The sequence below is a fragment of the Neptunomonas phycophila genome (genome assembly GCF_001922575.1).
In the GTDB taxonomy this organism is placed as follows: Bacteria; Pseudomonadota; Gammaproteobacteria; order Pseudomonadales; family Balneatricaceae; genus Neptunomonas; species Neptunomonas phycophila.
The window spans coordinates 1-57671 of sequence record NZ_MRCI01000003.1 but is presented as its reverse complement, the minus strand read 5'-3'; the positions used below and the strand labels follow the sequence as shown (position 1 = coordinate 57671).

Genomic DNA, 57671 nt, shown 5'->3' with positions numbered 1-57671 from the left:
ACCTCGCGCCTAGTGATTGGACGCGCTGCAATAAAAAGTCCATGACGACCGGACCGCCGTGGCCTTGTAGTTCAAATACATCTTCACCGGTAAACGAATTAGGCCCAGGGAAGTAAAGTGCTATCCCTTCATCTAACTCATTACCCTGCTCATCCTTAAACGGGCTGTAATGGGCGTAGCGTGGCTTGGGGGCATACCCAAGAACAGATTCAGCGATGAGAGCCGCTTTAGGCCCTGATACACGGACAATCCCTACCCCGCCACGACCGGGTGCGGTTGCTTGCGCTGCAATGGTGTCTTGTGTGTAGCTTGTCATCAAATGCTCCGGGTGTTGGGTTATTGAGTCGCGGTGCTGGTGTACATGAGGTTGTTCAACTCACCGTATAATAGCGATTTTTTACTCATAAAAAAGGCTCCCGAAGGAGCCTGTAGTCGCTGAGCGTATGCCTAGGAGGCTTTGCTGTCGCCCGCTTCTATTTGTTTGTTGATTACATATTGCTGTGCAATCGACAGGATGTTGTTCACAACCCAGTACAGTGTCAGACCTGCAGGGAACCACAGGAAGAAGAAAGTAAACAGGATTGGCAGCATTTTCATCACTTTGGCCTGCATTGGATCAGGTGGTGCAGGGTTAAGTGTTTGCTGAATAAACATACTTGCACCCATGATAATTGGCAGGATGAAGTATGGGTCTTTCGCTGATAAGTCAGCTAGGTATAAGAACTCTGCATGGCGAAGCTCAACGGATTCAGCCAGTACCCAATACAAAGCAATGAAGATCGGCATTTGTGCAACCATTGGCAAACATCCGCCCAATGGATTGATCTTCTCTTTCTTGTAAAGTTGCATCATAGCTTGAGACATCTTCTGGCGATCGTCACCATACATCTCTTTCATGCGCTTCATTTCAGGAGCAAATTTACGCATTTTAGCCATGGACTTAAACGCTTTTGCGTTTAATGGGAATAGAACAGCTTTAACAATCAGCGTAATACCGATAATCGCTAAGCCCCAGTTACCCAAGAAGCCGTGCAATGCTTTAAGTAGCATGTAGAGCGGAGAAGCAATCCACCACAATACGCCAAAATCGATGGTTTTATCGAGTTTGGGTGCCGCTGCTTCCATTTCATCAACGTTTTTAGGGCCAGCATAAAAATGCGCGCCTACGCTTGCTTCTGAACCTGGAGCAACAGTTAGCTCAGGTGAAATAAAGCCAGCAATATAGTTGTTGTTGATTTTGCGTGTGCTGTACGTGTACTCGGCACCTGGTGCTGGTATCCATGACGTCACAAAATAGTGTTGAACCATCGCAACCCAGCCATCTTCCGATGTTTGCTTAAAGTTGCCATCATCGTCGATGTCACTAAATGAATACTTCTGATAGCTATTTTCTGTTGTAGAAAACACTGGGCCTAAATATGACTGCATGCCCATATCAGGTGATCCGTTTGGATCTTCGCTGTTATCACGCTTAATTTGACCGAATAGGTTGGCTTTAAACTCAGCGTTGGATTGGTTGTTGATTAAATATTCAACTCCAATATTGTGCGCACCTTCGGTGAAAGTGAAACGCTTAGTGATCTGCACACCTTCAGGCGTTGTGTATTTTAGATCAACAAAAAGAGTTTGATCACCTTCCTGGGTGTAGCTGGTTTGATCGGCCGTATATACAGGGCGACCATCTTTATTAGCATCAGGACCATCACGACCCACTAAACCGCTTTGAGAAACGTACGTGCGGTTAGGCGTTTGTTCAAGAAGTAGGAAAGGTTGATCACTATTAAGGCTCGCTTTTTGCTCTGGAAGCGCGAGTTGAATAATGTCACCACCTTTAGTGTCAATTAAGACATCTTGAACCGGTGTGGTAACCGTAATGATTTGTGCGCTGCTGGTTTGAGCGGCGGCTGGCTGTTCTGCGCTATCGCTAGTCGCAGGAATATCTGCCGTAGCTTGAGCAGTGCCTGTTGCAGGGAGGTCACCAGTGGCTGTTTTACTACCATAGGCAGAAACAGAGGCTACCGGTGCTTCGGCTGTTGGTTTCTGTCCGTAATCTTCATTCCACTGCAAAATTAGCATGTAAGAGATTAATGACAGAGCGGCAATCAGTATGACTCGCTTTACATCCATGGGATTAAGACCGTTTCACTTGCTTGTTGTGTGCGTTATTGGCTTTCTGAATTAACTTATTCCAGCTTTTCATAGATAAGGCATGAATATCTTCTGTACTGAGATCCCCTAAACCGGGACGCGCCAGTACTACCATGTCTAAAGCAGGCAATTTATGTTGATTCAGGCGAAAAGACTCGCGAATAATACGTCGAACGAGGTTACGTTTCACTGCTCTACGTATATTTTTTTTAGAAATGACAAACCCGATGCGTGGATGATCGAGTCCGTTGGGACGGGCGAGAATTAAAACACGCTGGTCGTGCGCCTTAACGGAGGCATCATCGAAGACGTATTTGAAATCCCCGGCAGTTAGCAAACGTAACTGCCGGGGATATTCGTGTTTGGTCATTCAACGATAACCAGACCAGCGACTGCTACCGATTAGGCAGACAGACGCTTGCGGCCTTTAGCACGACGACGGTTGATAATAGCGCGGCCGCTTTTAGTTGCCATGCGAGCGCGGAAGCCGTGGTTACGTGCGCGTTTTAAAACGCTTGGTTGAAAAGTTCTTTTCATCAGTCAGTCCTACTTAATGTTCGTTTGTGCTCGAATATTGGCTGGCTGAAGCCCTACAGAGCAAATTTTAAGGCACGAGATTGTAGTGAATCCGTACGGTTATATCAAACCTTATTTGGTGGTAAATGCCATAAATAGAAAGATTTTTTCAGCACTTATATATGTACTTTTTTAAACAGAGGGTAAAAAGGTAAAAAAACTCTATTAATGCTAAATCTGTGAATTGAATTCTATTTATCTTTATAAAACAATTAGTTGGTCTGTTGGTAAGGGTGTGTTTAAACTGTATTAATTATGTTTATAACGCCATATTTGTATGTTTTTTAAACTTTTTGGCTTTTGTTGAGCGAGTTTTACAATTATTCACAAATAAGTGCCAACTTTATTCATCTTGTTGTGGATAACTGGTGTGCGGCGCGTTAGAATGCGAATGTTTTAAGGTTATACGCATGTTTGACTAATGTTAGATGACTTGCAAAGACGTTTATCGGGCTAGCGTGTGTGCTTTAAAAAGCGGTATTACTTAATTTAGCGGAGAAGCTATGTCAGCAGAGTTGTGGGAACGCTGCTTACCCAGTTTACAAAATGAGTTTCCTGCCCAACAGTACAATACGTGGGTCAGGCCTTTGCGCGCCGAAGAAAGCCAGAGCTCGGTCTTGGTATTGGTTGCGCCTAACCGTTTTGTTCGCGATTGGGTCAATGACAAGTTTCTATCGCGCATCCGCCAAGTTATTTGTGACGTATCTGGTGATATTAGCGCTGATGTTCGCGTTGAAGTGAGTACGGCAGGCCCCGCTCATTTGATGTCGCGTCGTATGCCTGCGGCTCCACCGCGCCCTCGCCCGGCTGCTCCCACACCCAGTGCGCCACAAGAGAGCCATCAGCCTGCGCCTTCTTACATGGATCCTCCACCAGCTGCTACGGCTCCTCGCTATTCTGAAAGCGCCCCAGCCGAAGCGAATACTTACTTACATACGCAAAGTCAGCCTCAGCCGCAATTAGAGCTAGATGTAGGTGTGGTTGAGCCCGAGCGTAAGATTATTGAAGTTGAAGGTGGTTTGCGCCATCAATCAAACCTGAATGATTCCTTCTCGTTTGATTCATTTGTACAAGGTAAATCTAACCAGCTAGCTTTGGCTGCTGCGCAACAAGTAGCTGATAACCCAGGCGGCGCTTATAACCCACTCTTTATATACGGTGGTGTGGGTCTTGGTAAAACTCACTTGATGCATGCCGTTGGTTTGGAAATGCTGCGTCAGAACCCCAACGCGCGCATCGTATATTTACACTCAGAGCGTTTTGTTGCTGACATGGTAAAAGCGTTACAGCTTAATGCCATTAATGATTTTAAGCGTTTTTACCGGTCGGTTGATGCGCTGTTAATTGATGATATTCAGTTTTTTGCAGGTAAAGAGCGCTCACAAGAAGAGTTTTTCCACACTTTTAACGCCTTGTTGGAAGGCGGTCAGCAGATGATTTTAACCAGCGACCGTTATCCAAAAGAGATTCATGGTGTTGAAGAGCGACTAAAATCGCGATTCGGTTGGGGCTTAACCGTAGCTATCGAGCCGCCAGAGCTAGAAACCCGAGTCGCAATTGTTATGAAAAAAGCCGAAGAGGCACGCATCTCATTACCTGATGATGCGGCCTTTTTCTTGGCGCAAAAAATACGTTCCAATGTTCGTGAGCTTGAAGGCGCACTTAAGCGCGTTATTGCTAACGCACATTTTACCGGTAGTGCTATTACAACACCCTTTATTAAAGAGTCCCTTAAGGACTTACTAGCATTACAGGATAAACAAGTTAGTATTGATAATATTCAGCGTGTGGTCGCCGAGTATTATAAGATTAAGATATCCGACCTGCTTTCTAAGCGTCGTAGTCGATCTGTAGCCCGGCCGCGTCAGGTAGCGATGAGTATCGCTAAAGAACTGACGAACCACAGTTTGCCGGAGATTGGGGATGCCTTTGGTGGGCGCGATCATACAACAGTGCTGCATGCCTGTCGTAAGATTAAGCAACTACGTGAAACAGATGCGGATATCAGAGAAGATTATCAAAACCTGCTGCGTCACCTGACATCGTAGCAGCGGATCGAACTAAGGTAGGTAGCCATGAGATTCGTCATATCGCGTGAAGCATTAATCAAGCCCTTGCAGTTGGTGGCTGGGGTGGTTGAGCGTCGCCAGACCCTTCCGGTACTGTCCAATATTTTATTGGTAGCCGAAGGCGATCAGTTATCCATGACCGGAACCGATCTCGAAGTTGAGTTGGTTGGCCGCGTTATGCTAGAAGAGCCCGCTGATGCAGGTTCTGTGACTGTGCCAGCGCGTAAGCTAATGGATATCTGTAAGTCCTTACCGGACGATTCACGTATCGAGCTTGAATTAAGCGGCCAAAAAATGGTGATCAAGTCCGGCCGTAGCCGCTTCTCACTGTCTACTTTGCCGGCGGCTGAGTTCCCTAACGTAGAAGATAGCCCGCAAACATTTGGCTTAACCTTATCGCAAGGTCAGCTGCGTTATCTGATCGAGCAAACTGGCTTCTCAATGGCTCAGCAAGATGTCCGTTACTACCTAAACGGCATGCTGCTAGAAGTGACCGAGAACTCATTGCGCACAGTGGCTACCGACGGCCACCGTTTGGCAACCAGCGTTGCATCGGTAGAGACAGACCAAACAGGCGATCACCAAATCATCGTGCCACGTAAAGGTATATTAGAGCTGGCTCGACTACTTCAGCACGGCGATGAGCCTTTACAACTGGTGATCGGTGCTAATCATATTCGTGCGCACGTGGGTGATTTTACGTTCACCTCCAAGCTAGTTGATGGCAAGTTCCCTGATTATCAGCGCGTTATTCCACGTAATGGCGACAAAGATGTATTGGGTGACCGTCAGGAGTTGCGCAAAGTCTTTAGCCGTATCGCGATTTTGTCTAACGAGAAATACCGAGGCGTGCGACTCTCGTTAACCAGTGGCTTCTTGCAGGTCATGGCGAACAACCCCGAGCAGGAAGAAGCCGAGGAAACTATCGCTATCGACTACCAAGGTGAAGCGCTCGAGATCGGCTTTAACGTTAATTACTTGTTAGATGTGCTCTCGATTTTGAATACGGATGTAGTTCGCTTTACCTTATCTGACTCTAACAGCAGTGCGCTGATTCAAGGGTTTGATGAAGACTCAAGCGTATATGTCATAATGCCGATGCGCATGTAATTGCAACACTGTGAGCCTGCCATGTGGCGTCGTAACACGCCACATGGACTCTTATGTCGATAACATCCCTGTCTATTAAAAAAATACGTAATCTCTCTGAGGTCGCCTTTACGCCAGCAAAGCGGATCAATATTATCCACGGCGCTAACGGTAGCGGTAAAACCTCGCTGCTTGAAGCGATCCATTTTCTTGGGTTAACACGTTCTTTTCGGACTAATCAGTTTCGTTATCTTGTCACCTCGGCTGAGCGTGAGTCTTTAGTGTATTCCGAAGTCGACAGTTACAGCGCCGGTAAGTCGCATCCTTTGGGGATTAGCCGCAACCTCGATGGCGATGTCCGCATTCGTTATAGTGGTGCAACGCTTGAGCTGTCGGAGCTTGCAAGCTTGTTACCTTTGCAAGTTATTAACACTGATACGTTCGAATTATTAGAAGGTAGTCCTGCTATTCGTCGACAATTTATAGACTGGGGCGCTTTCCATGCAGATCAAACATTTATCATGATCTGGCGAAGCTTTAAGCGTGTGTTACAACAGCGTAATTCTTTGCTGAAGTGTGGTAAAATTGATCCCACTTTACGTGAGCTCTGGGATAAAGAGCTGGTTCAGTACGCTGATCAGCTTACCGCGCTTCGAAAGGCTTATATTGAAGAGTTAATACCGGATTTTGATGCGATTTTGCACCGCCTAAATTCCGACCTTGATATACGCTTGTCGTTCGCTCCCGGTTGGGATCAAAAAATACCGTTAGATACGCTGCTAAACGACAACCTGCAACGGGACCTTAAACAAGGGTTTACCAGTGCAGGTCCGCAGCGAGCTGATCTTAAAGTAAAAGTAGATGGCGTGAGTGCGGCAGAGCGACTCTCGCGCGGGCAAAAAAAGTTGGTGGTGAGTGCGCTTAAATTAGCGCAAGGTGCTGTATTTCACCGCATGAGCCAGCGCCCTTGCATCTATTTAATTGATGATCTGCCGTCAGAGCTCGACGAACAGCACTGTCGCTTGTTTTGCGAGTTTTTAGAACAAACACATAATCAATGTTTCATCACCTGTGTTGATCCGGCCAGTTTGCTAGGATTTTGGCAGCCGGAAACAGAGGTGGCCTGCTTTCATTTAGACAGCGGCCAGTTGGTGTAGACACACTGAGTCAGGAGACAGCCATGAGTGGCGAAGAGAATAATTACGATTCGAGTAGTATTAAGGTCCTAAAAGGCCTGGACGCTGTTCGTAAGCGCCCAGGAATGTATATTGGTGATACAGACGACGGAACAGGTCTGCACCACATGGTATTTGAGATTGTTGATAACTCGATCGATGAGGCGCTGGCTGGCCACTGTAGCGAGATAAGCGTCACTATCCATCCCGATGAAAGTGTCTCAGTTGCCGATAATGGCCGTGGTATTCCAACCGACATCCATGAAGAAGAAGGCGTATCCGCTGCCGAAGTTATCATGACGGTATTACACGCCGGTGGTAAGTTTGACGATAACAGCTATAAAGTGTCCGGTGGTTTGCACGGTGTCGGTATTTCCGTTGTAAACGCCCTATCGTCTGAGCTAACTATGACGATTCGTCGCCACGGCAAAGTTCATGTACAAAATTATATCCACGGTGTACCTGAAGCGCCCTTGGCAATCGTCGGTGAAACCGACCAGTCGGGTACTGAGATTCGTTTTAAAGCTTCAGAAGCGACCTTCACCAACGTACGTGAATTCCAATTTGAGCTACTAGCTAAGCGCCTGCGTGAGTTGTCGTTCCTTAACTCGGGTGTCCGTATTGTATTAACGGATGAACGCACAGCTCGCCAAGAAATATTCGAATACGAAGGCGGCCTAAGCGCGTTTGTTGAGTTCTTAAACAAGAATAAAACAACCGTGAATAAAATCTTCCATTGCTCTGCTATGCATGAGAACGGTGTTGGTGTGGAAGTCTCTTTACAGTGGAATGATTCGTACCAAGAAGGCATCCACTGCTTTACCAACAATATTCCACAACGCGATGGTGGTACTCACTTATCGGGTTTTCGTGCAGCGCTAACGCGAACGTTAAACAACTACATCGAATCTGAAAGCCTCAACAAAGGCAGCAAAGTCGCGACTTCGGGTGACGACAGCCGTGAAGGCCTGTGTGCGATTATTTCGGTTAAAGTGCCAGACCCTAAGTTCTCATCGCAGACGAAAGACAAGCTAGTCTCATCAGAAGTTAAAACAGCGGTTGAGCAAACCTTCTCGCAAGCCTTTGCTGACTTCTTGCAAGAGAATCCACAAGAAGCCAAAGCTGTTGTTAATAAAATGATCGATGCCGCCCGAGCGCGTGAAGCGGCGCGTAAAGCCCGTGAAATGACACGTCGTAAAGGCGCCCTCGATATCGCTGGCCTACCAGGTAAACTGGCTGATTGCCAAGAGAAAGACCCTGCGCTTTCCGAAATCTACCTAGTGGAGGGTGATTCGGCGGGTGGATCGGCTAAACAAGGCCGTGACCGTCGTACCCAAGCGATTTTGCCTCTTAAAGGTAAAATCCTTAACGTGGAGAAAGCACGTTTCGATAAGATGCTGACCTCCGCTGAAGTCGGCACCCTGATCACCGCACTGGGTTGTGGTATCGGCCGCGAAGAGTTTAATCCGGATAAACTGCGTTACCACCGTATTATCATCATGACCGATGCGGACGTAGATGGATCACACATTCGTACCCTGCTGCTGACCTTCTTCTTCCGTCAAATGGGCGAGTTGATCGAACGTGGCCATGTGTATATTGCGCAGCCGCCACTGTACAAGATCAAAAAAGGTAAGCAAGAACAGTACCTTAAAGATGATGAAGCCCTCGAAAATCACCTGCTTCAAGGTGCATTAGACGGCGCAAGCTTCCATGTTAATGAAGATGCGCCTGCTGTTTCGGGTGCAGCCCTTGAGCAGCTTATTAACCAGTATCGTCATGTAGAGCGCGTGATTGATCGTTTGAGTAAGCTTTACTCGGCTCAAGCGATGACGCAAATGATCTACATGCCTGTGCTCACGCCCGAATCGTTAAAGCAGCGTGACGTAGTACAAGGGTGGACAGGAACATTGCTGGCGGCGTTAGATCTTAAAACATCGGCGAGTGAGCGTTGGTCTTTTGACGTGGTAGAAGACAAAGAGCATAGCGTTTACCTACCGCGCTTGATCTATGTAAACCACGGCGTAGATACCACCTACACCTTCCGTAATGACTTCTTCTCGTCTCGCGAGTACAAAGCCATTGCTGATATGGCCAATGCGCTAGAAGGCCTGTTAGAAGAAGGCGCTTACGTGAAGCGTGGTGAACGTACCAGCGCGGTTGGCAACTTCAAAGACGCGATTACATGGCTACTAGAGCAGTCTAAACGCGGCAACTCGATCCAGCGATACAAAGGATTGGGCGAGATGAACCCCGACCAGCTATGGGAAACCACCATGGATCCAGACGCTCGTCGTATGCTGCAAGTCACCATCGAAGACGCGATCACAGCGGATCAGCTATTCAACACCCTCATGGGTGACGAAGTTGAACCACGCCGCGCATTTATCGAAAGCAACGCACTAGCGGCAGCGAATGTGGATGTTTAGTTAAATGTAGTGACTTATAAAAGCAGCCGGAAGGCTGCTTTTTTATTGAGAATTTATTTAATTAAGCCGCTGACTGCATTAAGTGCTCAGCGGCCTGCTTAGCGTTTTTAGTCTGAATTAAAGAAATATCTTCCGAGTGAGCTAGCTCTGAAACCATTTTTACTGTGTCTTGAAGACGGTCTACAGCTTTGTTCGATAACGTTGGATCATCAATAGATGGCATTCCAATAATCATTTCATATTTGTCTGGTTTCACTAATAGCTGTGATTTTTTTAATGATTCTAAATCAAATAGCTTTGCTTTCATGGAGTTTAATGAAGCTGAAAGCCTTGAGGGTACAAGCAATCCGAAATTAGAAACGTACTTTTCAGTTAGAAAGCCGTAGGAAGTGAGTATATCAGTATCACTAACTTTTATTTTCTTATTGAAGTGAGAAGCAAAATGAGGACTTATCAGTCTCATTTCATCAGCGATGCTTCGAGTCCAGTGTTCACTATACTTCCTAGGTTGCTCTTCGTCTTCCTCTCGCTCTGCATCTAACGCTAAAGTACTAAGGCTAGCTGATATGCGAATGGCTTGCCTAAGGATACCTTCTATATTTTCGTCAGCTGCAATTTTTTTCTTACCTAGTGTTACACCATCGAATGGAGGTGACCATTTACTCAGAGTGCTGTTAGCTTTTATCTCGTTGTTTGCTGAATTTACAATCCAATCGACCATAGTCTGCATTTTTTCTGCTTGAGAGCCATAAAGGCAATCAAGTAATTCGGGTCTGATGGCTTGAATTACTTGATATTTTTTATCTTTACCAATTGCCGTCACAGCGATTGCAATTTTTTCACCTGAACCGATTATTGGTTCGAGGTAAATTGTCTGCCATGACCCACGGTAATTGGGCTGCGCGGGGAAAAGAGACTCTAACTTATTCATATGGCCATCTCTTGCTGTTGCAGTTTTAATCTTTTTGAAAATAACTCATGTAGCAAACTTGCTCTGCTCTCCAAAAAATTGATGACTCGCAGGACTTTTTCATCACTTAAATATGATCCTGCATAAGTTTTCTCAGAGAGAATGGAAAAAGGTAGTTCTTGGTATTGGGGAAGAAGAGAAGTCTGGACTTGCCTATTTATTTTATATTTCTCAAATTCGCTCTTCAAAGAATAAATGGCATCTACAATCTGATTCGCATGAGCTTCTTCTTTAAAATCAATCTCTTCACTAATAGCATTCTCATGATCAATGAATGAGAATTCATTTCCACCGTCATAGAGAATATTTCCAATATTTCTATCCCAATTTGCAATCCACTCATCAAAAAGACCCACATCTAGGGTTTTTGCAAATTCTGCCAACTTTAGCATAGCCTCTTCGGACTGCGCATGTCGTCTAAAACTAGGGTAGCTTGCATCCTCGGAGCCGAATGCGAGCGCGTAACTACCTTCGGGGATATCTGAAAAAGAGTCATTTGTTAGTTTAACTACTAACGGTTTAGGAATTGGTAGGCCTAGGTATCTTCCTAAAACTGCACATACACACTCAATGTATAGCTTCTGGGGAGGCAGTTGCTTAATAAACGCCACAACTATCTGCTCGTGTGTTTTTACATGACCTTTCCATGTTGGGTTTACATTCTGATCATTAAAAAGTTCTGCACCTGGTAACATAATGCCGATATCAACTTGTTCCATCCCTATCCTTACCTTCAGACCCTAGTATTGTTGCTTCCAAGTCGTATGTTCAAGAGTCTACTAGGAAACGTCCTTCCACGCATATAGCCATGATACGACTCTGCCAGATTAGTTCGTAATATGTACTATCAACAGAATTGTTAAAATATTCCGATATTCCGATATTCCGATATTCCGATATTCCGATATTCCGATATTCCGATATTCCGATATTCCGATATTCCGATATCCCGTAACTAATTGTAAAATATGAACCCATTTGGAATGTACCTGGCATCACTTCGGCTTCAGCACCGGATGAAGCAGAAAGATCTTGCTGAAGCGTTGGGTGTTAATGCTAGTTACATCAGTGGGATGAAAGCGGAAGCCCGCCATCATCTAAGATGATCAGTGTTATTGCTAAGGCTATGAGACTGAATGATGTCGAGAAGACGAGCTTTGGAATTATGCTGATCAGTCCATCAAGGCAGTACATATCCATGATGACTTACCTCTTGAAGGCTATGCATTTATGCAAGAACTGAGGAAAGGAATGGGATCATTATCAAGCAAGCACTGTAGAGAGCTATAACTGGTAAGTACTCCATGCAGTCAGCAAACGTTACGATCTTGCGAAATCAGAACTGGAACGAGCTGCTAATCTTGCCTTTATTCGCTCTGAAAGGAAGTACTTTGAAAATTCAGTTCGGACGCTTACGTTCCTGTACATCGCGGACGTGTATAAATATCTCATTAAAGCCTGCGATGAGGTCAACGGAGTCACTGCCGCCAGTATATTGTGAGTGACTAAGAAGCAGTTCTATCAGTTAGTTGATAGCCGTTACTTGGAAGGCCAGCCCCCATCCAAAGAATCAGGTTCTTCTTGGGCAATTAATAGAGAGCACTTACACAGTCTATTAGATCGCTTTACCAAACAATTATCAGTGAATATATTCCCTTTCCTGAAGCATAGAGAAAGGTAGGAAATAGGATTGATCAGCCTATTGTGGCGCTACTTGAGGCAATAGAATCTGAGGTGATCAAGTTTAAGAGAAAGTCTGGCTTGATAGGCCTTAGGAGCCTATTCGTCTCTGAGTAGAATTTAATGTCCTGGTACAGCCGAAAGTCAATGATGATCGCTCAGGCCTCTACACGACTTCCCTGCTTGCTAAATCGATGTGTGTTTCTGCTGAGTTAATCAAGCAGTTAGTTAATCGAGGCATACTACAGTCATTTAAGCGTGGAACCAAAGAGCACCGTTATATCCCAGCCAAGTCTGTAGATGAGTTCAAAGAACGATATGTTCTGTTCACTAAGCTCTCTCGGCAATCAGACTTAAAGCTTCATGAAATGAGACCGCTTTTTGAAGCGCATAAGGTTAAGGCCATTGACCATGATCTACCCAAAGAGAAACGCTATATGAATCGTATCTTCTATAGGTATGACCTGACAAATGTGAAAGATATTTCGGCTTTGGTGGGGGCTATGGGGGATTGGGACTATATGGTTTAGGGAGTGGGATGCTCAGTTGAAGTTTTTACTTAACTGTTTGTTTTTATTATATTTGGTAAATGCATTAGGGTAGAAATGAAAAAAGCCCGTAAAAATACGGGCTTTCTCAATTCTTACGTCTTTGGTGGGCTGCCGAAGCAGGGATATCCAAAGCTCACAATGCAATACTAAGCGCTCGATAGTATTCTGTCAAAACTAATTGGGACTTCTGAGGGATCTGATGCCACATACTGCAATTGAACAAGTACTTTCTCCTGGTCGGTTTTCGACTTATAGAAATGCAGTTATCACGTCAAAAGGCTCAGACTGTCCTAGTACTGCTTTGAACCTGTATGAGTGGAATGCAGAGCTATCGGGGCAGCTGTTATTTCCTTTGCACATTTATGAAGTAGTTCTAAGAAATACTATATCTGAAGCCATATCTCAGCGATATGGTCCTGATTGGCCAACAAATACAGTGTTTCAAAACTCTCTACCTCGTAAAGAAAGGTCTGACCTGTTATCGCTGGTAACACCCTACCAAGGGCTTGGTAAGGTGCTCCCAGAGCTAAAGCTTTATTGGTTCGAAAGCATGCTGACAAGAAGGCATGATGGTCGAATCTGGAAGCCTTATATCCACTCAGTTTTTCCTAATGCTGGAGGTAGCTCGGCTATTGCAGCCACGGCACTAAGGTCGCAGTTAAATACTCAATGCCGGACGATTCGAAAGCTCAGAAATCGAATAGCGCATCATGAACCAATATTTAACCAACCGACTTTAGCTAGTATTTTGCCCTATATACAAACTGCTGTTGGATTTCGTTGTGCTACGACTTTGTCGTGGTTGAATAGTAGAGAGCAGGTCTCACCTCTTTTATCGAGGCCTGTGGTGTAGATATCTGCAAAGTAAATGGACTTTGAATGGATGATTATATGGAAGATTTGATCCTATTATTGAGACTTGCGTGTAGCCTTATATTTGTTCTTTGGGCTATCAATAAGATTCTAACAACATTCTTTCACTTCGTATCAAGTGTAGCAGTAGTAGCGGCTCTATTTGCTGCACTCTACCCTCCCTATAAGCTTCGAATTCCGAATGTAATTGAGATAGATATAGGAAGGTTTCCGATCTGGGATGTTCCTAAGTCGAATGCAATTGCTTCATACATACCTAAGGAACTATCTGGCTACGTCCCAGAAACTTTTGCTGATATGAGGCTAAGCCTGGTTTTAGATCAGATGACGTTACTTACAAATCTTGTATCTGTTGGGGTCGTATATCTAATTGTTTTGTCGATCTATGTGATTGATAGAAAGAAATAATTCATCGCATGGCGGTTTGTGTCATCTAAATCGCTAAGCATCAGAAATGATAATTCCTAGATGAATTGCTATCGGTTTGATAGATGCCTATCAGCTAAGGAGGTAGTAATGGTTTCATCTATAATGAGAATTCTCTCGATTGATTTCACTTCATATGAGAAGTTGAGAGGAACTAGGATTCTCATTTAAATTGAAATGGCCTACGGCTGATGGCTTTACCATTTCACTCAATTTGAGAATCGATAGTAGTGACTTAAAAAAGCAGCCGGAAGGCTGCTTTTTTATTGAGAATTTTGAATCTCTTAACGCCTCAGGCCTCAACTTATACTTGTAGCAAAGAAGGTTTGAATTACAGAGGGAATGTTTCTTCGCGGCATTGGCTGATGCCGTTTGCAGGTTTGCTTTATAACCCGACGGTTTCAACGCGCCGGGTATAGGGCTACCTACCATGCTCCCACTAAGCGCAGGGATTATGATAGGCCTGTGTCTCGTTAAAACGTATAGTTCGCTCGCACCCTCAGCTCATCGTCTTCTGCATCTTTGCTGCCCATTTCAAACGCAGCTGTCACGCCAAAAGCATCGCTGAATTGATAGCCGCCAGTTAAGGCTGTATAGGCCCGATCATAACCTTTGCCATCTTCTTGTAAGTAGCTTGCGCCCACGTAGGCGTTGGAGTCTATCTTATATTTAGCGGCCAGTTTTGTAGAGTCTTGGCCTGCTTGGTATTGGTAAGCAAAGACCTCAGACCATGTGTAGGCCAAGTCTGCACCGTTACCCACACCCGGAATGACATCGGCATCGTCATCTGTAGTTGTGTACGCCAGTGTAAGGTTCAATGGGCCAAAGGTGGCATCACCCTTGATACCAAATAGATCACTGCGTTGTTCGCTATCTTGTTGGCTGGTGTAATACTGTGCGGCTACGCCAAAATGACCGATGCTGTAAGCGGATTCGAAATAGGCCGTTTCGAACGCATCCAGCGCGTTAACGTAAGCGGCGGTCAGGGTTAAGTTATCGAACGACGTGTTTTTGATAGCAAGCGTGTAAGCGCCATCGTCCAACTCGAACGCCCAAGGTGCGCCGGCGGTTTTAAACGTCTCGGTAAATTTGCCAATATCCCCGTTACCATCGGTGCGTGACTGGAATTTGTCCATGTATGCAAAGGTTAGCGTGGTGTTCGAGAGGTCTTTATTGACTAGAGTTACACCCTGGAAGGCCTCTTTTGTCACGCGCGAGCCACTCCCACCGAGTAATGGCGACCAGAAATACATGCGGCCTAATTGTGCTTGGGTGTTGTTAACGCCATATGATAAATAAGCCTCAGAGAGCTGAGCACCTGAGCCATACATGTTGCTACGGCGCGCGCTTTTCGCTTCGTTATTTGCCCAAGGTGATGTTGTGTACTGGAACGTGCTCTTGAAACCAAAGCCATTCAAAGTAGCGGTTTGGTAGCTTAGATCAAAGCCTAGCGTTGCGATCTCATTGTCCTTACCTGAAGCTTTATCTCGGGCAAAGTAATAACCCTGAAATGCGCCGCTGACCGTACCTTGTTGGATTGCCTCGCGAAGGCTGCTTGCTTCAGCATAGGTGTGTGCTGAAGCTAAAACCGAAGCAGCCGCGATGGCCACGACAAGCGTGTTGCTGGTATTCATGTCTGTACCTTTGTATGAATGAGCTCGAAGAGCTGCCATTATAAATAATATGTTATATCATAACAATTACGGCCTAATTGATTGGTTTAATGAACTCGACTCCTTTATCGCACCGGGCATTCTCAATCGTGTTAGATCTTCTGATTGGAAAGTGTCTATTGCCTACCCTATTGAATCTGTACATCGATGAATGGTGTTGAGGTTAAACGGCATCATTTTTCTTGTGCTGTTAATGCCGGTAAATAGTTTCAACTAGGTGAAAGCCAAACTTAGTTTTTACTGGGCCATGTACGGTGAGTAGTGCTTTTTTGAAGACAACGTTGTCTATTGGTTTCACCATAGTCCCGGGGCCGAACTCGCCTAGGTCTCCTCCCCGTTTGGCTGAATTGCAGAGGGAATGTTTCTTCGCTAGCGTGGCAAAGTCGGCACCTTTAGCCAGTTGCTGCTTGAGCTTTTCGGCTTCTTCTTTTGTTTTTACTAAGATGTGTCGAGCACCGGCTTTGGCCATGGTTGTTACCTATGTGATTGTCGGGGTCTTTAATGCGTATGCCATAACGCGTTTACATTACCGTGTTACGGGAATGGTCAGCTAGGCGGGCCATCAAACATACGGTTACGTGCGTTGTTAATATGATCTCGCATGGCTTCTCGGGCGGCGTCTGAGTCCCCTTCTTTAATGGCGACAATGATAGCGTGGTGTTCGGCTTGTACCAGCTTTAAGCGCTCGCTTGAGTGCCGTAATGATAGGTTGCGCGTGATGTTGATGCCATCGGTAATGCTCTTTTCTAAAGACTGCAATACGGTACTGTAAAAGTGGTTGTTTGCGGCATTGGTGATGGCAAGGTGGAAAGCAAAATCCTCATCAGTTGCTAGCTTGCTCGATACATTTGCTTCGTTCATTTTTTCATAAGCGCTGATAATGACATCAAGCTGTGCGGGTGTCTTGCGCTTGGCAGCGAGCGCGGCTGCTTCGGCTTCCATCGTAGCGCGAAACTCAAAGCAACGCTGGATATCCGCAATGCTTGATAACGGCGAAAATTGTAATACGACGTTGTCGGGTTGCTTAATGACATAGCTGCCTGACCCACGGCGTGAGGCGATTAGCTCATCTTCTCTTAGGCGAGCTAGTGCTTCACGCAATACGGGACGCGATACATTGAGTTCTTTACATAACTGCGTCTCTGCGGGCAGCTTTGTATTAAGCGCGTAGGTGCCGTCGATTATGGAAGCGAGTATTTGCTCATAAACGATTGCCCCTAAGGATTGGTGTGAGTTGCTAATGTGAGCGTTTCCCTTACTCATAAGTGTGTACCATGGCCTTATGTGAGCACGATAATAGGTATGTCGTGGCCTATTACCTAAGTTTACTATTCTTGCTTCAGTTTCTGAAGTTGTCTTACTAATTTGCTTAATATTACATTTTTTAATCCATAATTGTTAAGAAAACAGCAGTTTAAAGTGAAAATAAAGTCTAAAAGTGTCTCCTTTTTAATAATAATCAGTAAAAAGTTGTAAATATTAGTTTGATTTGTCATTTTCCGAGGTGTATTGTCACCCTCATGTTTTAATCAAACGGAGGGGAACACATGAGTGAGGCTAGTAGCTTTGTAAAGATCGATGAGTCGGTCTTGGAGCGGTTACGTAACGTTTCAACAGCGACGTTGCATACTGCTTTATTCAAACGAGGCTTGCGCAATACCTTTATCCAAGGGGTTAGCCGCGTTAATCAGAAAAAAGTTAAGATGGTTGGTCAGGCCTTTACGTTGCGCTACATTCCGGCACGCGAAGATCTTGATACAGTGAGTGCTTTTAAAGACCCTGAGCACCCTCAGCGCTTAGCGGTTGAGTCCGTACCTGCAGGTATGATTTTGGTTTCAGATTGCAGACAAGATGCCTCGGCAGCAAGCGCCGGTAGTATTTTGTTGTCTCGTCTTGAATATCGCGAATGTGCAGGCTTTGTTTCAGACGCCGGTATCCGAGATTTTGAGCATGCCTCAGAAATGGATCTGCCTATCTTCTGCGCTAAACCAAGCGCACCTACTAATTTAACGAAACATCATGGTGTTGATCTGCAACTTCCTGTGGGCTGCGGTGGTGTTGCTGTTTACCCAGGAGATGTATTGGTGGGTGACGGTGATGGTGTGATTGTAATCCCTGTTGAAATCGCGGATGAGATTTCGCAAGAAGCGATCAAGATGGAACAGTTTGAAGATTACGTTATTGAGCAAGTACAAGCCGGCGCTAAAGTGATTGGTTTATACCCGCCTAATGACGAGTCGCTAGCAAAATACAACGAACACATGAACGGTTAATAACGTAAGCCCCGCCTTGATAATACGTGGGTTGTATTAGATGGGTTTATATCGGCGGTTTACACAGCGTACCTATTAATAATCCTATAAAAAGAGAAATAGTTATGTTTACTAAAAGTATAAAAAAGACATTAACAGTAACACTTGGCGCTTTAGTGCTTAGCACATCAGCTATGGCGGCCGACTTCCCTACTCGTGATATTCGCTTAGTTGTGCCTTGGCCTGCTGGCGGCGGCGCTGATGCGATCTCACGTAAGATTAGTAATATTGCTGAGCAAGAGTTTTCTAAGTCAATCTACGTAGAAAACATAGCAGGTGCTGTAACCGCGACAGGCTTGATGCAAATGATGCGTGCCCGTCCCGATGGGCATACGGTAGGCGTCTTAACGTACGACAGTATCATCACGCTGCCGCGAGGCAAAATGGTACCCGGTTACTCGCTCGATAATATGGAGCCTATTGCTCGTATTACGCGTGAAGCGGATGCCGTGGTTGTTTCTAAGCACTCAGGCTTTAATAGCTTTGAAGAGCTGATTAACGCCGCAAAAGAGAACCCAAATACGATTCGTGTTGGTGTGGCTCCTAAAGGGTCAGGCCCTTTCCTCGCTGTTCGCCGTTTAGAGCAGCAAGCGGGTGTAACTTTTAACGTTATTTCATACCCAGGTTCTTCGAGTGCTGAAGCTGAAGCATTGTTATCGGGTGAGCTAGATGCTGCTATTTCTAGCTTGGGTGACTTTAACGGGATCATCTCATCAGGCGACGCTAAAGGTATTGTCGAGCTTTCATCTGAGCAAAACCCATCTTACCCGGACGTTCCGCCGATCAGCACGTTTGGGCATGATCTGGAAACGGGTAGCTTTATTGTCTTAGCTGCGCCTAAGAACACGCCTAAAGAAGCCATTGCAACCCTAGAGGCCGCTTATAAAAAAGCGTTCGAAACGCAAGAGTTTCAGTCATGGGTAACCAGTGTTGGCGTAACACCTAGTTGGTTAGGTGCTTCAGAAGTCCAAACATGGATCGATGAATTGCAGACTAATACATTTAAAGTAATGGATGAATTAGGTTTATAAATACTGAAAAGCACACGCCTCTGTTCTGATGAGGCGTGTGTACGGGTATATGATGATGCTTTTAAATAGAAATTTAGTATTTCTGTATTTGGTCTTTGCTCTTTCCCTTGGCTATTTAATAACAGCTATTAATTTGGGAAGCCCGCTGTCTGATGGGCGTGTAGAGCCGTCCTTTTTCCCTATTTTGCTTGGGCTTTTTTCCGTTACTTTTAGCGCCATTTTGGTGTTCCGAGAGTTCGCATCTATTAAGCGTAGTAGCCAATTAGCGGAAGATGACAGTTCGGTAGGTAAGGCGAATTACTCTCCATTGTGGGTCATGTTGTCGATCTTTATTTACATCATGGCGTTTCAGGTAGTGGGGTATTTTCTATCTTCATTCCTGTTCGTTTTATCAATTATCGTAATCTTCTCATCCCTCGATAAGATAATTCAAAAAACAATAATTTCATTAATCATAGCGGCGCTTGGATATCTTGTTTTCGAACAGATGTTTGGTGTTCGGCTACCAGCTCTTTGGGGGTAAGTTATGGAATTTATTAGTCTAGTTGGTGGCAGTTTTGCGATGCTGCTGGACCCTCTTATTCTGGTGTATGTCGTTGCAGGCTTTTTGATAGGAACTATTTTTGCCTCAATTCCCGGTCTGACGGCAACCTTAGCCTTAGCCTTGCTCCTTCCGTTAACTTATAGCTTAGATGTCACAACCGCTTTAATGGCGTGTGCCAGTATTTATATGGCCGGCATGACCGGCGGTAGTATTACGGCGACAACGATTAATATACCCGGTGCGCCCTCTTCTATGATGACGGCCTTAGATGGCTATCCGATGCAACTTCAAGGTAAGGGTGCGCTGGCTTTAGGCCATGCGGCTTTAGGGTCGATGGTCGGTGGAGCACTGGGTGCCATATTGTTAATTGCAATTGCGCCTTTTGTGGCAGAGGCTTCTTTATTGGTTAAGACAACCGGTAAGTTCTCTTTGCTAGCGTTTGCTATTGTTGTCATTGTTATTGCGCAGCGCGGCAACATGGTTAAAGCAGGGATGGCCGCCTGTATTGGTTTGATGTTATCTACTATTGGTTTAGATGCCATGGAACCTATTACTCGTTTCACGTTTGGCATGGCAGACCTAACAGCGGGCATCGATTTAATGCCGGTCATTATCGGTACGTTTGCGATCAGCGAAATATTGATGCAAGCCAGTCTAGCTGTTGATTCCAATAAGACGGCGGAAGCCTTGAGTAAGGTCACAATTAGGCGCCGAGACTTTATCCCACCTCTTTCTGCTATTCGTGAAATTGGCGTGGTGTGCTACGTTAAATCCAGTTTGATTGGTTACTTTGTTGGCACGCTCCCTGGTGCTGGCGGCTCTATGGGTAGCTTTTTAGCGTACGCTGAAACGGTACGTACCTCATCTAATCCGGAAAGCTTTGGTAAGGGTAACCCTAAAGGTATTGCTGCTTCTGAGAGCGCAAACAACGCGGTTTGTGGTGGTGCTCTTGTGCCTATGCTGACTTTCGGTATTCCGGGTGATCCTATCACCGCTATTATGTTGGGTGTTTTAGTGATTAATGGCATTCAGCCAGGACCGCAGTTGATGTCTGGCCAGGCTGACCTTATCGCGCCAATGCTGGCATCTTTAGTATTCAGTGCTTTGGTGCTTATACCGCTAACACTATTCTTGTTGGGGCCTTACTTCATCAAGATTGTTTCCATCCGTAAAGATGTGCTTTACGGCGTAATCGCGCTCTTAGCCGTTGTGGGTAGCTACGTTGCTACTTACTCAACCTTCCAAATGATAATGGCGCTGGTAATGGGCGTGTTAGCTTACTATCTGCGTAAGGATGGCTTCCCGGTTATTACTTTGCTGCTGGGCTTTATTTTGGGGCCTAATTTGGAAGAGTTCTTGCGCCGCTCTTTAGCCTTGTCCAATGGTAACCCGCTTACCTTCTTTACTAATTTGGATAGTCTTTTCTTCATCATTCTCACGCTTATTTTTGTGTATTTCTTAGCCATTAAGAAGCCGCTTAAAAGCCCTGTGTCTGATGGTTGAGTCAAAAACTTGCCCACGCTAAAGCCCTGTTTGAGGGTTTTGGGTGGGCTATTCAGCATGGTTAGATCAATTACAGTTATTTAGTCACATTCACTAATTTTGCTAGGAGTATGAAATGGAAATTACAGGTCGTTCACTGATTGGCCAAAGTGACATTCAACTAGACGGCAAGCCTGTCTACGCCGTTAACCCAGCCACGGGTGAAACGCTCGAGCCTGCTTACCATTGTGGTGGTATTGATGAGGTTAATCGGGCATGTGATCTAGCGGATAAAGCCAAGCAGGTATTTAGGGTCACATCATTAGAAGAACGCGCTGTATTTTTAGAAACTATTGCATCCGAGATAGAAGCGCTGGGTGATGTTTTAGTGCAGCGCTGTATGCAAGAAACAGGCTTGCCACAAGCGCGTATCGAAGGTGAACGCGGACGTACCTGTGGTCAGTTGCGCTTGTTCGCTTCGGTTGTTCGTGCTGGCGAATGGTTAGATGCCAGAGTTGAGACCGCTATGCCTGATCGCTCTCCTCTTCCTCGTGCAGATTTGCGCCAGCAAAGTATTGCTCTTGGGCCGGTAGCTGTATTTGGTGCTAGTAATTTCCCGCTTGCTTTTAGTGTGGCAGGTGGTGATACGGCCTCTGCTCTGGCGGCTGGTTGCCCTGTAGTAGTTAAAGCTCATTCTGCGCATCCGGGAACCTCTGAGCTAGTCGGCCGTGCCGTGCAGTCTGCTGTGGCTAAATGTAACTTGCCGGAAGGTGTTTTCTCTTTGCTGTACGGCTCAGGAAGCGAGTTAGGGCAAGCCTTGGTTATGGATCACCGGATTAAGGCCGTTGGCTTTACCGGCTCCCGCAGTGGCGGTATCGCGTTAACTGTGGCGGCTCAGTCTCGCCCAGAGCCTATCCCTGTTTATGCAGAGATGAGCAGCATTAACCCTGTTTTCTTGCTTCCTAATGCACTTGAAACAAACGCTCAAGAATTAGCAACCGGGTTTGTTGGGTCTTTAGCGATGGGAGCTGGTCAATTTTGTACTAATCCAGGATTAATTATAGCCCTTCGCGGAGAGGCTTTAGATCGCTTCTTATCGACAGTTGTAAGCACCCTATCAGAGGTTGCTGCGCAAACAATGCTGACTCCAGGTATCCATCGTGCGTATGTTAACGGTGTCGATGCCCTATCTTCTAACGAGAATGTACGCTTGTTAGGGTGTGGCAAAGATGGCGAGCAGCCTAATTTGTGTCAGGCGGCTGTATTTGTTGCGTCGGCTTCCGACTTCCTTGTTGATGAGCGTTTGCAGGATGAGGTCTTTGGGTCGTGCTCTTTAGTAGTCGAGTGTGAAGATATGGCGCAAGTGTTAAGTGTCGCTTTAAAACTCGAAGGCCAGCTAACGGCAACGCTACAGATGAATGACGATGATCTGGCGCATGCACAATTCCTATTGCCAACGCTTGAAGAAAAAGCGGGACGTGTCATGGTTAACGGTTGGCCAACGGGTGTAGAAGTGTGTCACTCGATGGTCCATGGTGGCCCCTTCCCTGCAACTTCCGATTCGCGTTCAACTTCTGTAGGTAGCTCTGCTATTTTCCGATTCTTGCGACCGGTGTGTTACCAGAATCTGCCGCAGGCGCTTTTGCCTAAGAATCTACGTGATGATGAGTTGTCCAAAGTCTCTCACCTTTGGGATGGGAAGCGCGTCTAGCCAGTTGTTCTAAAGTGGGTGCTTTCCCTATGCATCTGCTTTAGCTTTTTGTCGAGTGGTCTAAGAAGGTTCCAATGGAAAGGGTTTTCATTGGGCTTCTGTCTTTATGCCTGTGTTAAGCAGGCTTTTTTTGTCTGCTAGTTCTCGTTTTGTCAGTAGGCAGCAGAGTAGCTTATCATGTTGTAAGCCATCAACCTTTGGGTTTGTTACTTGTTACCTTGCGATGAGGCATTATCTGTAAAATCTTCTGCTAGATGTTAATAAACGAGCAGTCGCTCAGGAGTGGTTATATGCATATTGCCATACTTACATTTGATGGATTTAATGAACTCGACTCCTTTATCGCATCGGGCATTCTCAATCGTGTTAAATCGCCTGATTGGAAAGTCTCGATTGCTTGCCCTACTGAATCTATTACATCGATGAATGGTGTGGAGATCAAACGGCAAGTCTCATTGGATCAGGTTGCTACAGCAGATGTTGTATTGGTAGGCAGTGGCCTGCAAACACGAGATGTTGTTAAAGATGCTGAGATCATGAAACAACTGTCCCTTGATCCTGCTAGGCAGCTGATCGGTGCTCAATGTTCGGGTGCGCTTGTGTTAGGGAAGCTCGGGTTGCTTGATGGGGTCCCTGCATGTACCGACTTAACAACTAAGCCTTGGGTGCAAGACGCAGGCTTTGATGTGCTTGATCAAGCTTTTTACGCCAACAATAACATAGCGACTGCCGGCGGCTGTTTGGCCTCTCAATATTTAGCGGCGTGGGTGCTGGCTAAAACACATAATTTACAGACGGCTATCGATGCTATTTATTATGTCGCTCCTGTTGGAGAAAAAGACGTATATGTCGACCGAGTGGTATCAAATATTGAGCCTTATTTATAAGCTATGAGTTAAGTGCGCCATGAGTTCCTAATGTGTTTGATTCAGGTGTTCCACGTGGAACATCTTATTTTATCGCTAACGTTCAGCTAGATGTCATCTTATTAATCTACGATACTGATAACCGTATTAATAAAATGAGATTGCTTAGATGAAAGATTCGGTCGCACTGGTTATGGCTGCAGGTCAAAGTCGCCGGTTTGGCTCCGATAAACGTAAAGCGGTTGTCGGTGATGGGAAGTCGTTATTAGCTTCTACCATTCAATCTATTCCTAATACGTATCGTCGTGTATTTGTGGCAGTCAGGCCAGACGATAATACGTTCTCTCTTAATCTCCCTGATCATGTATATGTTATTCGTTGTTTGCATGCATTAGAGGGCCTTAGTTCTAGTATGGCTGAGGCATTCGCTGCCATAGAGGATTACTGTCTAACCTGTTATGAGAGTGATGTGGAATCCGCTAGTACAAGCGTAGAATCAATAGCCGTTATATTGGGTGACATGCCCTTTATTGATGAAAGCACGCATACCTTGCTTAACCGAAGCTCAGGCGCACAGGTCATTGTGCGCCCTATTTATAATGGTCAGCCGGGCCATCCAGTCATTGTTGGTCGAGAGTACTGGGAAAAGGTAAAAGAGTTACGTGGTGATGATGGAGCTAAAGCGGTATTGGCTGATGCTAATGTGATGCAGATATCCGTTGATGATCCTGGTGTTATTAGGGATATCGATCGTCAAAAAGATATCCCTTCTGCATAGGGTAAACAAACGTAGAAATGATTGAAGGCGTTAATCCTCAATCCTCAATGTAAATTGTTACATCATCCTCCGAATTATCCGGTGTGAGTTGGCTGCTAGTGTTATGGGCTCCTGTGGCATGTGTAGCCTTGGGATCACGAACGCCTGTTCTGGCCATGCACTCGACGAGTTGAGCGCAGATCGACACTGCAATGGATTCAGGTGTATTAGCACCGATGTATAACCCCACCGGGTAATGAAGTTTGTCCCGGTTATTTTCGATCTGATGTCCGTCGGCCATACCTTCTTTAATCTCGGCCAGTAGTTTTTCGGTGCGGTATCTTGGTCCTAGCTGACCAATGTAGGCAGGTGAGGAACTAAGTGCCAGACTAAGCCAATACTTATCTTGAGTAATGCTATGAGTCATTACCACTATGTGTGCGTTATCCAATAATTTTGCTGAGTCAAACGGTGCATCGAGAGCGATGTTAAGTACCTCATCTGCTTTATTGAACCGTTGTTTGGTTGCAAACTGTGGACGGCTGTCTATCACTGTGACGTGCATGTTGATTAGTGCAGCCATGTTAGCCAGAGGCAGTGCATCGTCCCCTGCGCCAAAAATAACCAGCCTTTGTTGTGGGGCTATATAGTCAAAGAAAACATCGACTATGGCCGTTTTATCATTTTCTAAATCAATTTCAAATGTGTAATGGGTCGAGCGCTGAGCATCTAAGCTAGATTGCAGTTGCTGGCTTACGTAATGAGCTAATTGCGGGTTTGCTATGCCGTTGTCGATTGCCCCGCTGGGGCTGAGTGTAGCTCGGTCCCCTATTTGTATATGGGCTTTTGCCGGATCCGTGTTGTGAGCAATGATGGTGGCCGACACCCCGCCTTGCCCAGTTTGGTTGACGGTGTCGAACAGCGTCATTAAAGGATTGTCGTAATGGTGGGCAAGCCTTTCTAGTAAAATATAAACCTTACCATTACACCCTAAACCGAACTCTAGAGAGGTTTCGTTTTGCTTTGGGTACATGGCTGATGAGTTGTTATTAGCGGGTTCGAAGAATTCATTTTGATCGTCATCAAGCGCCGTGTTGTAGCACAAGACGGTAGGCGCTGATTGGGTGTGCCACCAGGCTTTTTTTGCAACATGTGACTCAAGACAGCCACCGCTGATAGTTCCTTGTGTGCCGTTGTACTGAGAGATAAGCATGCGTGCGCCTGGGCGGCGATAGGCCGAGCCCTCAACTTTAACGACCGTGGCTAATATGGATTCGTTACTGTTTTCTCTTGCACGGTTAATGGCATCAATAAGTCTGTTTATGTCTGACATGAAAAGGTGTGTCTACAGGTATCGTTAGTTTGGGCTAATGCGGGTTTAGTGGTGCATCGACAAAGGGGAGCGCCCTGCTTTGCCGATGCTGTTCGCATTAGAGTTCAGTTAATGCGCTTTTGATTGTGCTTCTTTAGCGGCTTTGATTTGCTGTTGGTTGATACTCGCATTCGTGGTGCCAAAATGCTTCAGCACAAACGAACTAACGGCTGCTAACTCTTCATCACTATACCCTTCTTTAAAGCTTGGCATCCGATGATCTACACTTAAGTGGATAGGCGAATTACCGGTCAAAAGGATATTAATAAGATTAGTACCTTCAGGGTCATTAACTGTTTTGAGTCCACTTAATGTTGTCACTGGGGTTTGCCTCCCCTGGCCTGTCCACAAGTGACAACTTGAGCATGCATCAGCAAACACCTTTTTGCCTAATGAGTCGCTGGACTCAGCTGCCTTAGCGATAAAGATAGGCGGTTTGCTGACGCCTTCGGTTTGAGGCTGCGTATCCTTTAAGTAAACCGCGATAGCGTTGAGGTCTTCTTGAGTCATTTGGCTTAAGCTGTGCTCTACGACGTCGGCCATAGGGCCGCTTGCTACACCGTAACCCGGGGCTGCGCCTTGCGAGAAATAGTTAACAAGATCGTCTTCGGACCAAGCGCCAATACCTTGTTCAGGGTCGGAGCTGATGTTGTACGCTTTCCATCCTTGTATGTTTGTGCCTGCAAATGCCTTACTGTCCTTAGTCGCTTGGAACAGGTTGCGAGGTGTGTGACACTCGCCGCAATGCCCTGGGCCTTCAACCAAATAAGCGCCGCGGTTCCAAGTGTCGCTTTTTTCTGGATTGTGTGTGTAGCGCTCTTCATCTAAGAAGACGAAGTTCCAAAACATCATGCCCCAGCGCTGGTTGAACGGAAAGCTGATGTCATTTTCTGGCGGGCGTTGTGATACCGGTTCTAAGCTAAATAAATACGCTTTTATAGCTAATATCTCATCGCGCGACATCTTGGTGTAGGATGTATACGGAAAGGCTGGGTAGTAGTGTTTTCCGTCCTTTCCTACCCCTTCTTGTAGTGCGCTAACAAACTCCTCGTCAGTCCAGGTGCCAATGCCGGTTTCTTTATCTGGTGTAATATTGGGCGAATACAATGATCCAAAGGGTAGTTTAAACTCCAGCCCGCCAGCATATGGCTTACCGCCGGGTGTTATGTGGCAAGCCACACAGTCGGCGGCAGCGGTAAGGTACTTGCCTTTATCAATCATTTCTTGGCTTGTCGCCGCATGTGTTACGTTGGCAACTGCACAGGTTAGGCTAGCTCCAATGAGGAGCTTTTTGATGATAGTCATACTGTTCTCCTCAAACGGTAAAGTAGCCGTGACGGTTAAGTGGAATACGACGAATACGCTTGCCAGAAGCTGCATAGAGGGCGTTAACTAAAGCCGGAGCTGCTAGTGATGTGCCTGCTTCACCTACGCCGCCGGGTTGCTCAGCGCTTTTGGTTATGTGTACTTCTACGGATGGCGCATCTGTTATTCGCAACTGTCTGTATGTGTCGTAGTTCTTTTGTTGTACCGCGCCATTCTCTATATGGATTTCATTAAAGAATGCGGCCGAAATTCCGAATAACGTTCCCCCTTCAATTTGCGCTGACACTGATGTTGGGTTAGTGACAATACCGCAATCAACGGCGCTGATAACACGTTTGATCTTAACGCCTAATTCCCCTTGCATCGCTAGCTCTATGACGGTTGCCACGTAGCCGCCAAATACATGGCTGATAGCAACTCCACGACCATGCCCTTCGGGTAAGGCTGAATGCCAATCGCTCGCCTTTTCTACCACTTTTAAAAGTGCTTGAGCGCGAGGGTGTTCTTTAAGTCGATCATATCGGAAGGTAAGTGGGTCCACATTGGCATGATAAGCCAGCTCGTCAATAAAGGATTCTTGAACGAAGGTGCTCCGCAAAGGCCCGACGCCACGCCACCAAGAAATATTCACAGACTTGGCGTCTTGTCGGTTGTACTGAACTTCTAAATCACTTAAAGCATAAATAGGGTCAATCGCGACTTCGACTGCGTCTCCATCAACGCCGCTTTCTGGCAGGCTGCCTACGTAGCTAGCAAGTACAGAAGCTCCGGCTATGTGTTGACGCCAACCTGTTGGCTCTAAATTATCGTCGAGTGCCGCTTGGATATGATCCACATAATGGGGGCGGTAGAGGTCATGGGTCATGTCCTCTTCTCGACTCCAGGTTAACTTAATTGGGTAGTTCACGTGCTGAGCAATTTGAACGGCTTGAATAATAAAATCATATTCCAGTCGTCTTCCAAAAGCGCCACCGATTAGCTGGTTATGTACAGCGATATTGTCAGGAGCCAGCCCTGTTAGTTTGGCAGCGGCTTTTTGAGCGAAGTCTGGTACTTGTGTGCCTACCCATAAATCACAACTGTCTTGTCTTACATGGGCGACGCAGGTCATAGGTTCTAACGGCGAGTGTGATAGGAAAGGCTGTTCGTAAGATGCTTCAAATGTATGCGGTGCTTCTTTTAACGCCGTGTCTATATCGCCAACAGTCTTTGCTACGGCTCCTTGCTGCCGGCTGGCCTCTCGTACAGCATTTGCTTCTTCCTCTGAGTTGACGCTGGCGTTATCTCCCAGATCCCATTCTATATCCAATGCTTTAATGGCTTTGAAGCAGGTCCATGTGTTGGTTGCTGTTACGGCAACGGCATTAGGGAGTGTGATGATATCTTCTACACCCTTGATTGCCCTAGCTTTGCTGGCATCTACCTGCTTTACCTTACCACCAAGCACAGGACACGTGATCGTCGAAGCAATTAGCATGTTAGGCACGGATAAATCGATAGTGAACTTAGCGCTACCATTGACCTTGGCTGGTGTGTCGAGTCGTTGGGCTGGAGTACCAATTAATGTAAAAGACTCTGGGGATTTTAGCGTTACCTCAGTCGGTATTGGGAGTTCAATGGCGTCTTCTACCACCTCTGCGTAGTTTACGGTCTGCCCTTCTGGGCCGCTGATAGTCCCCGCTTTTGCCGTACATAATGTGGCGTCGACATTCCACCGATTAGCGGCCGCCTGTGTAAGCAGCATGCGTGCAGTGGCGCCTGCTTTTCTCAAAGGCTCCCAGGTTGCTCGTGTGGATGTAGAGCCGCCGGTTGCCTGAAATTGAAGTAAAGGATCTGTGTAAAGAGCCGCATTGGCTGGCGCTTCTACCACGCTTACATCTTTTAGCGGGACTTCTAATTCTTCAGCGACCATCATGGCCATGCCCGTTTGTACGCCCTGACCCATCTCTATCTTTGATGATATGAGGGTGACCTTGCCATCTGTGCCTACGCGAACGAACGCTCCGTATCCTCCCTTTTGCGCTGAATTGTCACCAAGCTGCGCTCCTGATATAGCCTCAGATGCAAAGCTGTTACGAGTCATAGGCGGTAGCCAGGTGCTGATAGCTAACCCGCCTAGTAATAGGCTGCTTCTTTTTAGAAAGCGGCGTCGCTCCGTATTTAAGTCATTATCTGCATCAGGTGTTGCGTTAGACATACTGGAAGTTTTCATGATGAAGCTCCTTCCATCGCATCAACGAACTGCACATCTTTAATAGCGGAGCGGATACGAGTGTAAGTTGCACACCGGCAAATGTTTCCCGACATAGCCATGTCTATGTCTGAATCTGATGGAGTGCTATTGTTTGCTAATAAAGCTGTTGCAGACATTATCTGGCCAGATTGGCAATAACCGCATTGAACAACTTCGTGTTCTAGCCATGCTTTTTGTACGGCTTGCCCTACCTGTGTTTCGCCAATAGCTTCGATGGTAGTGATTTTTTGGTCGGTTAGCGCGCCTATTGGTAATGAGCATGAACGTACAGGTGCGCCGTCCATGTGGACTGTACATGCACCGCATTGTGCTATGCCGCAACCGTATTTAGTGCCTGTTAGACCTAGTTCATCGCGCAACACCCATAGTAAAGGCGTGTCATCGGCGACATCGGCTTGAACGATATTTCCGTTTATATTCAGAGTTTTCATGTGTCCCCCGAGCCGTATGTGTTCATACCATCGGCTGCGTTATTATGTGCCCGACGTGTTAATTGTCTTAGTTCTTGCGCTTATTCAAATAGCTGTTAATGCTTAACGAACGTTGGTTTTAATATATGTTACCAAGGATGTATGATTTACGTGTGATGGTGCAGGGTTATTATTAATGCTGACTTGGAACGATCTGTTCCTGTGCTTATAGCTCTTTAAAACGTGCCTATTTCTCTTTCTTGATGATGAGTGTTTCACGTGAAACATGGGTCATTGTTAACGCATACATGTATGTGGTTAGGCTTGAGGAAATAAAAAAGCCGACATAGAAGCCGGCTTTTGAAAAGATGCAGTGATTAATCTATCACTAAAATGTTCTGCCTATCCGTTTAGTAACGAGATATCAGCGGTCTGCAAAAACAAAGAGCGTAGCTGGCTAAGTAAAGCAATACGATTAGCTTTAACGGCTTCATCATCGGCCATGACCATTACGTTATCGAAAAAGCTATCTACATCTGTTTGTAAACTAGCGAGTTTCTCAAGCGCATCCTGATAGTTCCCTTCGGCAAATAACGGTGTTACTTGCTCGCTCAATTGGACAACAGTTTGGGCCAGCTTTTGCTCGGCAGGTTCAGTTAACAGAGCCGTATTAAGCGCTGTTACTTCACCCTCTTGTTTAGCGATGATATTGGAAACACGCTTGTTAGCAGCCGCTAATGACGCTGCTTGAGGCAACGATCTAAAGGCGTTAACAGCGCTAACACGCTTATCAAAGTCTAAAGGCTTTGTTGGCTTAACAGCATGAACGGCTAGGTAGCTGTCTATAGCTACGCCTTTATCTTCATACCAGGCTCGTAAGCGCTCCAGCATAAAGTCAGTGACTTGTTCTGTTACGGTTTCAGCTGCTGGTAAACTTTTGTGTAATGAAGCCGCCTTAGTAATTAGGTCTTTAAGATCTAAATCTAGGTTACGCTCAATAAGGATGCGCAGCACACCTAGGGAAGCACGGCGTAATGCAAACGGGTCTTTAGAGCCTGTCGGTGGCTGCTTGATACCGAAAAGCCCTGTTAAGGTATCAAGACGGTCTGCAATTGCTACCGCGATACCGGCCTCAGTTTCGGGTAACTCATCACCAGCAAACTTTGGCAGATATTGCTCATTAATGGCTTTAGCTACGGCCTCGCCTTCACCATCATGCAATGCATAGTGATAACCCATGAGCCCTTGAAGGTCCGTAAATTCATAGACCATGTCGCTTAGTAAGTCGCCTTTAGCGAGGTAGCCCGCACGTTCGGCTGTCTGTTGATCATTGCCTAGCTGCCCTGCGATATAAGCGGCTAGTGCAGAGATGCGGGTCGCCTTATCGTAGACCGTTCCAAGCTGGTTTTGAAAGACAACTGTATTCAAGCGCTCTGTACGTGATGCCAGCGTCTCTTTTTTATCAGTTTCAAAAAAGAAAGCCGCGTCAGCAAGACGAGGGCGGATCACTTTCTCGTTACCCTCAATTACTTGTTGTGGATCGGTAGATTCGATATTAGCCACTGTGATGAAGTAAGGCATTAAGTTGCCTTTTGCATCTACTGCATGAAAGTACTTTTGGTTCTCTTTCATTGACAGGATAAGCGCTTCTGGCGGTACATCTAAAAAGCGTTCTTCAAAGCGCCCTGTTAAGGCAACAGGCCATTCATTAAGTGCGGTGACTTCATCCAGCAAGTCTTCATCAATTTCTGTAGTCCCGCCTAGAGCAGTACCCGCCGCAATAATTTGTTCACGAATCTTTTCACGTCGCGCTGCAAAATCTGCAATAACATAGCCGGGAGATAATAGCTTCTGGTCATATTCATCCGCTGCCATGATCTCAATGGGTTGGTTGTAATGGAAACGGTGGCCCATAGTATGGCGGCCCGATTCAAGACCAAGGATGCTAGCGGGAACAACCTGGTCACCAAACAACATAACTAACCATTTGGCAGGGCGAACAAATTCAACGCGGCTGGAACCCCAACGCATGCGTTTCGGTATGGGTAAGTTGTTTAGCGATTGCTCAACGATACCTTCTAATAACGAGCTGGTCTCGGTGCCCTTCTCTACGGTTTTGTAGATGAAGTAATCACCTTTATCTGTATTCAATACTTGCAGTTGATCAGCAGTTACGCCGCACGAGCGAGCAAAACCTTCTACGGCTTTCTCTGGTGCTTTACAGCTAGGGCCGCGTTTCTCAATCTCTGCATCCGGCTGTTGTTCTGACAGCTGACTTATCTTTACAGCTAGACGACGTGGCGCAGCGTAGCTAGTAACTTCGCCAAAGCTAATGTTCGCTTTTTTCAGGCCTTCAGTGATGCCTTGAGTGAATGCATTAGACAGCGACAGCAATGCTTTGGGTGGCAGTTCTTCAGTACCTAGTTCTACTAAAAAATCGCGTGTAGACATTACTTCTCCTCCTGCGCAGCGGTAGCGGCCAATACTTCATTGCGGATGTCTTCGGATGCCATCGGGAAGCCAAGTTCGCGGCGCGTATTAAAATAGCCTTGAGCAACTTCGCGGGCCAATGTACGAACGCGCAAGATGTAGCGTTGGCGCTCTGTTACCGAAATCGCATGGCGAGCATCGAGCAAATTAAATGTGTGAGAAGCTTTTAGCACCATCTCGTAGGCAGGTAGCGGGAGTTTAGCGGCTAGCAACTTGTTACACTCGACTTCGTAGTGATCAAAGTTTTCAAATAGCTTAGGCACATCGGCATGTTCGAAGTTATAAGTCGACATTTCAACTTCGTTTTGGTGGAAAACATCACCGTAAGTTACAACGCTGCCATCGGGGTTCTTTGTCCAGATTAAGTCGTATACGCTGTCTACGTTTTGCAAATACATCGCAATACGTTCTAAGCCATATGTGATTTCGCCAGTAACGGGATAACACTCAAGACCGCCAGCTTGTTGGAAGTAGGTAAATTGGGTGACTTCCATGCCGTTTAACCAGACTTCCCAGCCAAGCCCCCACGCGCCCAGTGTTGGTGATTCCCAGTTATCTTCAACGAAGCGAACATCGTGGATATTGAGGTCGACACCTAGCCGTTTCAAAGACTCAAGATAGAGTTCTTGAAAATTGTCGGGAGACGGTTTGATGACTACTTGAAACTGATAGTAATGTTGCAAGCGGTTTGGGTTTTCGCCATAGCGACCGTCAGTTGGACGGCGGCTAGGTTGGACATAAGCAGAGCGCCAGTTTTCAGGCCCTATTGCGCGTAAGAAAGTCGCTGGATGGAACGTCCCCGCGCCTACTTCCATGTCGAGAGGTTGAACAAGTACACAGCCTTGCTCGGCCCAGAATGTTTGCAGAGCCAAAATTAGCCCCTGAAACGTGCTTGCGTCCGGAGTCGTTTGATCAGTCACGGAAACCACCATTGCTGAATTCTGAAGAAAAAAAGTTTAAAAATTAGCGCCAAATTATACACGATTGATCGCTTTTTGCGTTCTTAGTGCGAGGCTAGAGCAGACTAATTCGCTATAATTAGCGCATTATCTTGTTATCATCGCGCTTTTGGCTGGTTTATTCATGCAGTTATTAAAATCATTGTTCGCTGTGGGTGCGCTTGGCATCTTTGCTTTGTTGCCCTTATCACTCGCTCAAAGGCTAGGCCGCATGATAGGCCGGCGCTTCATTGCCAATTCACAAGGTGATATGCATCGAATCACACGTCAAAATATCTCCTTATGTTATCCACAACTTTCCGATGCACAACAAGAAGCCTTGATCAACGAAAGTCTGCTGCACACGGGTATGTCAATTACTGAAGCGGGCATGTCGTGGCTGTGGAAGCCTGAGCGCACGCTTAAAAAAGTTCGTAATGTACATGGCGAGTCTATTCTGACTGAAGCTATAGCTCATGGGAAAGGCGTTATTATATTGGCACCGCACTTAGGGAACTGGGAAGTGCTCAATCTTTACGTATCGAATAAGTGCCCTGTAACCGTAATGTACCGACCGCCCAAATTGAAAATGATGGATGATTTAATCAAAAAAATGCGCGCACGTTTGGGTACAAACTTAGCCCCTGCGGATTTAAGCGGTGTGCGTAAAGTGATTAAAGCATTAAAAAAGAAAGAAGCCGTAGGAATACTTCCGGATCAGGAGCCGGCTAAAGGCAGTGGAGAGTTTGCCCCTTTCTTTGGTGTTCAGGCTTACACAATGAAACTGTTTACCCAGCTGGTCAAGCAGACTAAGACAACCGTCGTATGCGGCTACGCATTACGGTTAGAGGGTACTGATCAATTTGATATTTATTTCAAAGCCGTGCATCCAGATATCTACAGCGATGAGCCATTAACGGCTTTATCAGGATTGAATGCTTCGGTAGAACAGTGCGTAGCCCATGCCCCTGCTCAATACCAGTGGGAATACAAACGCTTTAATACCCGACCCGCGGGTGAATCAAAGATTTATGCAAAGCAAGATTAGTCGCTGCACTAATCTTGCTCTATTCGTATGTGGGTTTAAACGTTAACGTCGCCAAAACGCAGGCGTAAACAACACGAGCAACGTAAATACCTCTAAACGGCCCATCAGCATTGCCAAGCATAAAATCCATTTTGCAGTGTCATTCAATTCGCCGTAATGGGTGGACACTTCCCCTAACCCAGGGCCTAAGTTATTGAGTGTTGCGCCAACGGCGGACCATGCTGTGATTTGATCTAAGCCTGTGCCCAGTAACGCAATCAGCATAACAACAAAGACAAGTAGGTAGACCGAGAAGAAGCCCCACACCGCTTCGAGTACCTTGTCCGAAATAGGCTTGTTCCCTACTTTGACGGGTATCACGGCATTGGGGTGAACTAAGCGTAAAATCTCGCGATAGCCCTGCTTCAAGATCAGTAAGATTCGGATCACCTTCATACCGCCGCCCGTTGAAGCGGCACACCCGCCAGCAAAGGCCGCAATAAACAGCATGAAAGGCAGCATAGCAGGCCAGTGCGCGAAGTCGGCAGTTGCGAAGCCGGTTGTGGTAGCGACAGATACCACCATGAATACCGACTTACGGAATGACTCTACTGGGCCATACGTTGATGTCGCTATCAAAGAGAATAATGTGACTAAGATAATGGTGCTTAAAATGCCCAAATAAAACTTAAATTCAGGGTCTTCAAAATAGTGAAGTAAAGAACGTTGGCGCCAGGCAAAGAAATGCAAACCAAAGTTAACTGAAGAGACGACCATGAAAAATACACAAATCGCTTCTATAACCGCACTATCAAAGTAACCAATACTAGCGTCATGGGTTGAGAAACCACCAATTGCCACGGTTGAGAAGCTATGGCAAATCGCATCAAAGGGTGTCATCCCTGCCAGCCAAAAACCTAAACCACACACGATAGTGAGTGAAAGGTAAATGTACCAAAGCGCCTTCGCTGTTTCGGTAATGCGTGGGGTCAGTTTGCTGTCTTTAACGGGCCCCGGTGTCTCAGCACGATACAGCTGCATCCCCCCGATACCTAGCATAGGGAGAATAGCTACTGCTAATACAATGATACCCATGCCACCCAGCCATTGAAGCTGTTGGCGGTAAAAGAGGATAGACTTGGGCAGTGAATCAATGCCCGTTATAACGGTTGCCCCCGTCGTTGTTAAGCCTGATAACGACTCAAAAACAGCATCTACTACGGTGAGATGTGGGCTTTCAGAAATCATCAATGGAATGGAGCCGAATAGCCCGAGAACCACCCAGAAAAGCACGGTTACTAAGAACCCATCACGTGTTCGTAAGTCTTCTCTAACCCGGTAAACGGGTAGCCAAATCACAAAGCCCGTTGCGAGGGTAATGGCAAACGCACCAATGAACGCGAAGTCATGGCCATCATCGTAGAGAAAAGACACGACGACAGGCGGCAGCATTGTGATGCTGAAAACCATGAGTAATATGCCAAGTATTCGTAAAATGACGCGATAGCGCATAGTGATCCCCGCTGATCAGAAAAAGGCTAGGCCAACTTGGAATAATCGCTCGACCTCGCCTATTCGGCGTTTGTCGACTAAAAAGAGAATCACATGATCACCGTTTTCAACAATGACATCATCGTGAGCAATGAGTACTTCATCGTTTCGTACAATGGCACCAATGGTGGTGCCGGGTGGAAGGTTAATATCTTCAAGCGCCCTTCCGACAACTTTTGAGCTGCGTTTGTCGCCATGCGCAACGGCTTCTAACGCTTCTGCTGCTCCGCGTCGTAAAGAATGGACGGCTACTACATCGCCCCGCCGTACATGTGTTAGCAAAGCGCCTATCGTGGTTTGTTGTGGAGAAATTGCGATATCAATCACACCGCCCTGCACTAAATCTACATAGGCTGGGTTGTTAATTAGTGTCATGACGGAGCGCGCGCCTAGTCGTTTGGCGAGCATAGAAGCCATGATGTTGGCTTCGTCGTCGTTTGTCAGGGCACAAAAAACATCGGTGTCTTCTATGTTTTCTTCAAGTAGTAAATCTCGATCTGACGCACTGCCATGTAAAACGATGGTGTTGCTCAGCGTTCGAGCCAGGTCGTTACAGCGATTAATATTGCGCTCAATGATTTTTACTTGATATTTCTTTTCTAGGTTTTCAGCCAATCGGGCGCCAATGTTACCGCCGCCGGCAATGATGATGCGCTTGTAAGGATTGTCGAGACGGCGTAGCTCGCTCATTACACTGCGAATGTCTTTTCGCGCCGCGATAAAGAAGACCTCATCATCTGCTTCGATTACCGTATTGCCCTGCGGGATGATCGCCTTGCCTTGTCGGAATATTGCAGCAACACGAGTATCGGTATTCGGCATGTGGGTGCGTAAATAAGAAATCTCACGCCCTACCAAAGGTCCACCGTAATAGGCTTTAACGGCAACAAGCTGCGCTTTTCCATCTGCAAAATCGAGAACTTGGAGCGCTCCGGGATATTGGATCATCCGTTTAATATGCTCGGTAACTAGCTTCTCAGGGCTGATCAGAACATCGATAGGCAGGTTTTCTCGATTAAAGAGGTTTTCTTGTTGAAGGTAATCATGCTCACGGACCCGAGCGATTTTGGTCGGAATATTGTACAGCGTCTGGCCTATCTGGCAGGCGATCATGTTGACCTCGTCACTGTTAGTAACGGCAATCAGCATGTCGGCGTCTTGAGCCCCTGCTTGGTTCAGTAGGCTTGGGTGTGACGCTTTACCGTTAACCGTGCGGATATCTAAACGGTCCTGTAGCTCACGTAAGCGCCCAATGTCGGTATCGATTATGGTGATGTCATTGGCTTCATTGGCCAAGTTTTCCGCAAGGGATGCACCAACTTGACCGGCTCCTAAGATGATTATCTTCATGCGTTTTGGTTTCTCAGCCTATTTTTTTAATGACGGCATAATAAAAGCCATCATGCCCATTGCGTTGCGGGAAGAGTTGGCGGCCATAAGGTCGCTCAATTCCCCACTCGGCCGAGATGGGTTGGTGCTCTGCATCTTCGGTCTCTGCAATAAAGCGCTTAATCAGTTTGTCGTTTTCTTGCGAAAAAATGGAGCAAGTTGCATACACCAATGTGCCGCCTTTTTTGAGCATTGGCCACAGATTTTTGAGAATAGCCATTTGTATGGCTGATAATTGATGTATCGCTTCGCCGGTACGTAAAATTTTAATGTCTGGGTTGCGGCGTATTACACCTGTGGCGCTGCATGGAGCATCGACTAGCATTTTGTCGTAGGGTTCTTGATTCCACCAATCTGTTTCAGAAGCATCGCCCACCATAAGGTTACAGGTCTGATTGAGGCGATCTAAATTTTCTGTGATGCGCTTAGCTCGGCGTCGATCTATCTCTAACGCATCAATGGTGATGTCCTCGCTCTCGTAAACACTGGCCTGTTCCAACAAATGGCACAATTTCCCACCCGGTGCTGCACATGCATCTAAGATTCTTTCGCCAGGACTTGAGTTGACGAGTTGTGCGGCGATCTGTGCGGCTTCGTCTTGTACGCTGACCCAACCATCTGAAAAATGAGGCAATACATGGACATCGCATGGCTCGTCTAAAACGATCCCGTCTTCACTCCAACGTGTCAATTCTGAGCCGTGACCTGCTTCTTGCAGCATGTGGTGATAGGTTTCACGTGAAACATGTTGGCGATTGATGCGGAGGGTTAAAGGGGCTTGATGGTTGTTTTCTTCAAGGATCGTTTGCCAAAACTCGGGCCAATTGGCTTTGAGCTTTTGAATAAACCACTCAGGATGATTGTAATGATAGGTAATGTCATCATAGAGCGCGTCTAAAATATCTTCTTTTTCGCGATCAAAACGGCGAAGCACTGCATTGACTAAACCGGAAAGGCTACCTCGATCGAGCTGGTGAACCGCGTCGACTGTTTCGCTAATGGCTGCATGCACGGGTATGCGCATGTCCATAAGCTGGTATAAGCCAACTAGCAGCACAGCAAGTACATCATTATCACGCTCGCGTAGAGGGCGATCCATCAGCGAATCAGCAATACAAAGCAGTCGAGGAAAATTTCGCGCTGTGCCGTAACACAGTTGCTGAAGCAACGGTCTGTCTTTTTCTGGACATGAGTCCAGTGCATTCACCAGTGATTGATTGAGCGAACCTGTATGCATCAATAACGGATAGATTGCGTTGGCGGCAAGCGCTCTTATATTTCTCATTGGCCTAATATAGTCCCATCTGCAAACAACGAACGACGTGAGTTAAGCACATCTTTAGAAGACAAAGCCTTACCACCGGGTATCTGTAGGCGAGTGATTGCGATAGCCGTTCCTGCACCACAAGCGACTAAAATAACGCCGTTGTCTGTGTTAACTATGGTTCCTGGTGGAAGCTGAGGATCAATAGTTTGCTCTGAAGGTGTGGTTGCATGAATACGAAGGTTATCACCGTTAAGCGTCGTAAAGCAGCCTGGCCATGGGAATAAGCCGCGCACCTGTCGGTCAACGTGTTGCGCGGTTTGGCTCCAATCAATTAAGCCTTCTTGTTTTTCGAGTTTATGTGCATAGCAGGCTTGGCTGTCATCTTGAGGCTGCGGGGTTATAGCGCCCTGCTCTAACAAGGTTAGTGTGTCGGTTAAAGCGCCTGCACCAAGTTTGGCTAAACGGTCGTGTAAATCGCCAGAGGTATCGGTCTCGTTAATGGGGCAGCTTACTTCATACAGCATATCACCTGTGTCGAGTCCGACATCCATTTGCATGATGGTTATGCCCGTTTCGCTATCACCTGCTAATACAGCGCGATGTATAGGTGCCGCGCCGCGCCAACGAGGTAATAAAGAGCCATGGACATTAATGCAGCCGCGTTTGGGTGTGTCTAATACCGCTTTGGGGAGTAATAAACCGTAAGCGACAACGACCATTAAATCGGCGTTTAAGTCTGCCAGTATTTGTTGTTCGGCGTGGTCTTTAAGAGAAGCGGGCTGGTACACAGGGATGTTGTTATCGAGGGCGAGTTGCTTTACCGGGCTGGCAGTGAGTTTTCGGCCACGCCCTGCCGGTCGGTCAGGCTGGGTGTAGACAGCAATAATTTCATGATCTGTATCCAAAAGTGCCGACAGGCTGCTGGCCGCAAAATCCGGTGTTCCGGCAAAAATAATTCTCACATTAACCTCGCTGCTAAGCGTATCCGTTGTGTCCACATAGAAAAACAGGTTTGCAAATGCAAACCTGTTAGTAACGCTTTGTCGTGTTAGCCTGCGCGTTCAAGCTTATGTTTTTTCTCAAGCTTTCCGCGGATCCGAGTACGCTTGGTGTTGGAAAGATAATCCACAAACAGTTTGCCGTTTAGGTGATCGATCTCGTGCTGTATGCAAACGGCAAGTAAATCTTCGGCTTCGAACTCAATCTGTTCGCCTTTTTCATTCAGCGAGGTTACTCTGATTTTGTTCGGACGTTCTACTTCTTCGTAAAACCCAGGAACTGACAAACATCCTTCTTGCATCTGTTCTAGCTCCTCGTTAATAACTTCGAAGCTGGGGTTGATTAAGACTAAAGGATCGTCATTATCTTCCGAAATATCAATCGTAATGATTTGTTTGTGAATGTTAACCTGTGTCGCCGCAAGCCCTATACCGGGTGCGTCGTACATGGTTTCGAACATATCCTTAATGATTGTAAGGATACTGTCGTCTACCTGATCAACCGGCTCTGCTATCGTACGCAAGCGAGGGTCAGGGAATTCTAAAATAGGTAACAGGGCCATAATTCAACTAATGCTTTGTTAATATTGAGTTTGCCACACTGTCAAAAAGATGAATTGATGGGCAAACAGAGTAACTTATCTATTATACTGATCTGGCGTGACGATGCATTTGTCGTTTACCATTGATGATCATAAATTATACGCGCTCTTCATTGTATCGGGTCAAGAATAATCCGTTTTAATGAGTGCAGGACTTAACATGTAATCTGGAACTTTCGCTTTTGCTCAAAATTATGGGTTTGAGCATGAGTGTCCGACATGAGTAGCAAGGAAACTGTAGATGAAAAAACTGGCAGGTTTGTGTTTGGCATCATGGTTAGCTATTACTACGCCCAACCAGGCACACGCCAGAGCGGATGTTCTCGCTCTGCAGGAAGGCTACCCGCAAGAATATGTTGTGGTGAAAGGCGATACCTTATGGGATATATCAGGGCGCTTTTTGACCCAACCTTGGCGATGGCCTGAAATTTGGGGTGTTAATCCACAGATTGATGACCCTCATTGGATCTATCCTGGTGATGTTATTTACATGACATGGGTAGATGGAAAGCCGCGCTTACGCATTAAAGGCGATAACAAGCTGGTGCCTCGGGCTCGTGCGACACCGTTAGAGAATCCTATTCCAGCTATACCGCTGAAAGACATGGATGCGTTTATGCAGGAGAACGTCGTGTTAGACGATGAGCTACTGGCAGAAACCCCTTATGTCTTAGGCGGCCGCAATAAGCGCATCATTGCCGGTGCTGGGGATCGCATCTATGCGCGTGGCGAAATGGAATCTGATCATAAGTATCAGAATATCTATCGTCCATTGCAGGCGTTCCATGACCCGATAACAGATGAGTTGCTGGGCTATGAGCTGTCTAAAATAGCAGAGGCTTATGTCGTCTCGACCAATGATGAAGATATCACCACCCTAGAACTGGCTAAATCGCAACAAGAAGTGCGTGTTATGGACCGAGTATTACCGGCCCCTGAAACGCGTATCCAGTCTATGTTTTATCCGGCCCCAGCGCCTGAAGAAACAGAAGGTTATATCTTGTCGGTCGATGGCGGTGTTCAGAAGATCGGACGCTTTGATGCTGTGGCGATTAATAAAGGCCGCCGAGAAGGTGTGAAACCCGGGCATGTCTTTATTGTATATGCCGCTGGTGAAGAGATGGACGATCCTGTGACAGGTGAACGTGTCAAATTGCCTGATGAAGAAGCAGGCACCTTAATGGTCTATAAGGTGTACGATAAAGTCAGTTATGCACTGGTCATGACAGCACTAAACGTGCTTTCTGTAGGTGATAATTTTAAATCACCGGACTTGTAAGCTTGTAAGCAAGACGCCTTGCGACCTACAGCACAGGTTGCAAGGCTATTCAGCCGGCGCTTTTAGCTAACGTTAAGCAAAGCGCCATTGATTAAGGATAATGCATGTGGCTGATCCAAAGGATTGGATAGGGCTCAGTTTGCTGTCGGGTATTGGTCCGGCAAAGCTCTCGCGGCTGTTTTATAACGATTGGACGCCGCAACGATTACTGGCGCAAACGGACCACTCTCCTTTTGCTATTTCTAGTGAAAACCGTACGCAACTCATAGATTTTGTTGATCAACGCGGCACGTTATGGGAGCAGTGTTGCGAGGTGGAAGCCTCGTTAACCTCGCTTAACGCAAGGCTGCTCATGCCGGATAGCGATGATTACCCACCATTACTGCGAGCCGCACCTGACCACCCTATTCTGTTATTTGTTAAAGGCAATGTTGAGGCCTTGCATCTACCCATGATTGCATTGGTTGGGAGTCGCCATGCCAGCGCTGGCGGGTTGCGCCATGCTTACCAGTTTTCTAAAGCGCTAACAGAGGCAGGCTTTGTCGTTAGTAGTGGTTTAGCGCTAGGCATTGATGGCGAGGCTCATAAAGCCGCGGTTGAGCTACAAAAGCCAACTATCGCGGTTATGGGGACAGGTATCGATAAAGTTTACCCAGCTCGACATAAAGGCTTGGCCGAGGCTATTTTGGCATCAGGTGGTGCGCTTGTGTCTGAGTTGTTACCCGGTGCGCCTCCGCTTGCTCCTCACTTTCCTCGTCGTAATCGTATTATCAGTGGGTTGTCGACGGGCGTTTTGGTGGTCGAGGCGGCGGTAAAAAGCGGCTCTCTCATTACAGCTCGTCAAGCTTTGCAGCAAGGGCGAGAGGTTTTTGCGCTGCCGGGTTCTATTGATCATCCTGGAAGCCGAGGGTGTCATGCTTTAATCCGCCAAGGGGCCACGCTCGTGGAATCTATGGATCACATGGTGGACGAGCTACGCGGCTTTTTAGGTGGATACCGTGCGTTTGTCGATACTGCTCAGCAAAAAACAACACAAAAAAGGGTTTCGGCTATCCCTACGATGGAACAGGCTCCTTTGTTAGAGGCTGATTTATCGGAACTCGACGCTAGCCAGCAAAGAGTGCTTCAAGGTATCGACTACTCCCACACGTTTGTTGAAGATATATGCCTTAATCTAAGCCTCGCGCATGACCAATTGAGTACAGTACTTGTCGAGCTAGAGCTCTTTGGGTGGATTGAATCTGTAGCGGGAGGCTATCGGCGTATTCGTTAAATACGCTGTTCAGTAGTTGCTTGTCATCCTTTATAACCTGTTCGTTTCTCGGCTAGTCGAGTTGCATCTGCCCCGCTAAAGAGGTAGTTTTCCGCTTCTTTGTTTCTCGTTTTTTTACGTATTTTGTACATCTTGTTGAGAGCTTTTATGTAATGAATACATGGCATATATCTCAGGCAGCGCGTGTTGTTCGCCAAGGAGGCGTTATCGCATACCCGACAGAAGCTGTTTGGGGTTTGGGATGTGATCCCTTTAATGCGTCGGCAGTGGAGCGTCTTTTGTTACTGAAACGTCGCCCAGTAGAAAAGGGTGTTATCTTGATAGCGGCGTCGTTATCTCAGGTAGCGCCTTTGATTGATCCTTTAACAGAGGAAGAAAAAGAGCGTCTCAGTGCAACCTGGCCAGGGCCATATACGTGGTTGCTGCCGGACCCTCATGAATGGGTACCTAACTGGATAAAAGGCAAGCATTCAGAGGTTGCTGTACGCATTAGTGACCACCCTTTAGTACGTGCGTTGTGTACTGCAGTGGACGGGCCATTGGTGTCGACTTCGGCTAACCCTGGAGGGGCTGCGCCTGCTAAAAGCCTATGGGAAGTAAATGCTTACTTCGGTTCTAGGCTAGATTACAAAGTGGATGGAAAGTTAGGTGGCTTGGATAGGCCTACACGTATCCAGTCATTGCAAGGCAGTAAAATCATACGAAATTAATCTCAAAAGGAGTTGGAAGTATGCCTTTCTGCTCCTTTTGACAGTAGCTGAGAACACTATGTCCGTACCGAACATTGATGCCGTAAAAGCTTATCTTTTAAGCCTTCAAGACTCCATTTGCGATGCACTTGCTGAAGCCGATGCTAAACAAGTGTTTGTCGAAGACGCATGGGAAAGGCCAAGCGGAGGTGGTGGACGAACGCGTGTAATTTCAGAGGGCGGTATCTTTGAGAAAGGCGGTGTGAACTTCTCTCATGTGTTTGGTGAATCCATGCCTGCGTCGGCAACCGCACATCGGCCAGAGTTAGCTGGGCGCAGTTTTCAGGCCATGGGCGTGTCATTGGTGATGCATCCGCGCAACCCTTACATACCCACCTCGCATGCTAATGTGCGTTTTTTTATTGCTGAAAAAGAAGGTGAAGATCCGGTTTGGTGGTTTGGGGGCGGGTTCGATTTAACCCCTTATTACGGCAATGACGAAGACTGCCGTCATTGGCACCAAACGGCCAAAAATGCGTGCGAGCCATTTGGCGAAGATATTTTCCCGCGCTATAAACAATGGTGTGATGATTATTTTCATATTAAACACCGTGACGAGCCGCGAGGCGTTGGCGGCTTGTTTTTTGACGACTTAAATGAGCTAGGCTTTGAGAAAAGTTTTGCGCTTATGCAGTCAATTGGCAACGCCTATTTAGACGCTTACCTGCCCATCGTTGAGCGCCGCAAGGCTGCACCGTTTGGAGAACGTGAGCGAGAGTTTCAGGCGTACCGTCGTGGTCGATACGTGGAGTTCAATTTGGTGTATGACCGCGGCACTTTGTTTGGGCTTCAGTCCGGTGGTCGCACCGAATCTATCCTTATGTCATTACCACCTGACGTGAAGTGGGGATACGATTGGCACCCCGAGCCTGGCACACCAGAAGCTGAACTGTATACGCGTTACTTAACACCACGTAATTGGTTGGAGGTGTAAAAATGGACCAGTATGTTCTTGCCGGAAATCCGGTAGCACACTCTAAATCTCCTCAAATTCATGCTGCCTTTGCAAAAGCGACAGGCCAAGACATGGATTATGGGAAGTTATTAATTCCAGTTGATGACTTTAAAGAAGGGGTCGCGGCATTTTTGGCTCAAGGCGGTAAAGGGTTAAACGTTACAGTACCGTTTAAAGAAGATGCCTGGAAAATTGCTGATATTAGGTCCGAGCGCGCCACGCTAGCCGGCGCTGTTAATACGCTGTACGTCAATGAACAAGGGCAATTATGCGCTGATAATACTGACGGCTTTGGCATTGTCACAGATATTACGAAAAATTACGGTGTGGATTTAACCGGTAAGCGTATTTTAATGATGGGAGCTGGTGGGGCTGTTCGCGGGGCTATTCTGCCCTTTTTAGATGAAAAACCTGCGGAGATAGTGATTGCCAACCGCACGGTATCAAAGGCTCAAGACTTAGCCGACACATTCGCCGAATACGGCCTGGTTAGTGCAAGCGCATATGATGACCTAAACGGCTACTTTGATGTCATTGTGAACGGGACCTCGGCAAGCTTAAATGGCACCGTTCCGGTTATGCCTGACGGGCTAGTCGATGCTAACTCGCTGTGTTACGACATGATGTATGGTGCAGAGCCAACGGCGTTCTTACGCTGGGCGCAAGCGCAAGGCGTTAATAAATGCGTCGATGGTTTGGGCATGCTGGTCGAGCAAGCGGCCGAATCTTTCTATATTTGGCGAGGCGTGCGTCCGGAGACAGCCGAGGTAACACGTTCAATTCGTGAACAGTTGTTATCTGCTTGATTTTTAAGGGAGATGCAAAGGCTTAACTTTCAATGCTGCCTTGCATCACTGCAGCGCAGGGGTTATAACAAATATAAACCCTGCTGCTGTGGAATCGCTACATGGAAAAGCACCTACCCCTGACACCTAAAGCGCTTTATCAAGTCTGTGACACAGACCTACTTCCTTTTCGAACCACTGAAACGTTAGAAAGCTTCTCCGGATTTTTTGGACAAGAGCGAGCGCTAGAAGCCATGGGCTTTGGTGTTGGTATGCGCCGCCCTGGATATAATTTGTTTGTGATGGGGAATCCGCATACGGGGCGTTTTTCATTTGCCTTAGAAAACCTGAAAGGCATCGCAAAAAAAGAAAAAAAACCGTCCGACTGGTGCTACCTCAATAATCTGCAAGACGGCCGCTATCCCATCAGTGTGGAGCTACCGGCCGGTAAAGCAACGCAGCTTCGTCGGGATAACCGCCGACTCATTGAAACCCTGATGACGGAACTGCCGGTCGCCTTCGAGAACCCGGCATACCTACGCCGTAAAAGTAAAGTAGAGCGTGACTTTAACCGCCATTACGATCAAGCCATCGAGCAGGTAGAACGTGCCGCACGCGAGCATAGTATAGCGTTATACCGTGATGCCGGTTCCGTTGGCTTTACGCCGGTTGCCGAAGGACAGGCCATGGACGAGGCAATGTTCTCACAGTTACCGGAAGAAATACGGGATGCCTTTAACCGTAACATTTCGGACCTTGAAGATTATCTCAATGAAAGTCTTACCGAAATGCCTCAGTGGCGACGTGAAGCGGCTGAAAAAATGAAAGTGCTGGATCGCGATACGGCGCGCCAAACTATTTCGCCTCTCATACAAGCCGTTAAAGAAAAATACAGCCACATAGCCGGTCTAAGTGATTATTTTAATCAACTAGAAAGCTACATTGTTAAAAATAGCGCCGATTTGCTGGGCGATGAAAAGTTGTTAGAGGCGCGTTCGGAGGTCGGTAAACGTAACCTCTTAGACGAGATGTTTGGGGTCAACCTATTAGTTGATAACAACAAAACCAAAGGCCAGCCCGTCGTCTTTGAAGCGCACCCTAGTTACGAGAATATGTTTGGCCGCGTCGAGTACAACAGCGATATGGGCGCGATGGTGACTAACTTTCAAATGATTCGCCCCGGCGCCTTACATAAAGCCAATGGCGGCTATTTAGTCTTGGAAGCAGAAAAGTTGCTGGAGCAACCTTATGTTTACAGCGCGCTTAAACGCGCATTGAAAGCGCACGAAATCGGTATCGAAAGCCCCATTAGCGATTACACAGGCATTAGCACTATCTCGCTAAGCCCAGCTCCTATTCCGCTGCATGTAAAAATTGTATTAATCGGTGGTCGGGATACTTACTATCTGTTGCAAGATCTGGATCAAGATTTCGAAAAGATGTTCCGTGTGGTGGTCGACTTTGAAGAAGAAGTCGCACGTGACCCCTCTTCGATACGCAACTATGCCCGTTTAATGAAAACCATTGCTGCTGAAGAAGGCCTAGCACCTCTGACACGAGAAGCGGTTGCGCGTTTAGTCGAGCAAAGCTCGCGCTTATCAGGTGATCAAGAAAAAATATCCACGCACATTGGCGATTTAGTGGATTTACTGTGCGAAGCTGATTACAAACGGATTGCCAATCAAGATGATCTGATTACCGCTCATCACGTGGAGATGGCCCTAGAAGCACAATCTCGGCGTACCGGCCGCTTATCAGAAAAGATTCTAGAAAGTATCTTAAACGAGACTGTCCTCATTGATACCGATGGTGAGGCGGTAGGTAAATGTAATGGCCTTACTGTACTGGAAGTAGGCGATGTGGCTTTTGGTTCTCCGGCGCGCATCACGGCAACCGTTCACCCAGGCACGCGCGGTATTGTGGATATTGAGCGTGAAGTGCAGCTAGGCCAGTCTATCCATTCAAAAGGCGTTTTGATTTTATCAGGCTTCTTAGGCCATCAATACGCGCAAGACTTCCCTCTAACGCTCTCCGCGAGCATTGCCATGGAGCAATCGTATGGTTATGTCGATGGTGACAGTGCGTCGTTAGCCGAAACCTGTATTTTAATTTCGGCACTCACGCATATTCCTATCCAGCAATGTTTTGCGGTGACTGGGTCAATTAACCAATACGGAGAAGTACAAGCGATAGGCGGTGTAAACGAGAAGATAGAAGGTTTCTTTAAGCTTTGCCAAACTCGCGGTTTAACGGGCAAGCAAGGGGTGGTCATCCCTAAAGCTAACGTGCGTAACTTGATGCTTAAAAAAGAAGTCGTCGAAGCCGCTGAGCAAGGCTTGTTTCATGTTTATGCGGTATCTACGGTGGATGAGTGCTTAGGTATCTTAATGGACAAGACACCCGGCAAGCGCAAAGACGATGGCAGCTTCCCACAGCGCAGTATCAACCATCAGGTTGTAAAGCGCCTAAAAGAGTTGCACAAAGCGTTGGCAGACAAGTAAAAAAGCTAATCCCAGACCTGTACGAATTTGGTGCCATTTTCGCCTTTGAAACTGTCGCTAGATTCGTTACAATCGCTCAGCTTTAGTTTTAAAGAATGGTAAGAAAAGGACATCTTCCATTTGTATCTCCGCGCTAGCTGTGTGCATTTGCAGACTTCCTTTCTAATACCGGCCTTTGGGCTGGAGCACTTTCTTAAATGTTGTCAAAAAAAGGACCTTTAAACAGATGGCAATTTATCTAAAAATCGACGGACTCGATGGTGACGTAACAGCAGCTGGCCACGAAAACTGGGTTGAATGTGACTCAATGGAGTGGAGCGTAAACCGTAGCCTTACAACTAAGCCTGGTCAAGGTAAAGATCGTGAGTCTACAACACCGGTTGTTGGTGAAATCACGTTAACAACTAAAATGGACAAAACGTCTCCATTGTTCTTCGCTGAATCCTGCGTAGGTCAAGGTAAAACAGCTAAAATCCATATGGTTCAAACTACTCCAGGTGGTATTGAAACATACATGGAATACACGCTGACTAATACGTTGATCAGTGGCTACAGCGTAATGAGCAACGGCGACCGTCCTGTTGAAGCAGTATCGCTAAACTTCACTAAAGTAGAGATGAAGTACACCAACTGGAATGAGCAACATCAGCCAGAAGGTAGCGTCCCTGCAGGCTACGACATCGCCACTGGCGTTCGTCTGTAATCCTGCATTTGTAGGGGTACCTGAAACAACAGCTACGGCTGTTGTTTTGGGTTTTAGGCTATGTGTTTTTAAACATCCGTTTGAAACGGCTTATAAAACAAGTACTTAATTTATTTTTGTTACAAATCTGAGAATTTCATACAAGGAAGTGTATGGCTGTGTTTACCCAGCAAGGCCGCCTATTGGCAATGGATAGCCCGCTAGGCGATGACGTATTACTGCTAACTCGTCTTGAAGGTGAAGAGTCTGTATCGTCATTGTTCGAAATTAACATCGAAGCCTATTCATCACGTAACAATATTAAACCTGTTGATATTGTCGGCCAAAACGTTACCTTAAAAATTGCTGCCACTGATGAAAACGCGCTGCTGGTAACCAATGAATATCGCTACATTAATGGTTACATCAAAAGCTTTAAGCAAGAAGGCCAACACCTACATGATTTGCGTGGTTACTCCGCCGTTGTGGTGCCTTGGTTGTGGTTTTTAACCCAAACCAGTGACTGTAAGATTTTTCAGTTTAAAACCGTACAAGATATCGTCTCTTCCATCTTTAAAGAGAACGGTTTTAGCGACTTCCAGTTCCGTGTGGTAGGCCAGCATCCTGCACGCGAATATTGCGTACAGTATCAAGAGAGCGATTTTGATTTTGTATCACGCTTGCTCGAAGAAGAAGGTATTTATTATTACTTTGAGCACAGTGCTGATTCCCATACGCTGGTTCTTAGTGATCATATCGGAGGCTACGGTGCCTGCGAAGAAGAGTCGGTAAGCTACAATGCGGGCTCTCAGTCGGAGCATACCATTCATAATTGGTATCACTCGTTCGAGTTTATGGCAGGTCGCCATACGCATCGTGACTTTGATTTTAAAAAGCCTAGTAATCGCTTACAAACCTCGGCCGCCGCTAATATGGAGGTGTCGGGCGTTGCTAAGTATGAACACTACCGTTATCCCGGGCGTTATCACGATAAGTCCCTAGGCGATCAGTTCTCACGTATTCGCGTCGAAGCCGATGAGGCGGCTTACAATGCCGTCAATGGTGAAAGTGGCTGTCGAAGCTTTACGGCGGGCCATAGTTTTACCCTTAATCGGCATGAAGATTCGCCCGAAGAACAAGGCGAATATGTATTGCTGAGTGTGGCGCATACCGCACAAGATTATTCATTTACCAGCAACGACGAGCAAGAGAAAAGCTACAGCAATGCATTTCGCTGTATCAGTTCTGACACCATCTTCCGTCCCGAACAAAAAACGCCTTGGCCTAGCATGCAAGGCCCGCAAAGCGCAGTGGTGGTAGGTCCCGCGGGTGAAGAAATCTACACCGATGAATACGGTCGCGTTAAGATCCAGTTTCCTTGGGACCGTTACGGCCAACACAACGAGAACAGCTCGTGCTGGGTTCGCATTAGCCAAAACTGGGCTGGCCGCAACTACGGTAGTTTAGTTATCCCGCGTATCGGCCAAGAAGTGATCGTCGATTTTTACGATGGCAACCCCGACCGCCCTATTATCACCGGGCGAGTCTACAACGCCGAACAAATGCCGCCTAACCAATTACCGAGCGGCAAAACCCGGATGACCATCAAAACTCAAACCCATAAAGGGACTGGGTTTAACGAGCTCACATTTGAAGATGAAGCCGATGAAGAGTTCATCTACATGCATGCCCAAAAGAACATGGAAACGCATGTCGAAAACTCGCGCCAGTCACGTATCGAGTTTGATGACACCACCTCTGTGGGGAATGACTCTAACCTTGTGGTCGCCAAAAACCGTTTAGAAACCATCGAAGGCAATCACGATGCGACGGTAAAAGGCAAACAGCTCGAAAAAATCGATGGCGATAAAGGCCTAACCGTTGGTGGAGACTGGAAAAATAAAGTAGGTGGCGACCTCACGTTTAAAGCCTCCGGCAATATTATTCTAGATGCCTCAAAAATTACCTTGGTAGCCGGTAGTGCCGCCGTGGTTGTTTCTGGCGGTAGCGTTAAAGCTATCCCTAAAATGAGTGTCGGTCCCGGTGGTGCGGGTGGCGCGGCGGTTCCCACGACCCCTTCTGTTATGAAAGCAGCGGCGGGTACGGGATCCCCGTTTGTATCCCACTGCCCGAACGCCGATAAAGAAGCTTCATGAACCAGAAGGCTACATCGATGACCAACAGCGCTAGTCAAAGTCCGCAAGCTTGGATTGGGGCATGTCAGGTCATGGCGCAACCGGGCAAACTTCGCTTTTGGGAAGGCCAAGCGCTGCAAGCAATTGCCTATGCCATCGTACTGGCTCGCTCACCGGAAGACTACAAAGCACAGCTCTATCAATCACTGCAGCATAACGGGCTCGATCTAATTCGTTTAGGCGACGTAGAGCCTCTACTGCAACGCTTTAAAACGCGCGGCATGGCACAAGACTTAGTGCAGCTAGCACGACAAGCCACCCCTGCCTCGCCGGTCATCTTTGGTCGTTTTCAAGCATTAGAAGAAACCGAGGCCAAACCCAGCGTCCCGAGTGTAGAAGAGGTGTCTGAAAATCCTGAAATAGCTCATGAGTATGGATCAACAGACAATAGCGCAGCGGATCTACGCAGCGACATGGACGTAGAAGGCCCGCACAACACGCCGCCAGCATCAGCAACCCCAGAGCCACCCCAACCGCAATGGCCGCTGCCGACGTTAACCGAGTTAGATTGGGAAGCCATCCAACAGCAAACCACCCTACTCCAGCAAGCTGCGCAACTTCACCACAGCGCCCCATTCGCGCTATGGGCCATCATCGATGGCGCTAACTGGCCAGAGATCCAGCACGAGCTAGAAGCGCACGACCCACCGCACGCTTGCCTGTACAGCACACTGGATGAAGAAAACCGAGCCATGGCCCCGTGGTTAGTCAAGCTTGACCCCGACAACCCAGTTACTGAACGGTTTAAAGAACAAGACCAAATCAACCACAGCGGTATCGTCTTTAGCAGCAATCAACCCATCAAAGCGCTGCGCGAGCACTTTCGACTATTCACCATGCTCTGGACACCGGCGGACGACAAATCGCCCATCTACTACCGTTTCTACGACCCGCGCGTATTGCTCGACTCGCTACACATCTTAGATGATTGGAAAATCGGCCGACTCCTGCAACCCATCGAACAGCTATACATCCCCCTATCGCCTCTGCTTGGCTTAGCCGAACACGAAGACATCGACAACAGCGTCGACCTCTTTGGTGAGGAATACACCTACCAAGGCCGAATCCTCGCCGTGGCACCACAAGCCGAACTCCCGGACGGAACGGTGAACAGCCGAAAAGCGTTTAAAGTCACTGAGCGCGAATTCGAACGGTTTGGGGAACTGCATGGGGTTCGGGCGGAGAGGCAGTTGGCGAGAAGCTTAAGTGAGCTTTATAAAAATGAGTTTTTACCAGACTCATATTGTAAGGCGGCCATCTTAGGGAATCAAAAAGGTAAAGAGGTGGGCATGACATCGCAGCGTCAGGTGACCACGCTTGCACAGTGCATGCTCCAATTCGGAGAAGAGTTTCCTAAGGGGTATGACGATGCGCAGTCTATTATCGAAAACCAAGCACTGTATGCCTGGCAACGAAGAAATGAATTATTTGATTGGATCCCGAGAGGCAAAGTCCGAAGGGACTTGCTGAAACGATCCAAGATGAAGTAAAAGGAATTACGATGACAGGCATTTATAAACCGACGCTAGAAGATATCGCTTATTTGGCTAATGAGCACCCCGAAAAATTTAAGAACGCAAATGAAACACTGCGATCGATAGAAAACGTAATGAATCATGACCCTGTTGTAAGGGCCAGTACGGAAGATGCAACGATCATTAATCAGTATGAAGATTATCTAAAACGTGGTGGCGAGCACTTGTCGGATAGCCCTATACCTAAGGAGGTAGAGGCAGATTCTGATATTATACAAGATAAAGAACTATCTTCCCCAAACTGTGATTGCAAGCCTTTGTCATCATGTTGTATTGAAAGTGTAATGGTGAAAGATTCAAAAGACGCAACTAGGTGTATAAAGTGGCCATTAGAGGAAAGTGGAAAAAAAGATAATAAGCTTCATCTAGTACTAAAAGAAATAGTATCGGCAGGGGTTGAAGAAAATGTCCAAGTAGAAATTACAGGGAACCCTTGTAAACAAGGCTTAAGTGAGAAACCATGTGTTAAAGCTTCTGCAAATTACTTTAAAGATAGAAATATAGTTAAAAAAGAAAAGGTCCCAATCAGGAAAGAGTTTGCTCTCTTTGGATTGGCCAGTGCCTATTTTCCTGATGAGCTTTCATATTTAATATATTTCATGATGTATTACAGTATGTATGAGTCATCTTCAGATTCCGACCAATATCGCTTTAAAGTAGATCAATGTTGCTCTCCTGAAGGTACTACAGAGATTATAGTTAATCCTGTTCCTTATATGGAATTGTCATGTGAAAAATTCTTAGCTAAGGTATTTGTGAAAATACCTTATGCAGGGAAAACCCAAATTGGGTGGTCGTTAGAAACCGGAAATTTTGAACTTACTTATGGTAGTCAAAAAGTTAGTATAAAAGCTGCTGAGGAGGGTCTTATAAATAGTAATCAGCCCGATAAAAGTAAAGTTTTAAAACCCAGTGGTACTAATAGACCTTTCTTCGAAAAAGCTATTGATAATATGATTGATCTTCTCAAGATCTTTGATAAAGAGAGTAAAAAAACAGACAAATATAGAATTAAAGAAAATGTCGGTGCAGATAAAGTACAATCTAAAACGTCAAGTGTTGAAATTGGCTTTGGAGTAGGAGTTAGTGTTGGGAAAATTTACAACGAAAATGTTACAAAGAACACAGGATATAGACTGGTATATGATAGTCCGTCAATTTCGCTAATACCAACTATTTCGGTAAAGTTTGATCTCTTAGAACTCTTTATTGCACGTGTACCTAAGCTTGCGGATGCATTTAGAGATGCTAGAAAAAAAGCATCAAATAAAAACAATCCAGCATATATTGATATTGGATGTGATTTAACTTTTAGTGTTGAAGGTAAATTATCTGGTGGGTTTGATGGGAAAAAAGAAATTTGGGTAAATAACTCTGGTAACAAAGCTGGCAATGAAGATTTTGACTTCAATTTTAGCGGGGTGGTTACTTTTAAAATTACACTAGAGATGAAAGCTGAAGTCGGTATTAATAAATGGTACTTTACTGGAGGAGCAGAAGCGAAACTTTCTGCAGAAACAGCTTCTCATTTTGGCGTTAGAGAGTGTCTGACTAAAGATGGCTTAGTTAAAGAAAAATATTATTATTTTGAAGGCTTGTATGCGAAAGGTAGTTTTAGGGTTTTTTCAGGTAGCGCATCTAAATCTGAAGATGTTAACCCATTTGAAACTGAAGACGAGAATGTAACATTATCAAGAAAAAGTACTTCGGAGATTAGTAATAAAAGCGATCTCATTAATAGTAAGTTTGAGGTGCCTTTGCTACCAAAAATAGGAGAAAAAGATGTTTGGGAAACGGTCTGATTTTTTTAACTCTTTATTAGTTGTTTTTTGTGTTTTTTGGAGTGATTTTGTTGTGAGTGAACAGAAGTATTATTACGTGAAGTTGGATGGTGACTCAGCTGTATTAAAAATGTATATAAATGATGCTGAGGTAGTTAGTAAGCTTGGTAGAGGAGAAATGAATTATAATATAAATGCTAATCAGTATTTGATGAGTGGTGATAATCGGATTGTTATAGATTTTGAACCGTATAATCTTTCTAGAAAAAATTATACGTTTGATAGCGAATTATTTTATTTGGATGTTGGGTTAACTATGAACTCTTCAAATAGTGAGGAGTTGGTTGATTTAATGAATCTAAGGTTTAACGGTAAAAGTGATTCGATCTATCAAGTTGATGGGCCAAAAAAAAGTCAAAGAAGTAAAATTAATAATAGTAAAACTATGGCGTTGCTCTCTGATGTGAGGATAAAAGAGCATACCATTCAATATGCTAATAGAATTTCTGAAGAGAACTCTAAAAGAGTTGTTATCGAATTTTCTATAAATGATGAAGGTCTTGTAAAACCAAGTTGGATTGATGCTGAGAAAATTGACGAGGTTGATTCGAGTGTTGAAAAAAAATTGTGGGAATCTTATGAAAAAATTTATAAAATTATAAAAAATAATGATGAGCTTTCTTACAAGAAAAAATTGTTAAGAGTTAATAAGCATCTATCAAATGTAATCAACTACGATATTGATGAGTTCGCGAATGAGGTTTTAGACAAGGATCCATTAAATGTAGATGGTCTTATTTTTGGAGATGACTTTTATCGAATAAAAGAGGGATCGCATTTTGTAAGAATATCACCGGATAAAAAAATGCTTTCGATCGTTCCCAATCCTCTAACTTACAAAAACAATAATGATGAATATGTATCAGAAAGGGCAATGTATTTTTGTGATTTTGGTGATGAGCTTGAAGTATGTTACATATATGATACAGGTTACTAATGAAACCAATAGCCCGCCTAGGAGACCTCCACTCCTGCCCTAAAAAAGGCTGTGGAACCACCCCTATCGTTTCCGTTGCTTCTGATTCAGAAGTCGACGGTCAGCGTGTTGCTACGGTCGGTGATAAAACCGGCTGTGGCGCGGTTATCGTTCAAGGCTCATCAACCATGGATATGAACGGTAAACCCATTGCGTACGTCGGCTGCAAAACCAGCCACGGTGGAACCATTATGACAGGCTCGGCAACGTGCTTAGTTGAGCCGTAGCTTTAAAACAACATAATCCAAAATGACAGAAAAGGAACTTCACATGGCTGATCAAGTGGTTAACACCTCATCAGCTAATAAGTATGAAAGCACTGGATCAGCAGCAAGCACACCCGAACCCTACCAGCTGGTTCTTTATCGGTTCTAGCCCTTATTTGTAATCGTCTACACACCTCGATTTCATCTCTATTTAAACTAAAGCTAGAATAGAACAGCTCGTGCTAGGTTCGCATTAGCCAAAACTGGGCTGGCCGCAACTACGGTAGTTTAGTTATCCCGCGTATCGGCCAAGAAGTCATCGTCGATTTTTACGATGGCAACCCCGACCGCCCTATTATCACCGGGCGAGTCTACAACGCCGAACAAATGCCGCCTAACCAATTACCGAGCGGCAAAACCCGGATGACCATCAAAACTCAAACCCATAAAGGGACTGGGTTTAACGAGCTCACATTTGAAGATGAAGCCGATGAAGAGTTCATCTACATGCATGCCCAAAAGAACATGGAAACGCATGTCGAAAACTCGCGCCAGTCACGTATCGAGTTTGATGACACCACCTCTGTGGGGAATGACTCTAACCTTGTGGTCGCCAAAAACCGTTTAGAAACCATCGAAGGCAATCACGATGCGACGGTAAAAGGCAAACAGCTCGAAAAAATCGATGGCGATAAAGGCCTAACCGTTGGTGGAGACTGGAAAAATAAAGTAGGTGGCGACCTCACGTTTAAAGCCTCCGGCAATATTATTCTAGATGCCTCAAAAATTACCTTGGTAGCCGGTAGTGCCGCCGTGGTTGTTTCTGGCGGTAGCGTTAAAGCTATCCCTAAAATGAGTGTCGGTCCCGGTGGTGCGGGTGGCGCGGCGGTTCCCACGACCCCTTCTGTTATGAAAATTGAAGAGGCGCGAGAACGTGCTGCTAAAGGTTGGGGCAATGAGAATAGTAAGGCTAAAGGTAAGATTTATGCGGGTATAAACTTAATACTAAAGTCTGGTATAAAAGGCGAGTTCTCGGCAAGTGTAGAACTGCGTGATGAGTTGGCTTGGACAAATAAAGCAAGTGGTGGGGGGTATGTATCGGTCACTCTTGAAGTAGTTGTTAAGGGAGAGGCAGAGGTTTATTTCATAAAAGGGAGTTTTGAAGCAAGTGGAAATGCACAAACAAGTATTGAGTTAAATCTTTCCAGAGAGACTGGTGTCGATTACTTGGCTAAGTGTGAACTTGAATGGGGAGGTTTGAAACTGGAGTATACTGGTAAAGCTGCCGGCGGTTTTAGCAAGACAACAATAGAAAAAACAACAAAAGGTGAGATCCCGATTTTTCAAAAAGAAACTTTAGGATCCTTTACTATATAGAAGGTGGTATATGCTTAAAAGATTTTTTGTAAGCGGTATTTTGTATTTATTTTTTTATGCTGAGGGAGTAAAAGCTATGGACCTAGATTTTGGATTTGACTATAAGGTTGATAATGTTTTTTTGGACTTGTATGTGAATAATGTGCCCTTTATTGATCCTGGGTATGATCTAGGTACGTCAGGTTCGATGCAGTCTAATTTGGATTTTAAATATATGCTATATAATGGAAGAAATAATTTGACCTTTATAACGCATAAAGTTGATAAGAAAAGCAGTGCAGAATTAAAAGTATTATTTAAGTCTTGGGAAGTAAATAACTTTACAATGCCTTTTGAAAGCGTTAATGACGGTTATATTTTAACTTTTGATTTTGAAAAGGCTGATCGCTGCGAACTTGAAGGCTTAGGCGGCAATATCACTATTGTCGAAAACGGCTGTGATATCAAAGAAAAGCCTGAAGGTTATGTAATAAGTGTGGGTTTTGATATAAATTATCCTGAATTGTATCGATCGAAGTACCTTGATGAAGCAGTACTGGTAAAAAATACTGATAATTTAAAGGATAAGTTAGCAATAGAGTATAAGAAGGTATATCAAATGTTTAAGGAGAGAAATGTATCTGATTTTAAAAAATATTATTCACCAAGCTTTGTGAAGTATAATAAAGATACAGGGGAGGCTATTGACGATATCTTTAATTCGGTGTTTGGCAAGGTTATGACTAATGCTGATTTTAAGTTATCTGATTTTGAATTGGATGATTCAAGAGTTTATGTGACTGAGGATAGAAAGTTGTTTACTTTGGCTCCATCTCCGTTCAGCATGAAAAACTCTGAAACCTCGGAATCTTTCGAACCTATTATGCACTTTTGGTTTGATAAAAACGGTCAGGTTAAAATAAAACAATAATGAAGCCCATAGCCCGCCTAGGAGACCTCCACTCCTGCCCTAAAAAAGGCTGTGGAACCACCCCTATCGTTTCCGTCGCTTCTGATTCAGAAGTCGACGGTTAACGCGTTGCTACGGTCGGTGATAAAATCGGCTGTGGCGCGGTTATCGTTCAAGGTTCATCAACCATGGATATGAACGGTAAACCCATCGCGTACGTCGGCTGCAAAACCAGCCACGGTGGAACCATTATGACAGGCTCGGCAACGTGCTTAGTTGAGCCGTAGCTTTAAAACAACATAATCCAAAATGACAGAAAAGGAACTTCACATGACTGATCAAGTGATCAACACCTCATCAACCAATAGCGGCTCTGCAAAGCTGGTCTACATTCTGTACCTAGCAGGTATCGTATTCGGTATTACAGGCTTGATAGGTGTCA

Annotated in this window: 50 protein-coding genes and 1 pseudogene (1 of these 51 running past the window's edge); 31 read left to right on the top strand and 20 right to left on the bottom strand. The window is 46.0% G+C overall.

What is annotated here, in order from left to right:
* The 4 genes from mnmE to rpmH form a co-directional block, all read right to left on the bottom strand.
* Window positions 1-316 carry the beginning of a tRNA uridine-5-carboxymethylaminomethyl(34) synthesis GTPase MnmE gene (gene mnmE / locus BS617_RS15735; protein ID WP_075173950.1) on the bottom strand. 1052 nt of this gene lie to the left of the window's left edge, so 316 of the gene's 1368 nt are visible here — the first part of the coding sequence; the start codon lies at window positions 314-316; its stop codon lies beyond the left edge, outside the window.
* Between the two features lie 131 nt (window positions 317-447).
* A complete protein-coding gene (gene yidC, locus BS617_RS15730) occupies window positions 448-2127 on the bottom strand; it encodes a membrane protein insertase YidC (protein ID WP_075173949.1) in 1680 nt (559 codons plus the stop codon).
* 4 nt (window positions 2128-2131) lie between these two features.
* Window positions 2132-2518, bottom strand: a complete 387-nt coding sequence (gene rnpA / locus BS617_RS15725; protein ID WP_075173948.1) for a ribonuclease P protein component — start codon at window positions 2516-2518, stop codon at window positions 2132-2134.
* Between the two features lie 32 nt (window positions 2519-2550).
* The gene (rpmH, locus tag BS617_RS15720) at window positions 2551-2685 is read right to left on the bottom strand and encodes a 50S ribosomal protein L34 (protein ID WP_075173947.1); all 135 of its coding nucleotides are present in this window, start codon (window positions 2683-2685) and stop codon (window positions 2551-2553) included.
* Between the two features lie 542 nt (window positions 2686-3227).
* Here rpmH and dnaA point away from each other — a divergent pair.
* From dnaA to gyrB, 4 genes are read left to right on the top strand one after another with little or no spacing between them, the layout of a single operon-like run.
* The gene (dnaA, locus tag BS617_RS15715; RefSeq protein WP_075173946.1) at window positions 3228-4772 is read left to right on the top strand and encodes a chromosomal replication initiator protein DnaA; all 1545 of its coding nucleotides are present in this window, start codon (window positions 3228-3230) and stop codon (window positions 4770-4772) included.
* A gap of 27 nt (window positions 4773-4799) precedes the next feature.
* Window positions 4800-5903 carry a DNA polymerase III subunit beta gene (gene dnaN / locus BS617_RS15710; RefSeq protein ID WP_075173945.1) on the top strand — a complete coding sequence of 368 codons (1104 nt, stop codon included), beginning with the start codon at window positions 4800-4802 and terminating at the stop codon, window positions 5901-5903.
* A 53-nt stretch (window positions 5904-5956) separates the two neighbouring features.
* Window positions 5957-7039 (top strand): DNA replication/repair protein RecF, encoded by a 1083-nt coding sequence (recF, locus tag BS617_RS15705; RefSeq protein WP_075173944.1) that lies wholly within the window; start codon window positions 5957-5959, stop codon window positions 7037-7039.
* 23 nt (window positions 7040-7062) lie between these two features.
* On the top strand, window positions 7063-9486 hold the full coding sequence (gene gyrB / locus BS617_RS15700) for a DNA topoisomerase (ATP-hydrolyzing) subunit B (RefSeq protein WP_075173943.1): 2424 nt from the start codon (window positions 7063-7065) through the stop codon (window positions 9484-9486).
* Between the two features lie 61 nt (window positions 9487-9547).
* Here gyrB and BS617_RS15695 read toward each other — a convergent pair whose 3' ends face one another.
* Window positions 9548-10417 carry a hypothetical protein gene (locus tag BS617_RS15695; RefSeq protein WP_075173942.1) on the bottom strand — a complete coding sequence of 290 codons (870 nt, stop codon included), beginning with the start codon at window positions 10415-10417 and terminating at the stop codon, window positions 9548-9550.
* Window positions 10414-11175, bottom strand: a complete 762-nt coding sequence (locus BS617_RS15690; protein ID WP_075173941.1) for a HipA family kinase — start codon at window positions 11173-11175, stop codon at window positions 10414-10416. The genes BS617_RS15695 and BS617_RS15690 overlap by 4 nt, the downstream gene beginning before the upstream one ends.
* A 249-nt stretch (window positions 11176-11424) precedes the next feature.
* On the opposite strand from BS617_RS15690, the gene BS617_RS18600 reads away from it, so the two are divergent.
* The 4 genes from BS617_RS18600 (at window position 11425) to BS617_RS15670 (ending at window position 13968) form a co-directional block, all read left to right on the top strand.
* Window positions 11425-11562: a helix-turn-helix domain-containing protein gene (locus BS617_RS18600; protein ID WP_139303229.1), complete on the top strand. Its 138-nt coding sequence runs from the start codon at window positions 11425-11427 to the stop codon at window positions 11560-11562.
* Between the two features lie 768 nt (window positions 11563-12330).
* On the top strand, window positions 12331-12666 hold the full coding sequence (locus BS617_RS15680) for a hypothetical protein (protein WP_075173940.1): 336 nt from the start codon (window positions 12331-12333) through the stop codon (window positions 12664-12666).
* Window positions 12667-12886: 220 nt separating this feature from the next.
* Window positions 12887-13540: a hypothetical protein gene (locus BS617_RS15675; protein ID WP_075173939.1), complete on the top strand. Its 654-nt coding sequence runs from the start codon at window positions 12887-12889 to the stop codon at window positions 13538-13540.
* A 26-nt stretch (window positions 13541-13566) separates the two neighbouring features.
* Window positions 13567-13968, top strand: a complete 402-nt coding sequence (locus tag BS617_RS15670) for a hypothetical protein (protein WP_075173938.1) — start codon at window positions 13567-13569, stop codon at window positions 13966-13968.
* Window positions 13969-14459: 491 nt separating this feature from the next.
* Here BS617_RS15670 and BS617_RS15665 read toward each other — a convergent pair whose 3' ends face one another.
* The 3 genes from BS617_RS15665 to BS617_RS15655 all read right to left on the bottom strand — a co-directional run bounded on the left by BS617_RS15665 (window position 14460) and on the right by BS617_RS15655 (window position 16922).
* Entirely contained in the window at window positions 14460-15620 is a 1161-nt protein-coding gene (locus BS617_RS15665) for an OprD family porin (RefSeq protein ID WP_075173937.1), read from the bottom strand.
* Window positions 15621-15849: 229 nt separating this feature from the next.
* Window positions 15850-16128 carry a peptidylprolyl isomerase gene (locus BS617_RS15660; protein ID WP_075173936.1) on the bottom strand — a complete coding sequence of 93 codons (279 nt, stop codon included), beginning with the start codon at window positions 16126-16128 and terminating at the stop codon, window positions 15850-15852.
* Between the two features lie 77 nt (window positions 16129-16205).
* Complete coding sequence (locus BS617_RS15655; RefSeq protein WP_075173935.1) at window positions 16206-16922, bottom strand: FadR/GntR family transcriptional regulator; 717 nt, start codon at window positions 16920-16922, stop codon at window positions 16206-16208.
* Window positions 16923-17206: 284 nt separating this feature from the next.
* Here BS617_RS15655 and BS617_RS15650 point away from each other — a divergent pair, with 284 nt between their 5' ends.
* From BS617_RS15650 to BS617_RS15620, 7 genes are all read left to right on the top strand, one after another.
* Window positions 17207-17932, top strand: a complete 726-nt coding sequence (locus BS617_RS15650) for a ribonuclease activity regulator RraA (RefSeq protein WP_075173934.1) — start codon at window positions 17207-17209, stop codon at window positions 17930-17932.
* A gap of 104 nt (window positions 17933-18036) precedes the next feature.
* Window positions 18037-19002, top strand: a complete 966-nt coding sequence (locus BS617_RS15645; RefSeq protein ID WP_075173933.1) for a Bug family tripartite tricarboxylate transporter substrate binding protein — start codon at window positions 18037-18039, stop codon at window positions 19000-19002.
* 49 nt (window positions 19003-19051) lie between these two features.
* Window positions 19052-19525, top strand: coding sequence for a tripartite tricarboxylate transporter TctB family protein (locus tag BS617_RS15640; protein ID WP_170870371.1), 474 nt, complete (start codon window positions 19052-19054; stop codon window positions 19523-19525).
* Between the two features lie 3 nt (window positions 19526-19528).
* Complete coding sequence (locus BS617_RS15635; protein WP_075173932.1) at window positions 19529-21049, top strand: tripartite tricarboxylate transporter permease; 1521 nt, start codon at window positions 19529-19531, stop codon at window positions 21047-21049.
* Window positions 21050-21164: 115 nt separating this feature from the next.
* Window positions 21165-22739 (top strand): aldehyde dehydrogenase (NADP(+)), encoded by a 1575-nt coding sequence (locus BS617_RS15630; protein ID WP_075173931.1) that lies wholly within the window; start codon window positions 21165-21167, stop codon window positions 22737-22739.
* A gap of 290 nt (window positions 22740-23029) precedes the next feature.
* Entirely contained in the window at window positions 23030-23626 is a 597-nt protein-coding gene (locus tag BS617_RS15625; protein ID WP_075173930.1) for a DJ-1/PfpI family protein, read from the top strand.
* 148 nt (window positions 23627-23774) lie between these two features.
* Window positions 23775-24383, top strand: a complete 609-nt coding sequence (locus tag BS617_RS15620) for a nucleotidyltransferase family protein (protein ID WP_083610156.1) — start codon at window positions 23775-23777, stop codon at window positions 24381-24383.
* A gap of 37 nt (window positions 24384-24420) precedes the next feature.
* Here the strand turns inward: BS617_RS15620 and BS617_RS15615 are convergent, their stop codons facing one another.
* From BS617_RS15615 to glyQ, 6 genes are all read right to left on the bottom strand, one after another.
* A complete protein-coding gene (locus BS617_RS15615) occupies window positions 24421-25695 on the bottom strand; it encodes an XdhC family protein (protein ID WP_075173929.1) in 1275 nt (424 codons plus the stop codon).
* Between the two features lie 108 nt (window positions 25696-25803).
* Window positions 25804-27039 carry a cytochrome c gene (locus BS617_RS15610; protein WP_075173928.1) on the bottom strand — a complete coding sequence of 412 codons (1236 nt, stop codon included), beginning with the start codon at window positions 27037-27039 and terminating at the stop codon, window positions 25804-25806.
* Window positions 27040-27049: 10 nt separating this feature from the next.
* Window positions 27050-29272 (bottom strand): xanthine dehydrogenase family protein molybdopterin-binding subunit, encoded by a 2223-nt coding sequence (locus BS617_RS15605; RefSeq protein WP_249263634.1) that lies wholly within the window; start codon window positions 29270-29272, stop codon window positions 27050-27052.
* On the bottom strand, window positions 29269-29745 hold the full coding sequence (locus BS617_RS15600; protein WP_075173927.1) for a (2Fe-2S)-binding protein: 477 nt from the start codon (window positions 29743-29745) through the stop codon (window positions 29269-29271). The genes BS617_RS15605 and BS617_RS15600 overlap by 4 nt, the downstream gene beginning before the upstream one ends.
* 381 nt (window positions 29746-30126) lie before the next feature.
* Complete coding sequence (gene glyS, locus BS617_RS15595; RefSeq protein WP_075173926.1) at window positions 30127-32175, bottom strand: glycine--tRNA ligase subunit beta; 2049 nt, start codon at window positions 32173-32175, stop codon at window positions 30127-30129.
* The gene (glyQ, locus tag BS617_RS15590) at window positions 32175-33146 is read right to left on the bottom strand and encodes a glycine--tRNA ligase subunit alpha (RefSeq protein WP_075173925.1); all 972 of its coding nucleotides are present in this window, start codon (window positions 33144-33146) and stop codon (window positions 32175-32177) included. Before glyQ ends, glyS begins: the two co-directional genes overlap by 1 nt.
* Before the next feature lie 151 nt (window positions 33147-33297).
* Between glyQ and BS617_RS15585 the strand changes: the two genes are divergently transcribed.
* Entirely contained in the window at window positions 33298-34200 is a 903-nt protein-coding gene (locus BS617_RS15585) for a lysophospholipid acyltransferase family protein (protein WP_075173924.1), read from the top strand.
* Window positions 34201-34242: 42 nt separating this feature from the next.
* Here BS617_RS15585 and BS617_RS15580 read toward each other — a convergent pair whose 3' ends face one another.
* The 5 genes from BS617_RS15580 to def form a co-directional block, all read right to left on the bottom strand.
* Entirely contained in the window at window positions 34243-35691 is a 1449-nt protein-coding gene (locus BS617_RS15580; protein ID WP_075173923.1) for a TrkH family potassium uptake protein, read from the bottom strand.
* Between the two features lie 15 nt (window positions 35692-35706).
* Complete coding sequence (gene trkA / locus BS617_RS15575) at window positions 35707-37080, bottom strand: Trk system potassium transporter TrkA (protein ID WP_075173922.1); 1374 nt, start codon at window positions 37078-37080, stop codon at window positions 35707-35709.
* A gap of 13 nt (window positions 37081-37093) precedes the next feature.
* A complete protein-coding gene (gene rsmB, locus BS617_RS15570) occupies window positions 37094-38404 on the bottom strand; it encodes a 16S rRNA (cytosine(967)-C(5))-methyltransferase RsmB (RefSeq protein WP_075173921.1) in 1311 nt (436 codons plus the stop codon).
* The gene (gene fmt, locus BS617_RS15565) at window positions 38401-39348 is read right to left on the bottom strand and encodes a methionyl-tRNA formyltransferase (RefSeq protein WP_075174107.1); all 948 of its coding nucleotides are present in this window, start codon (window positions 39346-39348) and stop codon (window positions 38401-38403) included. Before fmt ends, rsmB begins: the two co-directional genes overlap by 4 nt.
* An 86-nt stretch (window positions 39349-39434) precedes the next feature.
* Window positions 39435-39947, bottom strand: a complete 513-nt coding sequence (def, locus tag BS617_RS15560; protein WP_075173920.1) for a peptide deformylase — start codon at window positions 39945-39947, stop codon at window positions 39435-39437.
* A gap of 280 nt (window positions 39948-40227) precedes the next feature.
* On the opposite strand from def, the gene BS617_RS15555 reads away from it, so the two are divergent.
* The 15 genes and pseudogenes from BS617_RS15555 to BS617_RS18430 form a co-directional block, all read left to right on the top strand.
* Entirely contained in the window at window positions 40228-41265 is a 1038-nt protein-coding gene (locus BS617_RS15555; protein ID WP_075173919.1) for a LysM peptidoglycan-binding domain-containing protein, read from the top strand.
* A gap of 106 nt (window positions 41266-41371) precedes the next feature.
* Window positions 41372-42538, top strand: coding sequence for a DNA-processing protein DprA (dprA, locus tag BS617_RS15550; protein WP_212667471.1), 1167 nt, complete (start codon window positions 41372-41374; stop codon window positions 42536-42538).
* A gap of 152 nt (window positions 42539-42690) precedes the next feature.
* Window positions 42691-43248, top strand: coding sequence for an L-threonylcarbamoyladenylate synthase type 1 TsaC (gene tsaC, locus BS617_RS15545; RefSeq protein WP_075173917.1), 558 nt, complete (start codon window positions 42691-42693; stop codon window positions 43246-43248).
* Window positions 43249-43306: 58 nt separating this feature from the next.
* Window positions 43307-44221, top strand: a complete 915-nt coding sequence (gene hemF, locus BS617_RS15540) for an oxygen-dependent coproporphyrinogen oxidase (protein WP_075174106.1) — start codon at window positions 43307-43309, stop codon at window positions 44219-44221.
* A gap of 2 nt (window positions 44222-44223) precedes the next feature.
* Window positions 44224-45048, top strand: coding sequence for a shikimate dehydrogenase (gene aroE, locus BS617_RS15535; RefSeq protein WP_075173916.1), 825 nt, complete (start codon window positions 44224-44226; stop codon window positions 45046-45048).
* Window positions 45049-45149: 101 nt separating this feature from the next.
* Window positions 45150-47528 carry a Lon protease family protein gene (locus BS617_RS15530; protein ID WP_075173915.1) on the top strand — a complete coding sequence of 793 codons (2379 nt, stop codon included), beginning with the start codon at window positions 45150-45152 and terminating at the stop codon, window positions 47526-47528.
* Window positions 47529-47754: 226 nt separating this feature from the next.
* Entirely contained in the window at window positions 47755-48231 is a 477-nt protein-coding gene (locus tag BS617_RS15525; protein WP_075173914.1) for an Hcp family type VI secretion system effector, read from the top strand.
* Between the two features lie 152 nt (window positions 48232-48383).
* Entirely contained in the window at window positions 48384-50366 is a 1983-nt protein-coding gene (locus BS617_RS15520; RefSeq protein WP_075173913.1) for a type VI secretion system Vgr family protein, read from the top strand.
* Complete coding sequence (locus BS617_RS15515) at window positions 50363-51895, top strand: DUF4123 domain-containing protein (RefSeq protein ID WP_075173912.1); 1533 nt, start codon at window positions 50363-50365, stop codon at window positions 51893-51895. The genes BS617_RS15520 and BS617_RS15515 overlap by 4 nt, the downstream gene beginning before the upstream one ends.
* Before the next feature lie 11 nt (window positions 51896-51906).
* Window positions 51907-53742 carry a hypothetical protein gene (locus BS617_RS15510; RefSeq protein WP_075173911.1) on the top strand — a complete coding sequence of 612 codons (1836 nt, stop codon included), beginning with the start codon at window positions 51907-51909 and terminating at the stop codon, window positions 53740-53742.
* Window positions 53723-54718: a hypothetical protein gene (locus BS617_RS15505; RefSeq protein WP_075173910.1), complete on the top strand. Its 996-nt coding sequence runs from the start codon at window positions 53723-53725 to the stop codon at window positions 54716-54718. The genes BS617_RS15510 and BS617_RS15505 overlap by 20 nt, the downstream gene beginning before the upstream one ends.
* Window positions 54718-54984: a PAAR domain-containing protein gene (locus BS617_RS15500; protein WP_075173909.1), complete on the top strand. Its 267-nt coding sequence runs from the start codon at window positions 54718-54720 to the stop codon at window positions 54982-54984. The genes BS617_RS15505 and BS617_RS15500 overlap by 1 nt, the downstream gene beginning before the upstream one ends.
* 231 nt (window positions 54985-55215) lie before the next feature.
* Window positions 55216-56340 carry a type VI secretion system Vgr family protein gene (locus BS617_RS15495; RefSeq protein WP_083610155.1) on the top strand — a complete coding sequence of 375 codons (1125 nt, stop codon included), beginning with the start codon at window positions 55216-55218 and terminating at the stop codon, window positions 56338-56340.
* A 10-nt stretch (window positions 56341-56350) separates the two neighbouring features.
* Window positions 56351-57250 carry a hypothetical protein gene (locus BS617_RS15490; RefSeq protein WP_075173907.1) on the top strand — a complete coding sequence of 300 codons (900 nt, stop codon included), beginning with the start codon at window positions 56351-56353 and terminating at the stop codon, window positions 57248-57250.
* 116 nt (window positions 57251-57366) lie between these two features.
* Window positions 57367-57516 (top strand): annotated as a pseudogene (locus tag BS617_RS18430) (PAAR domain-containing protein); the annotation flags it as partial.
* Between the last annotated feature and the right edge of the window lie 155 nt (window positions 57517-57671).

What these genes read in the sequence shown, in the direction of transcription:
- yidC (WP_075173949.1), bottom strand. Translation starts at nt 2,127, where the DNA reads ATGGATGTAAAGCGAGTCATACTGATTGCCGCTCTGTCATTAATCTCT.
- rnpA (WP_075173948.1), bottom strand. Translation starts at nt 2,518, where the DNA reads ATGACCAAACACGAATATCCCCGGCAGTTACGTTTGCTAACTGCCGGG.
- rpmH (WP_075173947.1), bottom strand. Translation starts at nt 2,685, where the DNA reads ATGAAAAGAACTTTTCAACCAAGCGTTTTAAAACGCGCACGTAACCAC.
- dnaA (WP_075173946.1), top strand. Translation starts at nt 3,228, where the DNA reads ATGTCAGCAGAGTTGTGGGAACGCTGCTTACCCAGTTTACAAAATGAG.
- dnaN (WP_075173945.1), top strand. Translation starts at nt 4,800, where the DNA reads ATGAGATTCGTCATATCGCGTGAAGCATTAATCAAGCCCTTGCAGTTG.
- recF (WP_075173944.1), top strand. Translation starts at nt 5,957, where the DNA reads ATGTCGATAACATCCCTGTCTATTAAAAAAATACGTAATCTCTCTGAG.
- gyrB (WP_075173943.1), top strand. Translation starts at nt 7,063, where the DNA reads ATGAGTGGCGAAGAGAATAATTACGATTCGAGTAGTATTAAGGTCCTA.
- BS617_RS15695 (WP_075173942.1), bottom strand. Translation starts at nt 10,417, where the DNA reads ATGAATAAGTTAGAGTCTCTTTTCCCCGCGCAGCCCAATTACCGTGGG.
- BS617_RS15690 (WP_075173941.1), bottom strand. Translation starts at nt 11,175, where the DNA reads ATGGAACAAGTTGATATCGGCATTATGTTACCAGGTGCAGAACTTTTT.
- BS617_RS18600 (WP_139303229.1), top strand. Translation starts at nt 11,425, where the DNA reads ATGAACCCATTTGGAATGTACCTGGCATCACTTCGGCTTCAGCACCGG.
- BS617_RS15680 (WP_075173940.1), top strand. Translation starts at nt 12,331, where the DNA reads ATGTGTGTTTCTGCTGAGTTAATCAAGCAGTTAGTTAATCGAGGCATA.
- BS617_RS15675 (WP_075173939.1), top strand. Translation starts at nt 12,887, where the DNA reads ATGCCACATACTGCAATTGAACAAGTACTTTCTCCTGGTCGGTTTTCG.
- BS617_RS15670 (WP_075173938.1), top strand. Translation starts at nt 13,567, where the DNA reads ATGGATGATTATATGGAAGATTTGATCCTATTATTGAGACTTGCGTGT.
- BS617_RS15665 (WP_075173937.1), bottom strand. Translation starts at nt 15,620, where the DNA reads ATGAATACCAGCAACACGCTTGTCGTGGCCATCGCGGCTGCTTCGGTT.
- BS617_RS15660 (WP_075173936.1), bottom strand. Translation starts at nt 16,128, where the DNA reads ATGGCCAAAGCCGGTGCTCGACACATCTTAGTAAAAACAAAAGAAGAA.
- BS617_RS15655 (WP_075173935.1), bottom strand. Translation starts at nt 16,922, where the DNA reads ATGAGTAAGGGAAACGCTCACATTAGCAACTCACACCAATCCTTAGGG.
- BS617_RS15650 (WP_075173934.1), top strand. Translation starts at nt 17,207, where the DNA reads ATGAGTGAGGCTAGTAGCTTTGTAAAGATCGATGAGTCGGTCTTGGAG.
- BS617_RS15645 (WP_075173933.1), top strand. Translation starts at nt 18,037, where the DNA reads ATGTTTACTAAAAGTATAAAAAAGACATTAACAGTAACACTTGGCGCT.
- BS617_RS15640 (WP_170870371.1), top strand. Translation starts at nt 19,052, where the DNA reads ATGATGATGCTTTTAAATAGAAATTTAGTATTTCTGTATTTGGTCTTT.
- BS617_RS15635 (WP_075173932.1), top strand. Translation starts at nt 19,529, where the DNA reads ATGGAATTTATTAGTCTAGTTGGTGGCAGTTTTGCGATGCTGCTGGAC.
- BS617_RS15630 (WP_075173931.1), top strand. Translation starts at nt 21,165, where the DNA reads ATGGAAATTACAGGTCGTTCACTGATTGGCCAAAGTGACATTCAACTA.
- BS617_RS15625 (WP_075173930.1), top strand. Translation starts at nt 23,030, where the DNA reads ATGCATATTGCCATACTTACATTTGATGGATTTAATGAACTCGACTCC.
- BS617_RS15620 (WP_083610156.1), top strand. Translation starts at nt 23,775, where the DNA reads ATGAAAGATTCGGTCGCACTGGTTATGGCTGCAGGTCAAAGTCGCCGG.
- BS617_RS15615 (WP_075173929.1), bottom strand. Translation starts at nt 25,695, where the DNA reads ATGTCAGACATAAACAGACTTATTGATGCCATTAACCGTGCAAGAGAA.
- BS617_RS15610 (WP_075173928.1), bottom strand. Translation starts at nt 27,039, where the DNA reads ATGACTATCATCAAAAAGCTCCTCATTGGAGCTAGCCTAACCTGTGCA.
- BS617_RS15605 (WP_249263634.1), bottom strand. Translation starts at nt 29,272, where the DNA reads ATGAAAACTTCCAGTATGTCTAACGCAACACCTGATGCAGATAATGAC.
- BS617_RS15600 (WP_075173927.1), bottom strand. Translation starts at nt 29,745, where the DNA reads ATGAAAACTCTGAATATAAACGGAAATATCGTTCAAGCCGATGTCGCC.
- glyS (WP_075173926.1), bottom strand. Translation starts at nt 32,175, where the DNA reads ATGTCTACACGCGATTTTTTAGTAGAACTAGGTACTGAAGAACTGCCA.
- glyQ (WP_075173925.1), bottom strand. Translation starts at nt 33,146, where the DNA reads ATGGTGGTTTCCGTGACTGATCAAACGACTCCGGACGCAAGCACGTTT.
- BS617_RS15585 (WP_075173924.1), top strand. Translation starts at nt 33,298, where the DNA reads ATGCAGTTATTAAAATCATTGTTCGCTGTGGGTGCGCTTGGCATCTTT.
- BS617_RS15580 (WP_075173923.1), bottom strand. Translation starts at nt 35,691, where the DNA reads ATGCGCTATCGCGTCATTTTACGAATACTTGGCATATTACTCATGGTT.
- trkA (WP_075173922.1), bottom strand. Translation starts at nt 37,080, where the DNA reads ATGAAGATAATCATCTTAGGAGCCGGTCAAGTTGGTGCATCCCTTGCG.
- rsmB (WP_075173921.1), bottom strand. Translation starts at nt 38,404, where the DNA reads ATGAGAAATATAAGAGCGCTTGCCGCCAACGCAATCTATCCGTTATTG.
- def (WP_075173920.1), bottom strand. Translation starts at nt 39,947, where the DNA reads ATGGCCCTGTTACCTATTTTAGAATTCCCTGACCCTCGCTTGCGTACG.
- BS617_RS15555 (WP_075173919.1), top strand. Translation starts at nt 40,228, where the DNA reads ATGAAAAAACTGGCAGGTTTGTGTTTGGCATCATGGTTAGCTATTACT.
- tsaC (WP_075173917.1), top strand. Translation starts at nt 42,691, where the DNA reads ATGAATACATGGCATATATCTCAGGCAGCGCGTGTTGTTCGCCAAGGA.
- hemF (WP_075174106.1), top strand. Translation starts at nt 43,307, where the DNA reads ATGTCCGTACCGAACATTGATGCCGTAAAAGCTTATCTTTTAAGCCTT.
- aroE (WP_075173916.1), top strand. Translation starts at nt 44,224, where the DNA reads ATGGACCAGTATGTTCTTGCCGGAAATCCGGTAGCACACTCTAAATCT.
- BS617_RS15530 (WP_075173915.1), top strand. Translation starts at nt 45,150, where the DNA reads ATGGAAAAGCACCTACCCCTGACACCTAAAGCGCTTTATCAAGTCTGT.
- BS617_RS15525 (WP_075173914.1), top strand. Translation starts at nt 47,755, where the DNA reads ATGGCAATTTATCTAAAAATCGACGGACTCGATGGTGACGTAACAGCA.
- BS617_RS15520 (WP_075173913.1), top strand. Translation starts at nt 48,384, where the DNA reads ATGGCTGTGTTTACCCAGCAAGGCCGCCTATTGGCAATGGATAGCCCG.
- BS617_RS15515 (WP_075173912.1), top strand. Translation starts at nt 50,363, where the DNA reads ATGAACCAGAAGGCTACATCGATGACCAACAGCGCTAGTCAAAGTCCG.
- BS617_RS15510 (WP_075173911.1), top strand. Translation starts at nt 51,907, where the DNA reads ATGACAGGCATTTATAAACCGACGCTAGAAGATATCGCTTATTTGGCT.
- BS617_RS15505 (WP_075173910.1), top strand. Translation starts at nt 53,723, where the DNA reads ATGTTTGGGAAACGGTCTGATTTTTTTAACTCTTTATTAGTTGTTTTT.
- BS617_RS15500 (WP_075173909.1), top strand. Translation starts at nt 54,718, where the DNA reads ATGAAACCAATAGCCCGCCTAGGAGACCTCCACTCCTGCCCTAAAAAA.
- BS617_RS15490 (WP_075173907.1), top strand. Translation starts at nt 56,351, where the DNA reads ATGCTTAAAAGATTTTTTGTAAGCGGTATTTTGTATTTATTTTTTTAT.